The organism is Moritella sp. 28, assembly GCF_018219435.1.
GTDB lineage: Bacteria > Pseudomonadota > Gammaproteobacteria > Enterobacterales > Moritellaceae > Moritella.
This window is the reverse complement of record NZ_CP056121.1, coordinates 3,574,631-3,632,301: the sequence shown is the minus strand read 5'-3', so window position 1 is coordinate 3,632,301 and position 57,671 is coordinate 3,574,631. Positions and strand designations below refer to the sequence as shown.

Sequence of the window (57,671 nt, the reverse complement as noted above, 5' to 3'; positions counted from 1 at the left end):
ATTTAGATGCAAGTTTGCAATGTAAATTGGTGGAAGCGCGTGTTATTGCTGTTGATGGTAATGAAGTGAACATTAATATCGGTCGTAATAATGGCTTAAAATTAGGCGATCAATTTATGATAAAACACACGGGTAGTTATGTTGATCAGTTTGGTATCAGCCGTAAAAAAGAAACCAATAGTAGTAGCCAGGTTGAAGTAACCAAACTGTATGATCAGCAAGCAAGTTTGATGACGGTTGATAGACAACCGACTGCCAATGTACAAATAGATGATTTGGTGATTTTAAACTAGTTAATTTAGTGGTTGTGACTGTTTGTCTACAACCAGTTTAGGTAAATGCTATTGGCTTGCTTGACTGTAGCTGATCGTAGGGTTTGTGATATAGCGCTATATTAACGTTAATATTTTTAGGCTAATCTTGTGTTATTGTTATATTTTTTACACGGCCTGATTACTTTTTTAAATAAAACTGCTATTGCTTTTATTCCAGTTTATTGCTTGATTAGTGGTTGTTCAAACACGGGATACTATCATTATGTGGTTTTTGATTATTGCTATTACTATTTTAGTTCTTTTTCTTTTTATTCGTAATTTGTATGGCGAAGATCTTCGTCAATACGATAGTGCGGATTTAAATGCGACGTTTTATCGTCCGACACCTTCGTATAAATACCCTCAAGCGCTAGAGTTGCTCGCAAGTATTCAAGAGCCAATCGATTTTATTAAACCGAGTAAATATCTTTATGCATTGCGAAAAAATATTGATCGTTTAGGTGATGTTGAATTGGATTGTCAGATCATCCCTGTATCGACCAGTTTTCAAGGCCATAACATTATGGGTGAGTGGATTATAAATAAAAAAAGTGATGTAAATAAGCGCTTACTTTATATTCATGGTGGTGGTTTTGCGGTGGGCAGTGCGAAGAGTCACCGGGTGGTTACAGAGCGTTTAGCACGTGAACTTGGTGTTGCAGTGTTTGCTGTGAATTATGCAATGATCCCTGATGGTAAGCGTGAGCAGGGGATCTATGATTGCCGTTATGCGTATCAATGGCTACTCGCCAATAACCCAAATAATGAACAGGCATGTCATCGTATCTATGCGGCTGGAGATTCTGCTGGGGGGAATTTAACATTATCCTTAATTGGCTGGCTAAAGCATCAAAAAATTCGTCAGGTTGATGCTGCCATTGCGATATGTCCTTGTATTGATAGTACCTTTAGTTATGACAGCTTGAGCTATAATGCTAAAACTGACTTTTTACTTAACCCATTCATGGGTAAGTTTCACCATTTTCCTCAATTTATATTACTTATCTGGGTAACCATTCTTTTCCGGATGAATCCTAGCGATCCGAGAGTATCGCCAATTTTTGGTGACTTATCTGGTTTACCGCCAATTTTGATTCATGCAAGTGATACCGAAATGATGGTGGATGACTCGCGACGTTATATGAATAAGGCGTGCTCGCAAGGTTCTGATGTGCGCTTGCAAACATGGTCTAATATGTTGCATGTGTGGCATTTATTTGATTTAGAAGAGGCCGATGAAGCGTACGCTGAAATCCGTCAATTTGTGCAACAATGTGATGATGAGTTGGAAATGATTGCAAGTTAGCTATCCGGTTAGCGCAACGTGATTTTATGGTTTTATAGCGCCTGTTATGCTATTTTATTTATAATTTCACTGACTTATAAAGGAGTGGCTGAATGTCAACTCAAGGCTTAGCTAGCCCTATCCAATTGTTTTCTGTTTCGGTGCAGTGGTTTATACAAATTATATTATTGTGCAGCCTATTGTTCAGTATGCACGTTAATGCCACTGTGGCGGTCGAGGGAGCTGCGATCACTGTGTCGGATGAGTTGATAGCTACTCAATTAGCAGACAAACAATCACAGCCCGTAGGTATAGCACATGCTATTGACAACGCCGCGTTAAAAGAACCTGTTTCTAGTGATTTATCAATACAGAATCCCACTACTTTACTTGTAAAGACATTACCTATCATTGCTGACTCCATTTATTTTGGTGGTGATATTTTGACGATGGAAGGGGTTGAGCCGACTTATACTGAATCAGTTGCAACGAAAGATAAAAAAATAATTTTTGTTGGTTCTAAAATAGAAGCAATGAAGTTCAGTGGGGATAATACCAAGCTAATTAATATTAGCGGGAAAACCATGTTACCCGGTTTTATCGACCCGCACGTACACCCTTCAATCGCGGCTGTTATTTTGCCTAATGAGATTATTGCTCCTTATGATTGGGTGTTACCTAACGTAGTTAAGAAAGGGGTATCTGGTCATTTCGCTTACCTTGAGCGTTTAAAGCAATCAATTGATGATAATGCCGAGAAAGATCGCGTCTTTTTTGTGTGGGGGTATCATCAACTTTGGCACGGTGAATTAACACGTGAGATATTAAATGAACTGTCACCAGACAAACCTGTTGCTATTATTCACCGCTCCTTCCATGAAATATTCTTGAACGATGCCGCCATTAAAAAATTTGGTCTTAAACAGAGTGACTTTGCTGAAAATTCGCAAGTTGATTGGGACAAAGGTCATTTTTATGAAGGTGGTTGGTTAGCATTATTGCCTAAAATTACTGCTGATTTAATTAATCCTGAAAGTTATAAATTAGGGTTAAATATTATGTCTCAATTAGTGCTTAAAAATGGCATTACAACGATAGCTGAACCGGGTTTCCCTAGCTCTAATTTTGATTTGGAATATCAATTACTAAAATCAGAAATGGATCAAAAACCACCTTATGATGTCTTTCTCATCCCGAGTGGTACGTATTTATATAATGCAAATGGGCAGAGTAATCAGAAAGCATTAGATTTCATCGAAACTTTAGAAGATGAATATAATACCGAGAATATTAAATTTTTACCTAAGCAAATTAAGCTGTTTGCGGATGGTGCTATTTACTCTCAGTTGATGCAAATGCAAGATGGTTATTTAGATGGTCATGAAGGTGAGTGGATGACGCCATTGGATTTATTCCAGCAACAACTCAGTTTTTATTGGAAAAATGGTTATCAGATCCATGTGCATGCTAATGGTGATTTAGGTATTCAGAAAGTATTGGATTTTAATCAAGCTGATCAAGTTCAATTAGCGCGAAAGGACCATCGATTTACTTTGCACCACATGGGTTTTTTCACCAAGAAACAAGTAAAACAGATGGCTGAATTAGACATCGAAGTATCTGTGAATCCGTATTATTTATGGGCCTTAGCGGATAAATATTCGGAAGTTGGATTGGGCAGTGATCGTGCCGAAAACTTGGTGCGTGTTAATAGTTTGATGAAGAAAAATATTCCAGTGTCATTTCATTCTGATTTTGCTATGGCACCTATGGAACCGCTAACACTTGTTTGGACTGCGGTTAACCGAGAAACATCGGAGCTTAACAAAGTATCGCAAAAAGAACGTATTACTGCCTATCAGGCGATGCAGGCTATTACCATTAATGCAGCCCATACGTTAAGATTGGAAGATAAAATTGGTTCTATCGTTGTGGGTAAAACAGCTAATTTCACCTTGCTTGAGCAAAACCCGTTAAAAGTAACGCCAATGCAGATTAAAGATATTCCAGTGTGGGGCGTCGTTTTTGAAGACCAGATAAATACAGTCGTGTCTGCGCCTAAAATGAAGCATTTAGAAACGCGTGTTATCTATTTAGAGCGTCAGAGCTTACCGCCGTCTTCAACCGTTACTATTACGTTGGAAGATATCTCTAAAACCGATATAAGCAGTTCAATACTAGGCCAAAAAACGATCGAAGCCCATACGTCACCCCCTTATAATATTTCGTTACAATACGATCCCGCATTATTTGATAACAATGGTCAGTATGTTGTTCGCGCGAGAATTGAACATAATGGTAAACCACTGTACTCAGCTACTCTAGATTTACCTGAGTTGAATAAGCTGTCAGGACAGTTATTTGAATTGGTGCTAAAACCAATTTCTATTTTACAGCAACCCGATACTGTCAGTGATACTGAACAGATTCCTCAATCAACGCCTTCGCAGTAAGTTGATAAGCCGGTGATTAATATGAAATTTTTTAAGGTGGTTATTTACATGCAAAAAAATAGACGTCTGTTAAATCGTAAAACGCTTTTAACCTGTACCGTTTTTGGCAGCTTGTTAATGGGCTTGAGTGGTTGTGCAACTACCGATCAGGGAAGTGCTAAAGTTGGGCAAGCGGTAACTACCCAGCAACATAGCATTATAGCGAATGTGTTTTACCTACAGCGTATTGCTTTACCACCGGGTGCACAAGTGAGCTTGGTATTGGAAGATATTTCGAAAATGGATGTGGCAGCTGAAATTATTGCTCAGCAAACGATCACTGCTGCCGGGTCTCCACCCTATAAAATGGATTTACGCTATAACGCTGCGAAAATAAAGCCACAGCATCGTTATGCGTTACGGGCGCAGATCGAGCTTGATGGTCAGTTATTATTTACTAATACTGAGCAAGTTGATGCGTTTGCTAAGCAGAGTGCGAAACCAACCGAAATTTTGGTTTCGCCAGTACGCGCTGGCATCAATGGTTATGGACAAGTACGTTTAACGGGGACACACTGGCAGTTATCTATGTTAGGTACAGAGGCAGTTACTGCAGATGTGACTCTACACATACCCTATATTACATTCAGTCAAGATGATAATAAAGTGATGGGGTTTGCGGGCTGCAACCGTTTTAGTGGTAATTATGACAGACAGGCGAATAACGTTAATCTGACGCAAATATTAACAACTAAAAAACTATGTTTTCAACAAATGAATGTAGAAGCGCAATTTTTAACGGCTTTATCAGAAACTGATAATTATAACGTAATTGATAATACTTTAACGTTATACAGTAATAGCGGTCTTGCGTTAGGGAAATTTACAGCCCAAAAAAAGAAGTAGTAATGTAGCTCTCTATAACGAAGGTCGTTGAGTTGCTGTTGCCGATAACCAGCTGTTATTAGATCATCTAGCCTTTATTTTCTTTCTGATTATATAAGCACTGTCATGTTTTTCATGATGGTGCTTTTTTCTATTTATGACTCATTCAATATAAATTGCGCGCAATCTAGTTGTAATTTATCGTCTTCAGGAATATAGTAGATGCAATTGAGTTGTGCGCAATGTAATTTAATCTAATCTAATTAAGGAATTTATGATGACAACACTTTATACAACAACTGCAACAGCATCTGCGGGTCGTAACGGTCAAGTTGCGACTGATGATGGCATGTTATCGCTAGAACTAAGCTATCCAAAAGAAATGGGTGGCACTGGTGCTGCAACCAATCCGGAGCAGTTATTTGCTGCTGGTTATGCAGCTTGTTTTTCTAATGCCATCTTGCATGTTGCGCGCGAAATGAAAATTAAAATTACAGCTGCGCCTGTAGCTGCAGAGGTTGGTATTAGTCCTAACGCGACGGGTGGTTTTGCGTTAACAGTAAGCCTTGCTATTGAGTTAGCATTACTGCAAGCGGAAGCAGAGACGTTGGTGGCTACGGCACATCAGGTTTGCCCTTACTCAAACGCGATACGTGGTAATATAGATGTTCAACTTAGCGTAAAGGGTCAAGCATAAAATGAATACTGTATTACTTACCGTTGGCCGCATCATGTTGGCGCTGTACTTCTTAATTCCAGGCATCATGAAGTTTGTGTCTTGGGACATGCACATTGGTTTAATGGAAAAGCATAACATGCCATTTGTGCCTGTATTACTCGCTGCGGCAGGCATATTTCAGGTTGTTGCTGCGCTTTTACTGATTGCTAATCGTTATACCGCTATTGTTGCTTTACTGCTGGCAGGACTTGTGTTGGTTATTAATGTTAACTTGCATGATTTTTGGAACCTAACTGGTCTTGAAGGGGCGCATGAAATGCAAAACTTCATTAAAAACCTCGGTATTTTTGCTGGGTTATTGGTGTTATCAGGCCATTATTGGTCATCACTTAAAGTGGCTAACACCGATAGTATTGAAAAGTAACGTCGCTAATCTTTGATAAGTAATTTTGTTGAGAGATGACAGTCCCGTTATTTCTTATTTTGAAAGCACTAAAGCTGAAATCACAGCTTTAGTGCTTTCTGTTTTGTGGCTGCCGTACTATGGTTGCTTTGGTATATTTTATGCCTGCCATATGCGCGTTGTTAGTAGATGTGTATCCATAAAATAGACCTGTTTTTAATCAATCTATCCAGTTGAATATTTAGATATTGTTATTGATTCACATCAAGATCTACAGCTACAACCCATATTAAAATACCCCTTATTGGTTACTTGTTTTTAAGCTGACTTTTGATGTGGGTGAAAATGCATAAATTTAAAATAATTAAAACAGATGTCGCCATTATTGGTGCCGGGGGCTCGGGATTACGAGCTGCAATTGAAATCGCGGAAAATCATCCAGATCTTGATATTGCACTTATTTCCAAGGTCTATCCGATGCGCAGCCATACCGTCGCAGCAGAAGGCGGTGCCGCAGGTGTAGCACAAGATCATGATTCTTTAGAAAACCATTTTAACGATACGGTTTCCGGTGGTGATTGGTTATGTGAACAAGATGTGGTCGAGTACTTCGTCGAGAATGCTGCGAAACAACTCACGCAATTAGAGCATTGGGGCTGTCCGTGGAGTCGTAAACCAGACGGTTCAATTAATGTTCGAGCCTTTGGCGGCATGAAAATTGAACGCACTTGGTTTGCAGCCGATAAAAGTGGCTTTCATATTTTACATACGCTGTTTCAAACTTCGATACAGCACCCTAAGATCACTCGATTCGATGAGCATTTTTGTTTAGACCTAATTGTTGAAGATAACAAGATCCAAGGTGTTGTTATTCTTGATATCGCTGAAGGTGAAATCAAACTGATCCAAGCAAAATCGGTGATCATGGCTACTGGTGGTGCAGGGCGTGTGTACAGCTATAATACCAACGGTGGCATTGTTACTGGTGATGGTATGTCACTGGCTTATCGTCATGGTATTGCACTGCGCGATATGGAATTTGTACAGTATCACCCAACAGGCTTACCGGGCAGCGGCATTTTAATGACCGAAGGTTGCCGTGGTGAAGGTGGTATCTTAGTGAACAAAGATGGCTACCGATATTTGCAAGATTACGGTTTGGGACCTGAAGTACCTGTAGGGCAAACTAAGAATAAATACATGGAACTCGGCCCCCGTGACAAACTCAGTCAATGTTTCTGGCAAGAACAGCAAAAAGGCAGGGTAGTCGAAGGTGAACGTGGTGATTATATTTATTTAGACCTGCGTCATCTCGGCGAAGATAAAATTAATGAGCGCCTGCCATTTATCCGTGAACTCGCAAAAGCGTATGTCGGTGTTGACCCAGTATATGATCCAATTCCAGTGCGCCCAACAGTACATTATACGATGGGTGGTATTGCCACTGATGCTAAAACAGCAACCTCGCTTTCTGGTCTGTATGCTATTGGTGAGTGTGCATCTGTTGGTTTACATGGCGCTAACCGACTTGGTTCGAACTCGCTGACAGAACTTGCTGTATTTGGTCAACTTGCAGGTCAAGAAGCAGCTAATTATGCGAGTAATCATCAGCATAAAGATATTGCACCACTGAAAGCACAAGCTGAAGCGGTAATTAAACGCATGAATGACCTTCTGCATAGCGATGGTTCTGAAAAACCTGCTGATATTCGTCAAGAAATGGGCGACTGCATGGAAGAGGGCGTTGGTATCTACCGTACTCAAGCATCGATGCAAAAGACGATTGATAAATTAGCCGAGCTTAAGCAGCGTTATAAACATATTAAGGTCGAAGATAAATCGAGCGTCTTTAACACTGACTTCTTATACACAATTGAACTGGGCTATTTACTCGATACGGCAGAAGCAATGGCACACAGTGCGATTTTACGTGAAGAATCTCGAGGTTCTCATCAACGTATTGATGGCTTTGAAGCGCGTGATGATGTGAAATTTTTAAAACATTCACTTGCGTACTACCAAGCAGACAAAGCACCAAAAATTGATTATAGCGATGTAAAGATCACCAAGAGTCAGCCCGCAGTCCGTGCTTATGGTGCTGCTGGTGAAAAATTAGCGCAGGAGGCAAAATAATGACTCACCAAAGTATTAAAATCGATATTCTTCGTTACCGCCCCGAAATGGATGATAAGCCTTTTACCCAAACGTTTGAACTGCCCTACAAAGCCGATATGTCTATTTTAGAGGCTCTGCAATATATTAAAGACAATCTGGATAGTACTATTAGCTTCCGTTGGTCTTGTCGTATGGCGATCTGTGGCAGTTGTGGTTTGATGGTTGATGGTGTACCAAAGCTAGGTTGTAAAGCGTTCCTGCGTGATTACTACCCTAATAATGTCAAACTTGAACCATTGGCTAATTTCCCTATTGAGCGTGACTTAGTGGTGGTAATGGATGACTTTATTCAAAAATTAGAAGGCATAAAGCCTTATATCATTCCTGAAAAAACAGGTTCACAAGAGAAGAAATGTTTATCTGACGGCGCTTATAAGCAAACACCTGAACAAATGGATAAATACAAAAAATTCTCAATGTGCATTAACTGCGGCCTTTGTTATGCAGCCTGCCCACAATATGCGTTAGACACTAAATTTACCGGGCCTGCAGCTCTTGCATTACTCGCGCGTTATAACCGCGACAGTCGCGATGCTGGTACAGCTGAACGCATGAAAATAGTCAATCAAGAAGAGGGCGTTTGGGGTTGTACGTTTGTTGGTTATTGTTCCGTGGTTTGCCCAAAAGGGGTTGATCCAGCGGGGGCTATTCAATTGCTAAAAGTTGAAAGCAGTAAAGACTATTTAATAGGTATGTTTCAGCCTGATCAATAAACACTGAATAGTGAGGAATTAGCAATGAGTAAACGTAAACCTTATACAAGAGAATTACCCACTGATTGGTGGATGAAGCAACTTTTTTATACCAAATACATGATCCGAGAAGGCAGCAGTGTATTCATTACTATTTATAGTTTGATACTTGCTTGGGGTGTATTAAGACTTAGCCAGGGTGAAGTTGCATTTAATGCTTGGTTGGAATCACTACAAAATCCAGTGGCGATTATTTTTCATTTTATCGCATTGGCGTTTGCGCTGTACCACACTGTAACATGGTTTTCATTAGCGCCTAAAGCTGTTGATTTATGGATACAAGGCAAACGCCTTGATGACAAAATAATTGTCTCTGGGCATTATGTTGCTTTTGCGGTTGCAACGGTTTTTTGTCTATTTGTTATTATGCTGTAAGGAGCCGTTATGTCTGAGATGAACAAGAAAACCTACATACGATCTCACGAACCTGTTTTTTGGGGATTATTCGGTGCTGGTGGAATGTTAACGGGTTTTTTGACTCCTGTGATGATTTTAATTACTGGGTTATTAATTCCGTTGGGGATTATAGAACAAGGCCGTTTTAACTATCAAACTTTGTATGGTTTTGCGACGACTTGGTATGGCGCGGCAATTATTCTCGTGTTAATTGCACTACCACTATGGCACACCTTACACCGCATCTTTCATGCATTACATGATTTAGGCATTAAACGTGGCCGAGATTGGCAGCAAGTACTAAGCTATGGCTTTGCCTTTGCGGTAAGTGTGTTTGTATTTACCTTGTTACTACAAATGGCTTAGTTAGATTTTAAGCCTAAGAATTAAAGGTGTTGCTTCTAGATTAAACATGAAGTGATACCTTTGCTCTTTTACTTGTTGTTTTCGTTGAGGCGTTATATTTATATACAGAATGTTTGTTATTTAATACATTTTGAATGCTTGTTGGTTTATTTACAAAACAGCATTTACATCTTATCTAAGTTGTTCTAATATTCGCTCCATTGCTGCGGAGGGGTGGCAGAGTGGCCGAATGCACTGGTCTTGAAAACCAGCAGGGGTTAATAGCTCCTCGAGAGTTCAAATCTCTCCTCCTCCGCCATCTATATAGAGAAGCCGGAACTTATTAATTTAAGTTCCGGCTTTTTGCTTTTTAAATCCTTTCTCTTCAAACCAATACCTTACATCTTCTTACATTAAACTCGTACCCACAATGAACTAGTTAATATATGTTGTTAATACATACCGTTCTGGTTAACGAATGTATAACAAGTTATTAGCATGTATCTATTTACTCGTAGTTTAGTAACTGTTGATCATTCCGGCGCCCTCGTATTATTTAATATATTTACATAGAGGTTATCGTGAAAAAAAACGTTATTTTATTATCATTACTTTCTAGTGCTTGCTTACCTGCTTTTGCTGCTGAAGATAAAGACACTATTCAGGCTGGATTGATGTCTAGCCAATTTTATAAAGAATCGTGTTACATAGAGCCTGATGATATTAACGCAGATCTTGATATTACAGCGTGTGAAAAGTACGTTTTTATCAATCTATCCAAAGCAAAGGAACAAATTCGAAGTATTGCTACAACTCAGCTATTGAATATTGGCGTGATGAGCCCATACGTTTTAGTGAGTAATCCTAATGTTGAATCTGAAAGAGTAATTACCACACTCGATACCTATGAAGAAGATGTAATTATCGATCTCATTAATAGTGTGGAATCAGACTGGGTATCTAACCCTACGCAATTATCTATTGTTGACAGTTTCCCAAGGGCGGAAAGTTTGGTTAGTCACGCAGGGGAAACTTTTAGTGACTCAAGTAATGCATCATCAAATTATAGCTGGCGATTTAGACAGGTGGTTAAACTAAATCAAGGTTTTTATCCAACAAAGAATGATGTTGCCATCTTAAATTATGAAGTGGAAACAATCGCATCTAAGCCTACTTATTATCAAAATAGCGATAATGCGAAATATGTTCGCGTTACGCTGGTTGGCGGTAGTGGGATTAATTTTAATCCAACGGAGGGGAGTGATTACAAGACGATCCGAACAAACTCTGCACCTCATCAGTTACTCAAGTATTCCTATAGAGAATATTTAGATAAAGTGAAAATATCAACAAGTTGGAACGATGGTAAAGCTGAGTTATATGACTCATTTCCGCGTAACAATGATCAGGATAGAGCTGGTTACACTTATAACTCCAAAATCAGTTTTAGTTTAGGTGTTAGTATTCCGAAAGTACCGATTAATGAAATTGGTTTTGAATCATCAAAATCAATGACGTTTCAAAATGGTAATTATTTTGATTACTACGCCAATTCTGCACGAACCGCACACAGCGTAGAATATAAAAATAAAGAGTATGGTTCTGATAATCATAGATACTACGGTCTTGTGAATAATTCGCGGGACCGATGGGACTATTTAGATGGTATAGAGCCGCCTTTTAAAACATTCCACAACTTGAATTCAACGCCATATAGCAATGGTTTTTTACCAAAATATTCGGTTACTTACTCTGCTAATAACAGTGCAAGTGGCCAGTCAGTTTTGACTGTTCTGACGGATATACGTGGTATGTCATTACAAGGATTCGCAAAGTGGTGGATTGGCAATTTATATTGGGGTGGGGTGAATAGCCGCAAGGGTTATGGCAATGACTATATTCAGAAAGCTTATACATTATCGCTTAAGTTAAACGTTAACTGGGATAGTCCTATATTCGCAGGTACTGAGCCAAGTGTCATAACTTACCCATATTTATCTGACAATACAGCGCATTGCTTTACCGTTAATGGTAGCCAGGATGTTACAGCAGAACCTTGTGACTCATCGAATACCAATCAGCTATTTGTTTATACACCGGAAAGGAAGTATGTGTATGTTAATAATAAAGCCCTGTGTTTAGACAGTTCAGAAGGACAATTGAAAGTCGCACAATGTAAAACGTACGGCAGTAACAATCAAACGTGGATGTGGTATACCGCACCATTGAGTAATAACATCTATGACAATACCTTGTTATATACAACGACGTCATCTGGTGACTTTAAAGTGGTTAAGGGCAGGGGGGTGAATGAAGCAATGTCTATTGAAAAGGCTGATGCATTAGATGCTGCCTTCCAAAGGTGGCCTAAAGCAAAACTAAATTCGCAAAATGGTCGGTATAAATCCGCGGTTACAGTACAATAGTGTTATCCGGCAGTGTTGTTTTTATACAATTGGTTGTTTATTTAACTCGTTGAAATAAATTTATAATTTATTCTGTGATGTGTATTTACAAATAACGGCGTTTACCCTATTATTCGGACCTGCTGCGGAGGGGTGGCAGAGTGGCCGAATGCACTGGTCTTGAAAACCAGCAGGGGTTAATAGCTCCTCGAGAGTTCAAATCTCTCCTCCTCCGCCATCTATTAGAGAAGCCGGAACTTATTCATTTAAGTTCCGGCTTTTTGCTATCTGACCTAAATAACATCCACATCTAGCCCCCGAATGATAAAGCATTAAAAGAAGGTTGATACGGGTAAGCAAAACTGTAATTCAAACTGCTCATCATCGTCTAAAAAATGATTCTTTTGGTAATGCACGTAAGCTGGAGTCGATTGCATTTTAAATCCAGATGATGGTAGCCACTGTTCAATAATCTTACTTAAATACGGCAGTAATTCACCATACTTACCTGTTAATGTAAATACTGCGTGTAAACCACCAGGGATCACCATGCTGTTCACCATGCCACGGCGTAGCAAAGGTTTATCTATTGCTAGACATGCCACATAGCGGCATTGTTCTAAGCCGACAAAAGTAGGGTTCGAGTGGTGTAAGCCAAACTGTTGTTGATCACTTCTGCCTTCCACATTGGCCCACGCCACCAGAGTTTGCCAAGCGAGACGAATGGATCGACCATAACCTTGATGGCGGACATAAGCCACATGCCTTTCGGGTAATTCAATAATTTGGACTCGGGGCAATATGCGGTTTTGAATTCGAGCGTAAGCTGCTGCAATCTCAGGATCGCGTAAATAAGGCGGGGTGCTGGTGGCTAAGTCTTTACTGCGCCACTCTCCCGGTGACATGGCGAAGGTGGCTTTAAATGCACGGCTAAAAGAAGATACTGAGGCAAAACCTGACTTTGTCGCGACAGTGACGACTGAGCTGCTGATATCAAACATTAACTGGTTAGCTGCAAACTCTAAGCGGTTACGGCGAATGTATTGGTGGACGGATTCACCAACAACATTTTTGAATACGCGGTGAAAGTGTTGTTCAGAATAAGCGGCGATCTCAGCCAACTGTCTCGCTGGCAGTTCAGCACTAATATCACTATGGATAAAATAGAGTACATCGTTTATTCGTGATGTTTGATGATTTAAAGATGGAGTTGTCGGCATTGAGATCTTATAAAAGCATAAATGGACATCTATAAGCGCATAAATGGACATGCCATGTCAAATTTATCTGCGTACTATAATGGATAGCTATTTCGTTATTAATCTCTTTTTTATCCGTTTTTAAAGTTAATTTAACTAAAAAACTATATAGCATGTGATTAGTTAGCGATTAAAACCAATAAAAACAAAATAACCAGAGAGATACATTATGCAGTTAGCGAAATCATTACAAGCCATTAAACCGTCTTACATAAGAGAAATTTTGAGTGTCGCTAACTCTGCTGAAGTTATCTCATTAGCGGGGGGACTACCTGATGGTGATCATTTTCCTTTGGCGCTAATGGAGAAGAGTATCCAACAATTGAGTACGCGTGCAGAATTATTCCAGTATGGCAGTACTGCAGGTTATGGGCCGTTATTAGCTTATTTCCGAGAATGTTATCAATTATCTGATCAGCAAGATGCGTTGGTTTGTACGGGATCGCAGCAAGGGCTTGATTTGATTGCGCGTGCATTTTTAGACGCTGGCGATAAAGTGGTCATGGAAGCGCCAAGCTACCTAGGCGCTCTGCAAGTATTTGGATTGGCGCAGGCAAGTATTGAGAGTATTCAGCAAGGTGCTGATGGCCCTGATTTACAAGAGTTAGAGCAATGCTTTGCGGATAAGACAATCAAGATGTTTTATGCAGTACCTGATTTTCATAATCCAACGGGTGTATGTTGGTCACTTGAGGTGCGTAAAAAAGTCGCGCAACTGTGTCAGGAATATAATGTTGCACTGATTGAAGATGCCCCTTATCGTGAGTTACGTTTTGCAGGGACTGAATTACCTTTGGTATCAAGTTTTTGTCCTGAACAGGCAATCGTATTACGTTCATATTCTAAGATAGCAACGCCCGGCATTCGTTTAGGTTTAGTGAGTGGTCCTAAAGCGTGGATCTCGGCACTTGAACGTGTAAAACAAGGTGCAGATTTACATTCAAGCCAGCCAATGCAAGCGGTATTATTAGATCTGTTACAACATGAGGACTTTCCTAAGCATTTAGATGGGCTACGTCAGTTATACCGTCAACGTTATCAATACCTAGCGGATCTATTAACCGCGCAATTACCTGATGATTGTCAGTTTGAACAAGTTGAAGGTGGTATGTTTATTTGGTTACGTTTACCTGAATGTAATGTTGATAAACTTGCCAAAGACATGCTCGATGTGGGGGTTGCTGTTGTACCTAGTTCTGTATTCTATCAATCAGAGGCAGGGAAGGCAGCTGCATTTAGATTAAACTTTACCAATGCTTGTCATTCAGATTTAGCATTGGCAGTTAATCGACTGGTACAAGTACTAGAAACAGTTGTGTAGTTTAGCGAGAATAAACGAAGGGCTGTATCACACAGCTCTTTTTGTGATTTAATCTATATCATTCCGAATTTGTAATTACCGTTATTAATTAAGCAAAAATCTTCTCGGCCCAACGAGTTAACCCTTTAGTTACACTACCGAAATGATCACCAATAATGATTTCACAGTTTGGATAGTGCTGTTGGATATATTGGAAGATGATCGGTGATTTGGCTGTACCACCCGTCACAAAGATAACATCCGGTATTGTTTGTGCTTGGGTAATCGTCTCATCCATTAATGCTTTTATTTTTGTTAACTGTGGCGCATTGGCGAGTTCCAGCGCTTGACGTTCTAGCGCTAAAGTTAATCCGTTTTCAACAAAGCCTAAATCTGCGATTGTGCTAGACGCTTCAGATAGTTGCTTTTTCATTTGTTCTGCAAGATTCACCACTTGATACGTCTGTTTTTGTTGTTGTACCTTGAGTAAACGGGTGATCAACTGTTTTTGTTCCGCATTTTTATACAGTTCTTTTAAGCCGATAAGGCTACGCTGACTATAAAAGTCGGTTTGACTGCCGATGTCATTAATCGCAACCGCATCCCAGAAAGGTTTAACAGGCATAGGCAGGCCACTTATTAGGTGCGAGCCTAGACCGAAAAGTGGCATTAATGATTTTTGTGCAAAATGAATATCAAAATCATTACCACCAATACGTTCACCTGAGTAACCTAAAACATGTTTAAAGCGATCACTCAGACCGCAATTATCGGGTCCCATTTTAAGTAATGAACAGTCAGTTGTACCACCACCGATATCGACTACAAGCACAGTTTTTTCTGTTGTTAGACTTTGTTCATAATCAAAACCTGCAGCAAGCGGCTCATACAGAAACTCAATATCTCGAAAGCCTGCACGTTGCGCTGCTGTTGTTAATAGCGATAACGCTTGTTGGTTACTCTCTTCGCCTCTAAGGCCCTGGAAGTTAACTGGCTTACCCATCACAACTTGGGTTATTTGCTTATCTAACTGTGTTTCAGCTTTATGCTTGATATTGCAAATCATCGCGGTGACAACATCTTCCATTAAAGCAAGTTGTAGCGGGCTTAAACTGGTCGCACCTAAGAATGATTTTGGCGATTTTATGTAATAACCTTCTTCGGGATCTTCTAGGTAGGTATCAAGCGCTTCTTGGCCAAAGAATAATTGGTCTTCATAGCCATCATTAATCAAGTTACGGCCAGCTTGGATAGGACCGCGGCGTAATTGCAGATAATTTGGTTTTGCTACTGAGTCAGGTAAGTGACGCGCGACCCAGTTAGGGATCATATTTCGATGCGAAGCATATAGCGTAGATGCTAGATAAGAACTGTTCTGGCCAAGAGAAACAAGTTCTGGATTGGCATTATTAACATACCCAACAGCACAGTTAGAAGTACCGTAGTCAAAACCGACAAACATAAATCTTTCCAATTAAATCACTCAGCCGCGCATTGTACACTGCCGTGATAAGCGAAACCAGATTGAAATCGGATCTTACTTAATCGGAGGCAGATTAGCCATTTTGCATCAATATAAGGCAATGATGTTTAGACGTCACGTTGTTATTTAGACGTTATGTTGTCATTTAGGTGAATGTAAATAGCGAGTAAATATGGTTGAATTAAAATCCGATTAGTTTATTTTTGTTTGTTTAATGGATTAAGATCATGATAAATACAGTTGAAATTAACACTGCTGATGGTTATCAGCTTGTTGCTAGCGAATACAAACCGAATAGCAATAATGGACGCGTTGTTATTATAAATGGTGCAACAGGGGTGCTACGTAAATATTACCAAGCATATGCAGAATTTTTATGTGCACGGGGTTTTACGGTTATTACTTACGATTACCGAGGTATTGGAGATAGTAAACAAGCGAGCGTAAATGCTAAGCCGGCAAGTATGATGCATTGGGGACAACTTGATATGGATGCAGTGTTAACTTGGACGCAAGCTTGCTATCCCGCAATGAAAATTTTAGGTGTTGGTCATTCTATCGGCGGACAACTACTTGGCATTACTCCCAATAATAATCGCTATGAATCTTTTTTAAATATTGCAGCACAACAAATCCACTGGAAAAACTGGAAACGTAAAGATCAACCACTATCTGTGTTGTTCTTTTATTGTGTTTTACCTTTGTTTTATAGTGCGAACAAAGGGCTACCAAAATGGGTGCTTGGCGCTGAATATCTACCGCAACAAGTTATTCGAGATTGGAGTCGTTTTGGGCGTAAACCATTCTATACTGATGAAGAAGGTAACGAGTTGCATGATGGTTATCATCAGTATAAGGGTAAGATGCGATTCTATGCCATGGCAGATGACAATCGGTTTGCCCCTCCAAGCTGTGTTAAAGCGCTGCAACGTCATTTTAAAAATGCAGCATCGGATATGGTGGTTATTGACCCTAAACAGGTCGGCATGAAATCGATTGATCACTTTGGTTTTTTTAAACGTTCGATGAAAGAATCAGTATGGCAAGATACATCAGATTGGCTACTCATATCTTCATAGTATTGGAGTTAGTATTACTTGCGTGCTAATCTTGCCGAAAATACCATTCATTAAGGTTTAGGCTTGGCACAATCCAATATAAAATTTCACCTCCTTGTCATGCTTGCTACTACATTGGTAGCAGGATCATTTCTGGCATCGGCAAATCTTGCTGGTCTTGTAAATCCATTCTCTCTCACCTTATTACGATTTACTGGCGCGGTTAGCCTATTGTTACCGTTTATTCTGGTGACTAAAAAATGGCGTGATAAGGTATTGCGGACTTTACCGCGGTCGATGGTGATTAGTTTATTTTATTCCGTGTTCTTTATTTTCCAGTTTGAAGCATTAAAAATAACGACAGCGTTAAATACGGGGACTTTATATACTTTAGTGCCATTTATAACTGCGATGCTGTGTGTGCTGGTATTTAAAGATAAAATCAAAGTTAAGCAGTTGATGATTTATTTACTTGGCGCCTTGGGGACTTGCTGGGTTATTTTTGGCGGTGACTTGTCTCGATTGGTCAATTTCTCTTTAAATAGTGGTGATCTGTTATTTATTGCGGGTTGTTTTTCCATGTGTTGTTACTCTATTTCGATGAAACGTCTTTATCGAGGAGATGAGCTAATTGTTATGGTATTCAGTACGTTACTTGGCGGTTGCATCTGGATGGGGCTGGCTCTGTGGTTATCTGGACTACCATTAGAATGGCATTTGATCCAAGGCGAATCTGTATTTTACATGGCATATTTGGTCGTGGGTGCCACACTCATGACAGTATACTTATATCAGAAAACAACGGTCGCATTGGGACCTACACGGGTAATGGCATACATCTATATGAACCCTGCCGTAGTTGCTTTGTTATCGCTATTGGTGAATGGACAAAGCATTAGTTTACAAGTTATTCCCGGTATTTTGTTGTCAGCTTCTGCGACCTTATTATTGCAACGTCAAGCGAACGCCAGCAAAACCTAGATTGTGTATTCAAGTATTTAGCGTTAAAACAGAGTCAAGATCTTAATTCGTCCCTAACGAAAAATAGAAAAAGGTACTGTATGTTTAACACACGCATAAAAACAAAAAAGTTAGAAATCAAAGCGTCGCCCTCGGATCGCGCAAATGATATGCGCGGTATTAATCAGCTTGCGGTTGATGCAGTAACAGGTTTAACTGATATCGTGGAAGCGCTCCATTACACAATTTTAAGTTTGGGCCTTAATAAGCAAGATACACAGCCAAGAACGCGGGGGGTTACGGGATTTGTTTATCGTAACATTCGAACGGTAACCGCATTCGTCGGTGACAAAATAGATTTTTCTTTATCTCAATTAGGCTCGGCACTTGGACAGCATGAATCGTCGCTAAACCGTGAAGTTGCGATTTCTATGCTTAATGGTGTATTGGGGGATTATTTACTCGAACGTGAAAATCCTTTGGCTGTGATTATGCAATTTAGGCGTGACGGTAAACCATTATCTGATGTGGCTTTACGCAATTTGATTGAGAAATCTAACGGCAAGATATTGTTGATGGTACATGGGCTGTGTATGAACGATTTACAGTGGCAAGTTGATGAGCATGATCATGGTGTTGAATTAGCCCGAGATCTTGGTTACGAGCCTATTTATTTACATTATAATACAGGTCGACATATCTCGGAAAATGGTCGTGATTTATCCTCGCTGTTGGAATATTTAGTTGGTTTATCTCCACAACCTTTATCATTATCTATTCTTGCTCATAGTATGGGTGGCTTAGTGTCTCGCAGTGCTTTTTACTATGGCGAAAAAGCAAAACATACTTGGTTAGAACAAGTGAATAAAATGGTGTTTTTAGGTACACCGCATCATGGTGCTGCGCTTGAAAAGGGCGGTAATTTGATTGATGTATTACTTGGCTCAAATCCGTACAGCAAGCCATTTGCTAAGTTAGGGAAAATCCGTAGCGCAGGGATCACTGACTTACGTTATGGTTCGATTATTGATGAAGATTGGCAAGGTAAAGATCGCTTTAGCTATACAATGGATAATAGAGGCTCCTTAGCCCTACCTAATGGTGTGCATTGCTATACGCTTGCCGCTGTAAAAAGCAAAGAGTCAACTGTTGTTGGTGATGGTTTAATTGGTGATGGTTTAGTTAATGTTGATAGTGCGTTAGGTCGACATAATGATGATTTACTTCATCTTACGTTTCCTGAACACCATCAGTGGATTGGACGCGATATGAATCACATGGATTTGCTATATCATCCAGATGTTTATAGAAAAATTAGACAGTGGTTACTGGATCCTTAAAAAGGTTAGTTGTAACGCAGTTGGTATAGAATAATGTTATTGATGTCGAGATATAATGTTATTGGTCCCGAGGATAAACTTGCATGTTATCAATCCTCGGTTATCTGCTATACTGTGCGCCATAACTAAAATTGTGAGTCATAACGACATCACGCTAGCCTTATTAGGACTAATTAATGACCAATAACGATATTTTACGCCGTATTCGCTACACTTTTAATTTCAGTGACGACAAAATGATTGCTTTGTTTAAACAAGCTGAAGCTGATGTTACACGTGGTGAAATCAGTGATTGGTTAAAAAAAGATGACGATCCTGCATATGTGCGTTGTAATGACACACAGATGGCGACTTTTTTGAATGGTTTAATTAATGCTAAACGCGGTAAAAAAGACGGCCCACAACCTGAGCCTGAACACGCGATTAATAACAACATTATTTTACGTAAGTTAAAAATTGCTTTAGATCTTAAGAATGAAGATGTTCTTGAATTATTAGAACTTGCTGAATTCCGTTTAGGTAAACACGAACTAAGTGCATTTTTCCGTAAACCTGATCACAAACACTTCCGTGAATGTAAAGATCAAGTATTACGTAACTTCCTTGCAGGTATGCAAGTAAAATATCGAGCTGAAGACAAGTAATAAGATTAAATCATGAATAGAAAGAAAAAAGTTGTTTCGACATTAAAGAAAAAAGCTAAAAAAGCGAATGCTAAATTGGCTCCTCATTCTAATAAACCTCGTTATATTTCTAAAGCCGAACGTGAAAAAATGGCTTTAGAAGCAGAGGTTATTCAGAAGGAAGAGAGTAATCAGCAAGCAGGAAAGGCTCAGGAAGAGCAAGTTTCGGCAGAATAAATGGCCTTAGCTGAAATGTAAGAATGATAAATATAAAAGGTATAGCATTGCGCTGTACCTTTTTCGTTTTTAGCTTAAAGTTTAAATATAGAGTACTGGTTTCGTCCATTTTCTTTACTTTGATACAATGCGCTGTCGGCATTCTTCGTCCATGTATCAACAGCGTCTGTAGTAGCGGTAAATTCAGCCATACCAATCGAAATGGTTACTTTAATCGTGTTACCATCATCTATGATGGAAATTTCCTCAATCGCTTTACGAAGGCGATCTGCTAATATCACAGCATTTATTGCGGATGTGTTAGTCAAACAAATTGCAAATTCTTCACCGCCATATCGCGCAGCAAAATCAGTTTCTCTAACATTATCTCGCATCACTTTAGACACGGCTGCAATAACCTTATCACCAGCAACATGGCCATAGGTATCATTCACATTTTTAAAATGATCAATGTCTAACATCATTAATGTTGATACTTGTTCGTAGCGTTTAACACGCTTAAATTCGTGATCAATCAGGCTGTTCCAATGATGACGATTATTTAACAGGGTTAGGGCATCAGTTTGACTTAGGTGTGCCAGCTTTTCATTTGCTTTATCGAGTTGTAAACGGTTAATCGCAATATCGGTTACATCATAAATAATCAAGCTTACGTGTGTCACTTCACCTGTGAGGGATGCTAGCGGTATGATTGTCATATTCTGAAACATAAATTCAGAAATACCAGTCACTGGGCGATAGTTATTAAAACGGAAAATATAAGGGCGTTGTTCCCAACTGGTGAATGCGTTGTTTTTTAATAAAAATACGGATTCAATTTTACTCCGTAACCATGATTCAGGTAACTCGGGAAAATGCGAGAATAGGTTTGAGTCTTGTACAGTCCTTGAGCTTAACCCGCTGTGATTACTCATAAAGCCATTCCAAAGTTGAACTTTAAAGTCTTTATCTAGTACTACAAGACCAGCATCAATGGTTTGTACCATATCCATGATCCAATGAAACTCATGCAATGAATGTTGATTATCCATGTTAACAATTCCTTGTAACTGTCTTGTTATTTGATTGGTCTGTAGTTTGATAAATCATCAAAACACAATAAATTAATCGATGAGGTAAGAAAGACTATTAAGTAAACTTGGTAGTGACTTTTCAGTAAAGAGTAATAACAGATCACATTGCACATTATGGTGCTCAATTTGATAATTGATTTCAATAGCGACCGTCTTTTGTTTACGGAAGTTATTGGCGTTAATCATCTCTTGTACTGTGCTGTGCTGACCCAGAACAGAAGGGTGGCCCTGACTAAAGCTAACATTCAATTGTTGGCTAAACCCTTGCAAAAATGCACCGATAAGGATATTTGCTGTATCCATGAGAATTTCTTTCTCTTGGAAGTTTGAATTTTCGTGCTCAATACCCATTAATTTAGCCATGTCATCGAAGCTTGAATCATGGAATAGCAGTAGTGCTTCACCAGAAATACCTGAACAAATGAAGCCTTGGCACACTGTTGAAATAGATGCCTGTTCGGATGCGGCTGATAATGCCATGGTTAATTCACTGGCTTCAAAGACATTTACATTCGGCACGGGTAATAGCACAAATACATCAAGTAAACGCGCTAACAAATCGGCTGCTTGGCCCATTGCTACATTGGCGACTTCTTGCAGTGCATCACGGAATTCAGCGGGTAACTCTAGCTCATTACTTAATGTAGGTAAGGTGTCCGGAATTGATTGTATTAAATCTTGCTGTCTTTTTTCAGCTAATTGTTGGGCAATTAATCGTGCTTCAGTTTGAGATAATTCATCTTTTTCGACAATACCATAATTAATAAGGATTGTTTCTATTTGCTGACTTGTTACCGGTTTTTTGATAAAAGCAAGTGCACCTAATGCCATTACGCGTTGGTGTGCTTCAGCTTGAATATCACCCGATACTACAATCACAAGCGCATTAAGTTGCTCTTTTTGAATGGCTTCTAAAACTTGATAACCATCCATCACTGGCATATTAAGATCGAGAAATACGATGCTACCTTTACCAGCCTTGATTGCATCAATACCTTCGGCACCGTTAGATGAAAAACTCACATCCACATCCCAATAAGGAGGCAGTGTTCTGGCCATTTGTTTACGTGCTAGGTTTGAATCATCACAGATTAGTACGGAGACTGACATGAATATCCTTTTTCATCTTCAGTGAAATAGCAAAGATTTATTACGCAATAATAACGAAAAAAGAGGGGAAGTTAAAGAATTAGAAGGCATATTATCAAAAATAATGACAGATAAACATATCGATTTTTGATATTTGAACAGTGAATAACACTGTTCAAAAACATCTTATTGTGGTTTAACAACCATTACACTCATTGATGCTGAACTTACAACTCTTGCTGCTACTGAACCAATAACGGCAAGCTCTAATTTAGCGCGTTTGTGGCTTGGCATCACGATTAAATCAGCGTCGTATTTATTTGCTGCCTTGATAATCTCTTTGGAAGGTTTGCCTTCCATCATATGTATTTGTGTTGGAATACCACTATCAATATGCTTTTTTGCAAAATCTTGTAATGCAGAATGTGCAGATTTACGGATCTCTTGTAAAACCGACGCAGGGAAGTGCGCCGAGACCATAGGTAGTTGAGACGTTGGTAATACATTTAATAAATGGATTGTTGCGCCAGAAATTTTTGCAAGTGTGCAGGCGTGTTCAGCAGCAACGTGACTAAAACCTTCTTCGTTAAGGTCCACGGGTAGTAAGATTACTTTATACATAATAAATTACTTATTTAAAGTGATTTGGATATATGCAGTGTACTTAAGTACACTGCATATATATGTTTCGAGGCCGATAATGCTTATTTGCTGTTAGCAATACGGCGACGTTGACCAACAGCAATACCTGCAAGTAGCAGTAATGCTGGGATAAACAGGAACTCTTTTGCAGGGCGTTCTAACGGACGTTCCACTGCTAGGATATTCCAGTCAAAATCAATACCTGATTTTTCGGCTGGAGAACCAAAACCGACCATATCAACAATCGTTTTTTCGTCTTCAAAGCGTAATTCTAAACCTGTACTCAATAGGCGTTCAGCACCAGTGATAGCATCTTCAGCAAAAGGTAGCTGTACAATCTTAGTTTGGAATGCGCCGTCCAAGGTTTCACCTTCAACACGTAAGCGTATATCACCACCGTTTGGTAAATCAGCAAGCACTTGCTCAATGTGCTGTGGACTTACTTCTTCAATTGGTGGATATACCATATCCCACCAGAAGCCTGGGCGGAACAGTGTAAACGTGATTAATAATAACCCGATTGTTTCATACCATTTCGACTTTGTTAACCAGTAACCTTGGGTTGCCGCAGAGAATACCAACATTGCCGTCGTGGCCGAGAAAATTGTCAGTAGTAAGTGAGGCACAGAATCCACACCAATCAATAATAACTGGGTATTAAAGATAAACATAAAAGGTAAGATCGCGGTACGGATATCGTACATGAAACCTTGGATACCGGTTTTAATCGGATCTGCTTTTGCAATGGCTGCAGCTGCGAAAGCCGCGAGGCCTACTGGCGGAGTATCATCGGCCAGAATACCAAAGTAGAACACAAATAAATGCACTGCGATTAACGGTACGATCAAGCCATTTTGAGCACCTAGTTCAACAATAACAGGTGCCATCAATGTTGAAACAACGATGTAGTTTGCTGTTGTCGGTAAACCCATACCTAAGATTAAACTAATGAGTGCAGTAAAGCCCAGCATCAGCATGATGTTACCACCTGAGATGAACTCAACAAACTCAGTCATCACTAGACCAATACCGGTTAGCGTTACTGTCCCAACAACAATACCTGCTGCAGCTGTCGCTACACCGATACCGATCATGTTACGAGAACCTGTTACCATGCCATCAAACAGTTCAACAAAACCTGTTTTAACTGCATCTGATATTGGTTGGCTTTGTTTAAAGTAAGCCTGTAATGGGCGCTGTGTGATCACAATGAAGATCATAAATATCGTTGCCCAAAATGCCGATAGGCCTGGAGAGAAACGTTCAACGGTTAAACACCAAACTAATACAACAATTGGTAGTAGGAAGTATAAACCTGCTTTTGCTGTTGGTCCTGGTTCTGGTAACTCGAGTAGCTCACTGTCTGGATCATCAATGCTTAGCTCAGGGAATTTTGTTGAGTATTTAATTAACGCGACATAAATCGCAACAGTCGCGATACCTACAATCCAAGTTGCGCCTGCACCAAATACATCTTTAGTCCAACCTATACCATAATAAACAGCAAAGCTAAGGACTAGAATTAGCACCAAGACAGACATAAACGAGAATAAACTTTGTGCTAATGTCGGCTTGTGTCGACGTGGTAAACCTTCCATTCCCGCTTTACACGCTTCTAAATGCACGATGTAGATTAATGCAACGTAAGAAATAAGCGCGGGTAAAATAGCAGCCTTAATTACTTCAATATAAGGAATACCAACGTACTCAACCATCAAGAATGCAGCTGCACCCATAATCGGTGGTGTTAGCTGACCATTTGTTGATGCTGCTACTTCTACTGCACCAGCTTTGGTTGCAGGGAAGCCAACGCGTTTCATTAGCGGGATCGTGAATGTACCTGTTGTCACCACGTTCGCAATGGATGAACCAGACACTAAGCCACTTAAACCAGATGCAACCACGGCTGCTTTTGCTGGACCGCCACGCATATGACCAAGCAGCGAGAATGCAACTTTAATAAAATAGTTACCGGCACCCGCTTTATCTAATAGTGAACCGAATAGCACAAATAAGAATACAAATGATGTTGATACACCAACCGCAACACCAAATACACCTTCGGTTGTTAGCCACTGATGAGACATTGTTTTTGTTAAGCTCGCCCCTTTGTGGGCAATAATGTCTGGCATATAAGGACCGGCAAAGGTATAAGTCAAAAATACTATTGCCACGATCATCAGTGGTGGACCTAATGAACGACGTGTAGCTTCAAGCAGTAATAACATACCTGTTACTGCAACTGCAGTATCAAAGGTAGTGGGTGCACCAGCACGATCGGCTAATTCATTATAAAATAGGAATAAATAACCAGCACTGAAAGCGCCAGCGAATGCAAAAATCCAATCGGTCAACGGCACATGGTCACGCGGTGACGATTTCATTGCAGGGTAAGCAGTAAATGCTAGAAATATAGCAAAAGCTAAATGAATAGAACGAGCTTCAGTATCGTTAATAATACCAAAATTTAAAACGAACGGCAGAGGAGAGGCATACCATAATTGAAATAGCGCCCAAATAAATGGCACAATTAACAATATTTTTTTAGCAATACCTTTGGGATCGCGCGCACCAGTATCTGATTGTGCAAGCATTTCCTGCAGTTCAGCATCCATGCTAGTGGTTTGATTTTCTGTTTTAGACATTTGTCCTCCATCATTCTGCGATATTTTTATCACAAGAAGTGGCTCGGTTATTCGTTAGTAGAGTAATTAATAATTACTGAACTCTTAATTTCAGAAAGGTTGTACTGCTTATTGCTTCACTAATCCGTAGTGTAAGAATAGTCAGTAACTTGAGTAAGAGTAGTAAAAATTAAATAATGATATATAGGTAATGTAATTTTCTTGAAAAATTAAGGGGACAATGTCCCCTTAATTTTTATAATGAAAAGTCGACTTATTTTAGGCCAACTTCTTTGTAGTATTTTAATGCGCCAGGGTGAATCGGTGCACTAAGTGCTGCATTCGCCATATCTTCTTTTGTTAGCGATGCAAATGATGGGTGTAGACGCTTAAATGTATTGAAGTTTTCGAATACAGCTTTCGTTACTTCATATACGATCTTGTCAGACATTGATTTTGGGGTAACGATTGTTGCACGCGCACCAAATGTTACAGTGTCTTTTGGTGTACCAGTGTAAGTGCCACCAGGGATCACAACTTGGCTGTAGTAAGGGTTATCAGCAACGAGTTTTTCTACTGTTGCATCGTTAACCGTTACAATCACAGCGTCACACGTTGTTGTTGCTTCTTTAATTGAACCGTTAGGGAAACCTGCGAAGAATACAAAAGCGTCGATTTTGTTATCACAAAGTGCTTGAGATTGTTCGTTCGCTTTTAGTTCAGATGTTAGTGAGAACGCACTGTTATCCCAGTTGTAAGCTTTCATTACAACGTCCATTGTGCTGCGTTGACCTGAACCAGGGTTACCCACGTTTACACGCTTACCTTTAAGGTCTTTAAAGTTTTTAATGCCTGAATCTTTACGAGCTACAATTGTTAGTGCTTCAGCGTGTAGTGAGAATACTGAGCGTAGGTCAGTGTAAGCACCTTGATTTTTGTATTGGTTTAAGCCTTTGTAAGCATAATATTGTTGATCAGACTGTGCTACACCGAAATCAAGTTCACCTGCACGCATCGTGTTGATGTTATAAGCTGAACCACCAGTACTTTCTACTGAGCAACGAATGTTGTGCTCTTTACGGTTGCGGTTTACAAATTTACAAATTGCACCACCGGCAGGGTAGTAAACACCTGTAACACCACCAGTACCGATTGTAATAAAGTCACTTGTTTTCGCTGTTGCGATACTTGGCGCAGCAGCTGCCAGTGTTAAACTTGCTACAGCAAGTGATTTTGCAATTGTTTTTGTAATAGACATGTTGTGTTCCTTTTTATTAGTCATTAGTCGCTTGTTTACTTCAGGGCATTTCATAACCATGAAATTAAATCCGTAAATTCAAGTGGGTGTATTTAATCAGCAAAAATAAATAATGCAATACTTATGATACAGCAAAATAACCCATCATTATCTGTTTGAACCATACTTTGTGACACGGGGTTAACAAAAAGTAAACATCCACTTGTTTTGTGCGAATTTAAGCTAAATTCTAGTACACACTGGGCTTTAAGATGGGTTTATTTTTATAAAAATACGTATTTGTAAATTTGAAAAGTACATTTTTTGACTGATATTATATTTTGTTAAATCTTCATAACATAACGCAATTATTTTTACTTATGGTGAAATACGTGAAGTTCATCACTGAATAGATTGTCTGTTTTATGTTCACTTTATAGACTTTTTTATTATTAAAATGGTTTTATCCATAATTAAAAGTCGAAAAAATGTTTGAAAGCTTGCATTTTATAGCGTGAAATAAGAGGGTTTTCGAGTTTGAAAGATATTTCATCCCCCTGTTGGCGTTGCGATAACTGACTGCAATCTAAAGCCGAAATAATACCTGCTTTCGGGTATCCACCAATCGTTTGCCTGTCTTGAAGTAGAACAATTGGCTGTCCATCAGCAGGGAGTTGTACACTGCCTAATGCGATGCCTTCTGACGTCAATGTTGCTGGTAAATCGGCAATCATGTTACCTATTAGTTGATAGCCCATACGATTGGCTTGCGGACTTATTTGATATTTATTGGTGAGTAGTTGCTGTTGTTGTTTTGAAGTGAGTAGCGGCCATTGATAACAAGGTAATAACCCGAGGGTTAATGGCGCAGAGTAATTTGGAATATAATGTCGAGGAACCGCGCGTTGTTCTTGTGATTGTGCTGGGGTTTGGGCTGTTACAGGTAAGCGCTGTCCCTCATATAATGATGAACTCGTTATTTCACTTAGTTCATCACGTATGACGGTACTTCGACTATGGTGACTCATCTCTGTTTGCAGACCACCGACAATAGCCAGATAGCCACATTTCCCCGTTCTTGCTCCACCATACTGAATAATGTCACCTGTTTTAACGTTATGTGTTTGCCAATTAAAAGCGGGTTTATCATTAATATTCACCCCAAACTCGGCACCGCAAATCGCAATTTTTGTATCCGTTAATACACGTAATGTCATTAATCCATAATGTATTTCAAGAATGGCCATATTACTATCATTGCCGAGTATCTTATTTGCCCATAGATAAGCATGAAGATCGGCTGGACCACCGGGCGTGATACCTAAATGTTGATATCCAAAACGCCCAAGATCTTGAATTAAAGTATGAACGCCTGGTTTGATAACGTCGAATGCAGGAGTAATATTCATTATGCGTCAGCCTTTTGGTCGTAACGATTAAATTCATCCAGTGAGATCGCACTAAACTTGACTTGGCAGCCAACAGATAATGTATTCACTGCTGCAGGGCTCTGACCTATAATTTGCCAACCACCAGGACTCGATTTAGGATAAATAGCAGTTTGGTTATCTGCAATACCTAGACTACCCGCAGCGACTTGGCCTTTTGGCTTGGCATGCCTTGGTATCTGTATTCGTTTATCAACATCACCCAAATAGGCAAAGTTAGGCATAAAACCAATTGCATAGCAGCTATATATAGTAGAAGAATGGATCTGGATAATGTCATTGATACTCAGTGCTGAGTATTGCGATAAGGATTCAAGATCTGGCGCAAGACTTTCGTGGTAACAAACAGGGATCGTGATTAAATTAACGGTACTGGGAGAGGCATGATTAGATTTTGGTGATGCTGTATTTAATAGTCGCTTAACATAAGCGTGAAGTTTATCTGCCAGCTGATGCTGTTCCATATTGAGTATATTAAAGCTGACAAGTAATGTTTGATATGAAGGGATAATATCAATAATCACTGTGCTTAAATCTGGGGCACTTTTTAGTTGTTGATTTAGGGTGTAGATCACAGGTAATAGTTGAGTATTATCTGCATCGGTAAAGTGAATAAGAATTGCATCATAACCGATCATATCGAGCTGATATTGCATACCTCACTCCTTGTTTTCTGTAAGTGCTAACTTTATTTGTGCGATGGCTTCGATGGATTGGGCGTTATCGCCATGTACACAAAGCGTATCAACTTTTAACTTAATTAGATTGCCGTTATTACTTGTCACATGACCGTGTTGCACGAGCTGTATTACTTGGTTAATAATTTGGCTGTGTTCGGTAAATACCGCCCCAGGTAGATTTCTCGGCTGTAATAATCCGTCATCGGTATAACAACGATCTGCAAATGCTTCAAACAGTAGTGGTACATTAAATTGTGCAGCAAGGGTTTCACTGCGACTGTTGTCTGCTTGTGCCATTAGCATCAGGGGTAAATCGGGACTAAAAGCAGCCACTCCTTTTAAAATAGCAATGAGAATGACTTCATCTTGCATCATGTCGTTATAGAGTGCACCGTGAGGTTTAACATAAGTTAAGGGGATATGTTGCTGATTGCAGAAAGCGGCGAGGGCACCAACTTGATACAATATAAAGGCTTGGATTTCATCAGAAGTACAGCGCATATGACGACGACCAAAACCAACCAGATCAGGATAACTAGGATGAGCGCCGACGGCTACATTATAGTGTTTAGCCAGTGCCACTGTTTGCTGCATGATGAGGGGATCGGAAGCATGGAAACCGCAAGCGATGTTAGCCATATCAATATGTGGCATCACCGCTTCATCCATACCTAGTTGCCAAAGGCCGAAACTTTCACCCATATCACAATTCAATTTCACTGGTTAATATCCTTATTAACAAAGTCTTTCAATTATATCGAGAAGTATATACCCAAGCTACTTCAAGATGCGCAATCAGCAAACCGAAAGGAGAGGATATTCAAGGCATGGAGTCGAGGATTTCGTTATTCTAAATCAAGACTTCATAACGCCGAAGATTCCTTCGTTCGGCTTGCCCTACGGGAGGCGAGCAGGAATAGCAGCACAGCGTTACAATATTTGAAAATGGAATAACCATTCTCTACATATTGCGCCTTGTTCTGTTATCCCTGCACGTCTCTGATATAGCATCTTGAAGTAACTTGGGTATAGGTATTAGTTATTGCAGTAATTATTTGCGATAGCAAGTTTTTTGTAGGATAGGACGCTAATCAAAGGTATAAATAGGATCACAATGCCCAAATAATGAAAAACAGCATTATTTGGGCATTTATGCAGCTAACCGATTATCTGTTTGGTTGTGCTTTAAAGGTCTGACCTGTTTCAGCGACGCTGTCATTACCCATCAAATAAAGGTAAAGCGGCATAATATCTTCTGCTGTAACAAGCGTATTTGAATTTTCACCTGGGAAGGCTTTTGCACGCATACCAGTACGTGTTGCACCCGGGTTAATGCAGTTAGCGCGGATGCTGGTATTTTCAAACTCGTCTGCAAGGGTTTGCATCATGCCTTCGGTCGCAAATTTTGAAATTGCATATTCAGCCCAGTAAGCACGCCCTTTGACTCCCACACTTGATGAGGTGAAAATAATAGATGCTTTGTCCGCTTTTTTCAGTACAGGTAATAACGCACTTGTCATGAACAATTGTGCTTTAACATTGACCTGCATGACTTCGTCATAGCTCTTTTCATCGATTTGATGAAATGGACCTAACACACCTAATTGACCCGCATTGTTCAATAAACCGTCTAGTTTACCGAATTGTGTATCTATGGTGTCTGCCATGTCTTTATAGTTTTCAACTGTAGCACCTTTCATATCAAGCGGAATAATCGCAGGCGTTGGTGCTCCAAGTGCTTCAATTTCGTCATAAACAGCTTCAAGTTTAGCGACTGTTTTACCAAGTAATATCACTGTCGCGCCATGTGCTGCATAGGTTAGAGCTGCTTGACGACCAATACCGTCACCGGCACCTGTTACTAAAATAGTTTTGTTTTCTAATAGGTTTTTTTCTGCTTGATAATCCATTTTCTGGTTCCATATCGATTTATCTGGCAATATTGTAACCTGCAAAGCTTGTAGATGCGATGTTGTAAATGATATAAAGAGCAAAATCGATATAACCGACCGAGGATTAGGATTTGGAATTTTTAAGTGAATACGGTATTTTTTTAGCAAAAACGGTAACATTCGTTTTAGCGTTATTATTTGTAGTGGTCAGTATAATCAATCTTACGTCTAAGCAAAAAAAGAGTAATGGACGTTTGGAGATCACCAATTTATCAGAGCAATTTAAAGACGTAGAAGATGAACTTCAGTTACATCTTGTGCCTGAAGATGAAGCTAAAATTTTAGAAAAAGAACAGCACAAAGCAGAAAAGAAAAAACACAAAGCAGAATTAAAAGCATTTAAAAAGGCCCATAAAGACAAAGCCAATGATAAAGATGCAGTTACAAAAGAAAACATTGAACCACGTCTTTTTGTACTTGATTTTACCGCCGGTATTGATGCTAAAGAAGTCGCATCATTACGTGAAGAAATTACTGCTATCTTGTTTGTTGCTAATGAGCATGACGAAGTCTTAGTGCGCTTAGAAAGTGGTGGTGGTGTTGTGCATGGTTATGGACTTGCAAGCTCACAGCTAGAACGTTTAAAACAAGCTAATATTAAGCTAACTATCGCGGTTGATAAAGTGGCGGCAAGTGGTGGTTATATGATGGCATGTATCGCTGATCATATTATTGCAGCACCATTTGCAATCGTTGGTTCTATTGGTGTTGTTGCACAAATACCGAACTTTAACCGTCTATTGAAAAAGAACAAAATTGATGTCGAACAACTGACAGCGGGTGAGTTCAAGCGTACGTTAACGATGTTTGGCGAGAATGATGACGCTGGACGTGAAAAGTTCCAACAAGAACTTGAAGAAACGCATGTGTTATTTAAAGACTTTGTGAGCGCTCACCGACCGGACATGGATATTGAAAAAATAGCCACAGGTGAGCATTGGTTCGGTACACATGCACACGAACGTGGGTTAGTGGATACCTTACAAACCAGTGATGATTACTTATTAAAAGCGAATAAGTCGAAAACAATTTACATCGTTAAATATGTCGTGCGTAAAAAACTGGCTGAAAAATTAGCCCAAGCGGCATCATTGGCTATTTCGACAAGCCTAAATAAATTTTTACAGCAAAGTAAGTACCCACAATTATAGAATTGTAGGTTCATAACTGTAAATGTGCATTGAAACATAAACCACATATTTCAAGTGTATGTGGTTTATTAGTTTGATTTTTATGTTTTTTGTGAATTATTATGTCAGGTAGTTATTGCTATGCTTATGTAATGTTTTAGTATGAAATATAGACATAAAAAAAATAATTAAAAAATTATTGACTACTATAAGTGTATTCAATGTATATATATAAATAGAGTACAAATATAAGATGATGCTTTTTGACTATCCTTAATCGATAAATTATCAATTGTATTCATCAATTTCATATTATTCATAAATTAAAAGAATCCGTCTGTATGGGAAGATCTCTGGTAATTGTGGAATCGCCAGCAAAAGCGAAGACCATTAATAAATATCTCGGTAAAGACTACATTGTTAAATCAAGTGTGGGACACGTACGTGATTTACCAACAAGTGGTGGAGCAGCCAAAAAACGAGCTGGTGCACCGACGCTTGCGCAACAAACTAAAGGCATGACGCCAGAAGCAAAAGCTGCATTTAAAGAAAAACGTGATAAAAAATCGTTATATTCGCGTATGGGAATAGACCCAGAAAATGACTGGGCAGCAACGTATCAGATTTTACCTGGTAAAGAAAAAGTCGTTGCTGAATTACAACAACTTGCTGAAAAAGCAGATATTGTCTATCTCGCAACCGATTTGGACCGCGAAGGGGAAGCTATTGCATGGCACCTGCGGGAAATTATTGGTGGTGATGATTCACGTTTCCAACGTGTAACGTTTAACGAAATTACGAAAACAGCGATCCAAGAAGCATTTGAACAACCGTCAGAATTGAACATTGATTGTGTGAATGCACAACAAGCGCGTCGTTTCTTAGATCGTGTTGTTGGCTATATGGTATCGCCGTTACTTTGGCAAAAAATCGCGCGTGGTTTATCTGCTGGACGTGTTCAGTCGGTAGCGGTACGTTTAATCGTAGACAAAGAGCGTGACATTAAAGCATTCATTCCAGAAGAATTTTGGGATGTCCATACAGATTTAGTGACGTCACTGGGTGAGCCATTACGTGTTGAAGCGGTTAAATATGCCGGTGAAGCGTTTAAACCTGTTAATGAAGCACAAGCGACCAAAGCGGTTACTGACTTACAAAACGCAAGTTACTCGTTATTAAAACGCGATGACAGAGCGACAAGCAGTAAGCCTAAAGCCCCTTTTATTACGTCAACACTACAGCAGGCGGCAAGTACGCGTCATAGCTATGGCGTTAAACGTACAATGGGTCTGGCACAGCGCTTATATGAAGGCGGTTACATTACTTATATGCGTACTGACTCAACAAATTTGAGTAAAGACGCTGTAGAAAGTGCTCGTGGTTTCATTGAAACAAAATACGGTAAAGATTACTTACCTGCAGAACCGAATCTATACGGCTCTAAAAAAGGCGCGCAAGAAGCCCATGAAGCGATCCGACCTTCTGATGTAAATGTTATGTCAGGCGATTTGAAAGGCATGGATGATGACGCGAAAAAATTATACGAACTAATTTGGCGTCAGTTTGTTGCTTGTCAGATGATGCCTGCACAATACGATTCAACAAAATTGACGATTGCTGCTGGCGAGTATCAGCTTACCGCGAAGGGACGTACTATGCGTTTCCCTGGTTGGACTAAAGCGTTACCACCAATGAGCAAGAAGTCTGAAGACGAAAGCAATTTACCTGTACTTGAAGTGGGTGAAGCGCTAGACCTGATTACTGTCGATCCTCTGCAACACTTCACTAAGCCACCTGCGCGTTTTAATGAAGCGTCATTGGTTAAAGAATTAGAGAAACGTGGTATTGGTCGTCCATCGACATATGCTTCGATTATCTCGACAATTCAAGATCGTGGTTATGTAAAAGTGGAAAACCGTCGTTTCTTCGCTGAAAAAATGGGTGAGATTGTTACTGAACGTCTGACTGAAAGTTTTGAAGAGTTAATGAACTTCGATTTCACAGCAAGCATGGAGTCTCAACTTGATGGTGTTGCTGAAGGCAAGCTGAATTGGATTGATGTACTTAATGAATTCTTTGGTGACTTTAAGAAACAGCTGCTCACAGCTGGTGCTGAAGTGGCTGAAGGCGGTATGCGCTCGAACGAAATGGTTATCACGGATATCGAATGTCCAACATGCCAACGTGAGATGGGTATCCGTACTGCCACGACAGGTGTATTTCTCGGTTGTGCGGGTTATAACTTGCCACCAAAAGAACGCTGTAAGAAAACCATTAACCTTGTATCAGGCGAAGAAGCGATTGATTTACTCAATGAAGACGCTGAAACTGAAGCATTAATGGCAAAACGTCGTTGTCCCAAATGCAGTACTGCAATGGATAGCTACCTGATCGACGAAACTCGTAAACTACACGTTTGTGGTAATAACCCAGAATGTACGGGCTACGAAGTCGAAAAAGGTGAATTCAAGCTAAAAGGCTATGATGGCCCAGTGGTTGAGTGTGACCGTTGTATGTCTGATATGCAGCTTAAAAATGGCCGTTTTGGCAAATACATGGGCTGTACTAACGAAGAATGCAAAAATACCCGTAAGATCCTGAAAAGTGGTGAAGTTGCGCCGCCAAAAGAAGATCCTGTTTTCCTTCCTGAATTGGAATGTGAAAAATCGGATGCTTACTTTGTGCTACGTGACGGTGCTGCGGGAATCTTCTTAGCGGCGAATACTTTCCCTAAATCTCGTGAGACACGTGCTCCGCTGATTGAAGAGTTAGTTCGCTTCAGAGACCGTATCTCATCGAAATTTTATTACTTAGCAGATGCGCCTGCACAAGACCCTGCAGGTAATAAAGCGATAGTACGCTTTAGCCGTAAGACCAAAGAACAATATGTAATGACCGAGGTAGAAAAGAAAGCTACTGGTTGGACTGCGCATTATATTGATGGTAAATGGGTTGAAGAAGAGAAGAAGAAAGCGGTGAAGAAGAAGCCTGCTGCAGAGAAGAAGCCTACTGCTGAAAAGTAGTTAGCGGTTCTTTTTAGCGCTCAATCTATACCTTGCATAGGTCATTATGCGTTTATAAGATACCTCAGCATTGCTGGGGTATTTTTTTATGTACTTTTAGACTTCAATTTCTCTGCCTATATATAGATAAAAATAAATTAACCTTGCCGAAATTTTATTTTATCCTATTCTAGAAACTAACCCTAAATCATTATCTGCATATTAAGTTGAACTTTCGAGCGTTTTATCGTTCTGAATAGTTACAGATTGAATAGAATATAATAGTTAGAATAGTAAACTCAGCGATACGTATTCTTTTTAACCATTTAGCTTGAAAACGGCTCTCCTTTGAAGCGGCTGTAATTCCTGCTGTCAAGAAATTTCTAGAAGTCATACCTTTTTCTGTGTCCGTGATCTTGTTTTTGATCTCCGGTTGATTTTCCTTATAGTTTTCAAAAATATATTGTGAGTATAATCCATATCAAGTTTTAAGCGTAGTTGTTAAATCTTATTCAAATGGCTTAATCAGATGAATTGTTGGTTTAACTCGCTACTTGTTAGAGTATATTAACTCTTGGTTTAACCGATCATTACCAGATAAAATCATCTCAGAGAGAGATTTAAGTAATGAGTGAGTTAACTTATAAATCATAAAGGATTTCAAAATGAAAAAGACTATTCTTGCTACTGCAATTTTATTAGCTGGCGCTGCAAACGCTGCTGAAGTTTATAACAACGAAGGTACTTCAGTTTCTCTAGGCGGTTCTTTCCGTGGCCACGCAGTTGTTGAAGATTCTGACAATATTAACTTTGAAGATGCTGGCTCACGTTTCGATCTTAAAGCATCTAAAGAAATAGACGAAGGCGTTAAAGCATTCGGCCAGATGGAAGTTAAATATAAAGACGTTAATTCTGTTGATACTTTATACATCAACAATGCTTTTGTTGGTATCGAACATGACGTATACGGTAAACTTGTTCTTGGTAAAAAACTTGGTCTAAATGATGACTTAGTAATGAACGACTTCTCATATGAAGCCGGTGCTTATTACCATGAAGAAAGTGCTGCTGGTGCAGGTACTGAAGATCAACTTGAATATACTAAAACATTCGGTGGCGCATCTATCGTTGTTGGTTTAATCGACCAAGATACTTACGCTCTAGGTGGTACTTACGACGTTGCTGGTCTTTCTCTAGGTGTTGCATACACTATGAAGAACGACGTTCAAGCTACAGTTGGCGCTAAAAAATATGATAACTCTTCTGTAATTGTTGGTGCTCAATACGCACTTGACGCATTAACAGTAGGTGTTCAGTATCAAACTGTTGAAGTTTCTGATATAGATACTACTGCATACGGTCTTGGTGCTCATTACCAATTAGGTCAAGCTGGCGTATACGCTATGTATGACATCGTAAAAGTTGGTCAAGCTAATAATGCTAAAGACGATAAAGGTCATGACATCGTAGTTGGTGCTGATTATGAAATCGTTAAAGACGTTAAAACTTATGTTGAGTTCACTTCAAAAGATCTTGATAGTCAAGTTAAAGGTTCTAACGAAGCAGTATCAATCGGTGCTCGTGTATACTTCTAATCAACCCTGTTGATTCGTTGCTATAAACAACACTGACTAATGAAACCGTTCACTGCTAAAGTGGACGGTTTTTTTATAAGTATTCGATTACTTAATGCTTAAAGTCCATCATTTCTCATGTTTAGTTCGCAACCCTGTTCACTTCCTTTTACTTTTATATTATCTCATTTTTATCTGTCTATTCACCCGACTTGTATTTTAACTTATTAATAATATGTGCTATTTATCATATCATTCGTTTATAAAGTTTTGATACTATAGTTATTCTTATCAATCAATATTTGGTCATCACTATGCCTCTGCGTATTACCTTAAGCGTCTTTAATCGTACTATAGCTACTACAATCTTTATCTATATGTTTTTGATGCTGAGTAATATAAGCGTGGCTTATGCGCAGGGACCTGAGTTATCACTGACAAACGAAGCGGTTGATTTAGTAAAGACCAGCCCAGTAAGTAATGAGAGTGATAACCTGTCGGGTGACTACCAATCTGTAAATAATGACAATGACCCATTCGTTGCAGATAGAAAAAACGCGCGTAAGGCGAAAAACTGGCGTGTTACAGATGCGTCGGCACAACGTGGGAGTAATAAAGAATACGGTTATCGCAATGATGAGATGGCCCGTTTTATTTTTTTAATGGATGCCAGAGATCGTAAAGCAAAATTATTAGCCAGTTTAGCCTTGTGGCCTCAACACCAAGCGCAATTGATTAATAACCTGACGAATGAAGAAGGTGTAGGGCATTTCACCTCTTTGTTTACTATTTTTGTGTTGATGCTTGTTGCTGGTTTTATTGTAGAGCGTGTTGTTAGTCTGAAAATGGATTCTTTTTCTGAGAGTGTTGTGAAAGAAAAAGGTTCTAGTTTTAAAGATAATCTTGATTACATACTCATGCGTGGATTTTTTCAATATGTAGGCATTGCTATTTTCGCCTTAACTGCCGCGCTTATCGCTATTTATAACTATAGCGAAACCGACCCCTTTCGTGTATTAAGCCTGCATGGACTCGGCCTTGTTGTTAAAATACGTGCATTAGCGATTATATTACGACTTATCTTTGCTCCCTATGCTAAAGGTAATCGGTTGTTTAAAATTGATTGCTTATCGGCAACCCGGCTATATTGGTCAATACTTATTTTTATGGCTATATACCTTACTATTACAACACTTTGGTATATCCTCATATTATTCTCGTTAGATAGAATTCTTTTCGCTCTGATTATTCCTTCGACCGGTATGATAATGAATATTTTATCGATTTATTTTATTTGGTTTAACCGTAAAACCATTGAAGCAATGTTTACGGATTCGAAAGAAGCGAGCTCGGCATTAACTCGATTTTTGCGTCAAACGTGGACTACAATCCTTACTATATGGTTATTTATTGCTTGGGTTTTCTGGGCTACGTATGAGTTTTTAGGCTATTACGAACAAGCAGATAACTTTACGCCAATTTGGTGGTTAACGTTTAGTTATCCTATATTGGATCGTCTGATTTTTGTCATAATGAGCCAACTAAAACGTATAACGTGGTTACAGAGCCATTCTTTTGAAATGCGTTGCGATAAATTTATTCGTAGGGTCATTATTGCACTTCGCATTATATTCGTCGCTGTTATCTTCTATCATATTGATGCTAGCTTTGATCATAATGCTTGGGAAAAATTAGCGAATAGCTTTGGCGGTTTTATCCAAATGTTTGTTGATATTATTATCGTTATTATTTTGGCTTATGCTATTTGGGAGGTTATTCAATCTGCTATCGAACGCCATTTACCTTATGAGATGATTTGCGAAGATAACAATGGTAGTTCCACACTAGAGGGGGAAGGTGGTGGTACGGGGGCTTCTCGTTCTGAAACCTTGTTGCCTTTAGTGCGTTCATTCTTATTAGTATTCTTATTTTCTTGTGTACTACTGATGATATTGAGTATCGTTGGTGTTGAAATTGCTCCTTTACTCGCTGGTGCGGGTATCGTCGGTATCGCCGTTGGTTTTGGTGCTCAGAAACTCGTACAGGATGTAATCTCTGGTATCTTCTTTTTACTTGATGATGCATTTCGCCGTGGTGAATATATTGAGGCTGCTGGTTTACGTGGTACTGTTGAACGCATTTCTATTCGTTCAATTACATTACGTCATCACCTTGGCGCAATACAAACGATCCCTTTTAGCGAAATGGCAACCGTCAGTAACTTATCCCGTGATTGGATCACTAAGAAATTAGAGTTTCGATTAGATTACAGAACGGATGTTGAAAAGGTACGTAAGGTGATCAAAAAAGTGGGACAAAAAATGCTGTTACACCCTGAATATGGGCAACATTTTTTACTTCCATTGAAATCGCAAGGGGTGACGAGGGTTGAAGAGTCCGCGCTTATCTTCCGGATGAAGTTTACGTGTGTACCTGGAGAGCAATGGGTCATTCGCCGAGAAGCATTTAGACTTGTACAAGAGTCATTAAAAGCCAATGGTATTGAGTTTGCTCATCGCTCTGTGCATGTGTTAACTCAGCATGCGGGTAAAGACAAAGAAGACCTGAAGGATATCATTGAAAAAAATGATGAACTTGCTGAAACAGTGGGTGCTGCCGCTGCATTAAGCGTCTCTACAGAGATAAAAAAGAACGACAAAATAGACTCTGATTATAATTAATCGAGTGTTTATTTTTAATAAAATGAATGGTTTATTAAGTGAGTAGTGCGCTATCTTAGGCAACTATTTTTTGATAACCTTATCCATCTTAATAATATTTAGTTAAAGAGAATTCAAGTGCGCAGTAAATTAAATAATAGCCGTTTGCTCATTTATAGTCATGACTCTTTCGGTCTTGGGCATTTGCGACGCTGTAGAACCATCGCGCATGAGCTTGTTGACCGATACAAGGGCTTATCTGTTTTAATTATTACTGGATCACCGATTATTGGTCGCTTTGATTTTAAAGCCCGTGTTGATTTTATTCGTATTCCAGGCGTTATTAAGCTTCACAATGGTGAATACACCTCACTTGGCTTACTTATCGATCTTGCTGATACTCTGGCATTACGTGAAGCCATCATTTTGAATACGTCTAAAGTCTTCAAACCGGATATTTTCCTTGTCGATAAAGAGCCGGGTGGATTGAAAGATGAAGTCGTCAGTACGCTCGCCTATTTTAAAGATACGAATACCAAATGTATTCTCGGTTTACGTGATGTGATGGACTCTCCCGAGCTTTTAAAAAAAGAATGGCAGAAGAAAAATGTGATGCCATTGCTTGAAAATCTTTATGATGAGCTTTGGGTTTATGGTCCCGCAGAGGTATCTAATCCATTAAAGGGGCTAGATATAAAGCAAATCGTCACAGATAAAACCTTATTTACAGGTTATTTGCCAAGGCAGCTACCACAAAAAGTCGATACCGATACCATTAATTTTCCTGAGCAGCCTTATATTTTGGTCACCCCAGGTGGTGGCGGTGATGGTGTTGAAATGGTTGACTGGGTATTACGTGCTTATGAGAGTAGCGCAACACTGATGCCTGCTTTGTTTGTCCTTGGCCCTTTTATGCCCGCTGCGGATCGTAATGCGTTTTTGCATCGTGCAGAGTTGTTACCGCATGTCGATGCGATCACATTCAGTAATCACCTCGAGCATTTGATGGTCGAAGCTGAGGCGGTGATTGCGATGGGGGGTTACAATACGTTTTGTGAAATACTGTCGTTTGATAAGCGTGCATTAATTTTACCTCGTAGCCACCCACGTAAAGAGCAGCTAATTCGAGCGAGTAATGCAGCAGGCGTTGGCCTGTTATCTATGCTTGATTTGGCGTCTGAGCGTTCAACTGAGCTGATGCACGACAGTATTATTAAATTATTGCAACAAGATAAACCGAGTACACATAAACTTGATAACTTGCTGAATGGTTTAGACTTTGTTGCCGATCGATTTGGTGAGTTAGTATCAGAATAATCTAATCTAGTTCTTCTTAAGTTATTTTTTTTAGTAAGGAATCAGGTATATGTCAGCGCCGCGTATTATGTATTATGTGCAATATTTATTAGGTATTGGCCACGTTCGTCGCTCTTCTCTTATTGTTCAAGCATTGTGTGAGCAAGGTGCACATGTAGATGTTATTTTTGGTGGCATGCCTGTTCCGAGTATGTCTTTTGGTGACGCGACGATGCACCAGTTAATGGCGGTTAAGAGTGCTGATTCAGGTTTTAGTGGTTTAGTTAAAGCAGATAACACTCCTGTTAGTGATGATGATAAGAAAGAGCGTACACAGGCCCTATTAGCTCTTTGTGAGACCTTACAGCCTGATTTAATTGTGACTGAAACGTATCCTTTTGGCCGTAGACAGATGCGTTTTGAGTTGTTACCACTCCTTAATTGGGTTAAGTCACAAAGTAATCCCCCTGTACTTGTTTCTTCAATACGAGATATTTTACAGCGTCGTTCAGCAGTGAGGGAACAAGAGTACGTTAACCTTGTACAAACGTATTACCAGCATGTATTAGTGCATGGTGACAAAAATTTCTACCCACTAGAAAAAAGCTTTCCAGTTGCCGATATGATTGCCGATAAAATCAGTTATTCCGGATATGTTTGTCCGACCATGGAAAATGGTGGTTCGTCGCAGAAAACACGGGATACGATAGTTGTGTCTGTCGGAGGCGGCAGCATAGGTAAAGATATTTTGGTTGCAGTGATGGCGTTATTTAAGAGTGGGTTTGCCGCGGATAAAAAGTGGTTATTGATTACAGGTCCAAACATGGACAGTGCCGACAAAGCCTATTTTAAAACGCAGGAGCAGTCTAACTTACAAGTTGTAGATCTTGCGGATGATTTTCTAAAAGAATTAAACAATGCTTATGTGTCCATTTCAAGAGCAGGGTATAATACTGTGATGGATTTGTTATTGACCGGCGTACCTGCGGTGGTAATACCGTTTGAAGGGGAAGGCGAAACAGAGCAGTTAGCGCGAAGTGAAATATTGGTCGAAGGTCGAGTATTACAATCTGTAAAAAATGATGAGTTGAGTGTCGAGACATTAAAATCTGCGATTAATACTGCAGTTGGAAGTACCGCAAAGAAGGTTAACATCGACAATCAGGGCGCCCATAAAAGTGCGAAATTGCTTATTGAATGGGCTAGCTCAAGGTATTCGTAAGTTATTAAAGTAATGCTCAAGCTCGATATATGTTTTTATGACGTCTCATCACGTTTTAATTATCAAAGTTTAAGGTAAGTCAGTAGTGAAAAAAATTGCATTAGTACTTAAAGGTTATCCACGCCTCTCTGAAACATTTATCGCTCAAGAAATTCGCGCATTAGAGTTACGTGGGTTTGATATTACATTAGTTTCATTACGTCATCCGACAGATACCAGCACGCATCCTATTCACCAACAGATTGAAGCGGATGTATTATATTTACCTGAATACTTACATGTTGAACCATTACGGGTACTAAAAGCGTTTTTTCATGTCGTCAAACGCTATTCATTAACCAAAGTTGTTAAGCAGTTTATTCAAGATATTAAGCGTGATACTAGCCGTGGACGGGTTCGTCGCTTTGGTCAAGGCATCGTACTTGCAGCCGAAATGCCAGACGGTATCGAGCAAATGTATGCGCATTTTTTACATACGCCAGCATCGGTAACACGCTATGCCGCATTAATTAATGATCTGCCTTGGTCGTGCTCTGCACATGCCAAAGATATTTGGACATCAGAAGAGTGGGATCTTGCCGAAAAGCTGACAGAGTTACAATGGTTGTCTACGTGTACCGCCGCAAACCATCAGTACTTACAATCCCTTGCTCAAGATCCAAGTAAGGTTCATTTGGTTTATCACGGTTTAGACTTTACCCGTTTTCAACATGTAGAGCGTCTATCTCGCGCCAATGTTAACGGTAGTTCGGCTGGCAACCCGGTTAAAATTATCAGTGTTGGTCGAGCGGTTCCGAAGAAGGGTTACGATGATTTACTTAATGCGTTAGCTAAGTTGCCAAAGGATTTACATTGGCAGTTAACGCATATTGGCGGAGGCGGTATTTTAAAGAGTCTGCGACAGCAGGCTAAAGCGTTAGGTATTGATAAACATATTGAGTGGCAAGGCGCACAGCCACAATTAACGGTACTTGAAGCTTACCGTAAAAGTGACTTATTTGTATTGGCGAGTAAGATTGTTGCCGATGGTGACAGAGATGGGATGCCGAATGTGTTGATGGAAGCACAAAGCCAGTCTGTATGTTGTCTGGCGACGGATATTTCAGGTATCCCAGAGCTGATTGATAGTGGTGAAAATGGCGTACTCGTTGAGTCGAATAATGTTGATCAGTTAGCATCTGCATTAGATGATTTATTACGAGATGGTGAAAAACGAGAACGTCTAGGGTTAGAGGGACAGAAGCAGCTTCACCGACGCTTTGATGTTAAAATTGGTATTGACCAATTAGAAAAGCTTTTTGATAGCCGTGACTGATACAAGTGTAAAAACAGGCATCGCATTTTATGCGCCGCTTAAATCGCCTTTACATCCGATACCCTCGGGTGACCGCGAAATAGCGCGTTTATTTATACGTGCATTGGAGCAGGGCGGTTATCATGTTGAACTTGCGAGTCAGTTGCGTACCTTTGATAAGCGAGGTGACAGTTATCGTCAGCAACGCTTGATTATGATAGCTAAAAAAGAAGCGACTAGAATTATGCGGCGCTGGAACAAGCAAGGTTTTAGACCGCACGTTTGGTTTAGTTATCACCTCTATTACAAAGCACCAGACTTAATTGGCCCAATCATTTGTCAGGCGCTTGATATCCCTTATATTGTGGCTGAAGCTTCATGGGCAGAGAAACGTGCCAAAGGGGGCTGGGCTTTGTATCACCAGCAAGTGGCTACAGGATTAAAACTAGCGAGCAAAGTCATCTGTATTAACCCAAGAGATAAAATCGCACTTGTTGAATTTTATTCTCTGCGACAGAAAAAATGTCATTCTCCACTTGTGTCACTTAATGCTTTTATCGATGATTTTCCTGTTCATCATGACGGTTCTTATGTAAATAATGAGCATTCTCGGATAAATAAAGATAGCGGAAAATTAACTGCGACTTTAACGCGAGAAGGCATCGCTGCTAAATACGGTTTAGATAGTCACTTACCTTGGCTTATCACAATCGCGATGATGCGCAGTGGTGATAAGTACCATTCTTATCAGCAGTTAAGTTCAGTGGTCAATTTATTACAACAGCCTTACCAGTTATTGATTATTGGTGATGGAATGATGGAAGAAGAAATTCGAACTCTTTTTGTTCGGCACAGGCAAGTCAAGTTTTCAGGTGCACTTGAAAACAGTCAAATACGACAATTATTACCGCATTTCGAATTACTCGTTTGGCCTGCGATAAATGAAGCGCTTGGCATGATCTTCTTAGAAGCTCAGCAAGCGGGTGTTGCAGTTGTTGCAGGTGATCAGGGGGGCGTGAGCTCAATTGTGAATAATAAGGTCACAGGCATTTTGGTAGATGCGTATAATGCGCAAGAAATGTCAGTAACAATTGACTGTTTACTGAAAAATAATGAAAAATTGAAAACCATGAAACACGCGGCGAAGCAATACGTTACTCAGCATCATTCTATTGAGGCCAGTGCCCGGCAGCTTAATTGTGTTATCCAAGGTGCGATATCAAATCCGTTGGATAATATATGATCCACGTTTATTTTATCCGTCATGGGCAAACGCAATGGAACTGTGAACGGCGTTTACAGGGGCGTACAGATATTCCGTTGAATGAAGCGGGGAAGCAACAAATTAGCGCTTATCAGTTACCGTCAAATTTTTCATCGTTGCGGTGGTTTCATAGCCCGCTGTTAAGAGCCCAGCAAACGGCCGAATTGCTCTGCATTGAAGCACAGACGGAAATGGCTTTGATCGAAATGAGTTGGGGTGAGTGGGAAGGTAAAACCTTACAACAACTAAGATCCCAAGATCCAAGTTATTTTGCGAAACAAGAAGCGCTAGGGTTAGATCTACAGCCGCAGAATGCAGAGTCGCCAAGGTTGGTTGCTGCGCGAGTAAGTACTTGGGTTGAGTCACTGGCTATTGATAACGAAGAACACTATATAGGCTGCGTCAGTCATAAAGGTGTTATCCGTGCGATATATGCGCTCGCGACGAATTGGAACATGTTAGGAAAAGCACCGCATAAAATGGATTACCACTGCGCTCAACACTTTTGCTTTGATCGCGGGCGTTGGTCTATTGTTGAGCTTAATATTCCGTTATAACCTTCTTTACGTGGTGTGAAGTAGTAGGGAATTTATAGTATTAATCTATTAATTGGTAATTTAGTTGAAAGCCAAACATAGTACTATTGCCTTCTGTACTTACATCGAAGCTATCTTGGCCAACAGTATCTTTAATTCGCGTGGATTCATATTTTGCATACGTAAGGCCGATATCGAAACTTAACGAGCGACTTGCATAATAGGATAGCCCAAAGCTGAAGTTTGTTTTTTTATCAAAAGGTATCGAGAAGGTTGCGCTTTCTGTTGACTTTTCAGTTGACATCCCACTTCGTAACCAGACAACATCATTTAATTTATAGTTAATGGCGAATGCAACTTTCCAACCATCTTTTGCGTTAACAGACTCTATCAAGCATTGACCTTGTGGTCGATTAAACCCCGAGTTAGCAGGACAATTTGGATGTGATACTGAAATGGAATCTAGGCTTTCCCATCCATACCAAGCTAATGAATACTGTACTGACAGTCGCGGATCAAGTAGGTGAAATCCTGAAAATGTTAGCTCACTCGGAATTGCCATCGTTAGCGTTGTCGTATCTTGAAATACTAAATCATTATTACCCGCCAATGTGGTAAATGTACCTTCTGTTTCAATGTCACTTTCAGAGCGATAGGATAGTCCAAACTTGTGGTGTGTGTTTAGTTGATAAAGTATGCCGATATTAAACCTAAAACCGATACCCGTACCATTATAATCTTGATAAATCTGACTTGGATTATTGGTATTTTGTGAGCCATAGTTTGTTGTTAATTGATAGTTACCATAAATAGCGCTTACACCCGCACCTACATAAAAATAATCAGTTAATTTGAGGGCTATATTTGGGCTGATTTCATAGGTGAATAAAGAGCGCCGCCCAGCAAGAAGACCTACGGGATATTCAGTATCATAGTTGTTACGGACGTTATAATTAGAAAAAGTAGCAAACCCAAATGACCATTTATCATTAATGGGAAAGGCAAAGTAGCCAGAAGGGGCGATATAATTATCACTGATTCCAGCGTTATCCAATGCTTCAGGATCACCATTGGAATAGTATTCACCAGTAATGTCTTTTTTAGATTGAACTAAGATACCAGCGATAGCCATACTCGGAGATGAAAATGCAGCGATGATCGCGGGGTTAACGGCTATATTTGCTAGGTTAGTAGAGTCTGCTGCTGTGCCTGCGCCTGCATTGCTGAGTTCGATGGCTGAGGTTGTTGAAGATTGATATGATGCAGCATAAGTCGAAGGGCTGTAATAAAATATGAAGCTAAGGAGAGCACTTAGATAGGCGATAGATGCATCACGGCTACAACGTTTTATCATATTTATACCCTTAAAATGATGTTTTATTTTAAGGTTAGTCGAAAATAAAAATAGCGCCATAAGACGCTATTTTTATTACTATATTTAAGTATTAAGTTACTTATCTAAATACGCTTAGAAACGGTAGTTTGCTTGTGCTGATACGATGATCGCATCACCTGAAGATTTAAAGCTGTAAGTACTTCCCGCTTTATCTGTTTCTGTAAATTCTACATCATCAGAAGCGATATAAGCTGCACCAAAATCAAATGACAGATCCTGATTTACATTATAGGTAGCGCCTGCTGTATACCAACGACGATCTGTTTCCGGAATATTAAGGGTTGTTTCACCAGCAGCTTGATCATATGCGAGACCTGCACGTAATATTAGGTTATCGATAGTATATTCAGCACCGATAGCGTAACGGTAATTATCTTTAAACTCTTCTTCTTTTAAGAAGCAGTCGGAACCACAGTCAGAACTAACTGCTTTAAGTTCTGTAAATGAGCTCCATTGAGTCCAAACAACGCCATAAGAAATTGCGAATGCACTTGTTAACTTGTGGTAAGCAGAGAACTCAGCTGTCGCAGCTAGAGGTAATTCTAATGTTGCATTACTTGTATTAAGGGCAACAGAGCCATTTGGACTATATTTGGTAAACTCACCAGAAAATTCTAGATCGACCTGTGAGCGGTAAGCTAAACCAAAGCGATTATTTTCATTCAGTTCAAATAAAATGCCCGCATTCCATCCAAAGGCCCAGTCATCACCTTCTAATTTGAATAGTTTTGCACCAGGATTTGCTGAACCAGCGATTTGTTGTGCAGAGGCCCCTTTTCCAGCTGTAATTGCAGGGATTAAATCACCGTAATTACGTTCCAGAGTCGCTGAACCATAAACAGCACTCACACCTAAACCTAAACTAAGTTGCTCCGTCGCTTTGAAAGACACGTTTGGATTTATATTAAAAGTCATTAATTCGGTGTTACCACCTAAAGAACCTGCTACGTAATTTTCATCATACTCAGTTGTAACACCATAACCTGAGAACATTGCAAGACCAACAGCAAATTTATCATTGATTGGTTGAATATAATAGGCAGCAGGAATAAATGCATTAGGGGCAATATCTGACGCGTCTAATGCGCTTTCATCACGATTTAAATATGCACTAATTTGTGCATCTTTAGTACCTGTAATATCTACATTCGGCATGACATAAGAACCGGCAATCGATAGTTCAGCTTTTTTAAAGCGTGACATTGCAGCGGGGTTACGTGCAATTACTGATGCGTTATCAGCAACGGCTGCTTCACCAGCAAAAGCTCGTCCAAGACCAGATGCTGAATGTTCGCTTACTTGGAAGCCTGCCGCAGAAGATTGTGCAGTGACAAGCAGTAGGGCTGTAGCAAGCGTTGTTTTTTTAAATTTAGACATAGTTAATTACTCATCTTTATAAGTTTTATTTTGTTTAACTCGTGACTGGTTTAGATCTTTGAATAGAAAAACAAAGTTCCTTTTGTTTATCCTTTAAGTATCAAGGTCCGACCAGCTGTCGATAGTATGAATAAATAGTAACTGCTTGTTCATGCTTTGTAATTAAGAATAATCACAGTGTGTAATGTTTGGTTATTAAGGCTTGACGTTTAATTGAAAAAATAGTGGTGGGTCGGCATTTGTTTAAGTTGTTGATAAATATGGACTTATTTTTACATGTGCATATTGTTATTAAATTGTTATCGCTACCAAATTATTTAGAGTAGTTGTTCTTATAGTGATCAAGTCAAAATGAATGTTTAAAACTGTGATCTACATCAAATAACAGTGTCAATCTTTTTTGAGACAATTCTTTTGTAAGTGTCACGTCTGTCACATTTTATTATGTTGTTGTTTATAATACAGCCAAGTTATTTGGGTATACATCAAAGCCTTATAACAAAAAAAAGCCACGTCACCTTCTCGAATAGAAGATAACGTGGCTTAAAGCAGTAGTTAAAGAGGCTTAAATTACGCTTCTTCTTTATGCTCTTGCATGAACTGGTGTGCTGTATCCATCATGTCCACAGAACCTGTAAAGAAAGGCACACGTTGGTGTAACTCTGTAGGCTTAAGATCTAGGATTGGTGTATAACCATCTGTCGCTAGTGCACCCGCTTGTTCAGCAAGAAAAGCCATTGGATTGCACTCGTATAATAAGCGTAGTTTACCTGTTGGTGCTTGTGCTGTTTGTGGGTAAATGTAGATACCACCCTTAAGCAGGTTACGGTGGAAATCAGATACGAGAGAACCAATGTAACGTGAAGTATAAGGACGGTTTGTTGCGTCGTCTTCTTCTTGGCAATATTTAATGTATTTCTTTACACCAAGTGGGAATTTGCTGTAGTTACCTTCATTGATCGAATAGATTTTACCAGATTTAGGGAAGGTTAATGATTCGTGAGATAAACAGAATACGCCAATTGATGGATCATAAGTGAAGCCATGAACACCGTTACCGGTTGTAAATACCAGCATAGTTGATGAACCATATACCACATAACCCGCTGCAACTTGTTTACGGCCAACTTGTAAGAAGTCATCCATTGAAACTGGACCACCAACAGGTGATACACGACGGTAAATAGAGAAAATAGTACCAACTGATACATTAACATCGATGTTTGATGAACCGTCTAGTGGGTCCATTAATACTACATAGTTAGCGTTACGGCTGTTTTGGTTGTCGAAAAATACATAATGATCTTCTTCTTCAGAAGCAATACCACAAACTTCACCACGTGCAATCAAAGCATTTTTAAATACTTCGTTCGCATACATGTCTAATTTTTGTTGCTCTTCGCCTTGGATATTTTCAATGCCACTTGCACCTGTTATGTCAACTAGGCCTGCTTTATTGATCTCGCGGTTTACAATTTTAGCAGCAAGTTTAATTGCACTTAATAATGCTGTTAATTCACCTTTTGCATGTGGAAAATCAGATTGATTTTCAATGATGAATTCACCAAGTGTTTTATGTATTGACATTCCAATTCCTTAATAAAGCAATAATTAAATCCGATAGCTACTGCTATTTTGCGCTTTTTTAAGGTGGAGATCTAGTGTGGACAGTAGATAAATGTATGTAATTTGTAAATTCACTTGTTAACTTTCAGTTAATACTGGCATGCTTTCATTTGAAAGGGCTAAATGCTCATATGAATCTTTAATTTTCATACTTGAGATATATTGCTTAATGTTCGAGCATTAGTTGGCGGGTTTTATATGTTCGAAAACGAACTTTATGGGCGTGTTGTTATTTTCTTAAACGAAGTTGGCGCTATGTTTAAGCGCCAAACTTGTCTTTTTTCAGTGAAACCTATGGATTAAGCTGGGTTTTTATCTCGGGTTGTTGTTTTTTTGTTATGGTGTTTTTCGAGCCTTTAAGTTTGGTTAATTGTGCTAATAATACTTGTCCATTCCAATTCGTTATTTCAGCGTTGTTACCGTAAGTAAACGTAAATAGATCTTGGCAAGCTTGCAGGCATTCTTTATTCATCGGCAGTGAGGTTAGCTGTGGGTCCTTGATTTCAGGCCAACGTTGTTTGAACCACTGATGCAATAAGTGACTACTTTGGTTAGCATCATTATTCTTTAGTGCGGTTTGTAATTGCGGCCAAATATTATCTGTTTTAGTTGCAATGGTTATTTCGGGGCTAGGCGCTTTTTGGTTGCGCTTACGTAAGAGTAACCAAGCGACACAGGTTAATATCCACAATCCTGCAAAAATAAAGGTTAACCAACGCCATACTGGTGATTCAGCTGGTGCTGTCGATAGGCTTTGTATATTTTCCTGATTATTACTGTTAGGTGCCACAAGTGGAGCTTGGTCGTTTTGATTCGCTACATTATTCTCACTTGGTAGTATGGTCACTGTTTTAGCGGGTAGCGTCGCCCATTCTTGTTGCTGTGTTTTACTATTAAACCAAGGCACTGATATTTCTGGTAGTGTTAGTTCACCAAGTTGATTGGGAATAATGGCAAAACTTAATACCTGTTGCGCGAAGTAACTGTTTTGTTGTGCAAAGCTCGTCAACTGTGGTTTATCCGGGTAGACCTTGACGGTATGTGGCCAATTAACTGTTAAGACGGGTAGCGCTGACTTATCTACATTCGCAACAGTTAGTGTGACCGTTCGGGTTATTGGTTCACCTTGTTGATAGTTCTCTTGCGATGGTTGTAGCTCTTCGTCGAGTTGAACAAAGTCACTGACTAGCCATTCGCCTTTATAGTCTTTTGGTTGTGCCTGTATATTTACATCTAGAGTGTCAGCCTGGATAATTACTGGCGTTACAGATCCAAACCGGTAGCCACGCTTTGAGGTACTCACTTGTCCTTCAAATCGAGCTGGAGTAATCGTGCTTGCTCCTGCTGTATTGATGGTAATGGCATATTGACGTGTAATTGTTTCAAAGCGTTTGCCATTAACTATTTGACTGGCATTTTCATCTTTACCTATTTGTTTTACTACGCCGTCTGCCACTGTTGGTTCGATGAGGTTGCCAGATTGCATCTTGGTATTTTGGGCAATATATAAGGTTGCGGTATAGATAAACTGCTGACTAACATAAATGTTTTTCTCCGAGATATTTACTTTTAATTCGATATTACGGTTATTGATACCACGGCTATTTGCAGTCGCCGATGAGATGACATTTACTTTAATTGGTTTTGTTGTAGCGCCATCAATCGTAAAGGCTGGAATGGTATAAGCACCAATATTTCGAGCCATTAATACGGTTGTCAGAGTTGTTACATGTGTTGTCTTGCCATTGAAATAACTGCTTTGACTATTGATCGATGTTCTACCCACGACAAAATTAGCCAATAATGCAGAATTATCCCAGTCACTGGCGCTAATACTTTCATTGGCACGGATTTCAAGGATAAAACTGCTCCCTTGTACAATTGGGTTCTGATTGACGGATGCTGTTATTTTTAGTGCTGCATTAGCCTGAAAGCTAAATGTAAATAACAAGCCTGCAAGAATGAGAAAATTTGCCATTAGTGAGAATGTTGAAAAACGGCGATGTGTCTGAATTGCCTTTACCATATTTGCTCCGAACTATTTTGCTGATTTGATTCAGCTTTACGTTGCTGACTTTCTATATACATTTTATTTCTTAATAACAAAGAAGGATCATCGGGAATATTCCGTAGCCATTTTTGTAGGCGCTTTTGTTGTTCTTTTTCTAATGGCGTCTGTTGTGCTGCCGACAGTCCTTGGGCATTACCTTCATCCGAATTCTCGTCGGTTTCATCTTGTCCAACTACACCCGCTTTATCTTGGCTGTCTTGCTGGCTTTGGCTGTCTTGCTGGCTTTGGCTGTCTTGCTGGCTTTGACTGTCTTGCTGGCTTTGACTGTCTTGCTGGCTTTGACTGTCTTGCTGGCTTTGACTGTCTTGTTGGCTTTGACTGTCTTGTTGGCTTTGACTGTCTTGTTGGCTTTGACTGTCTTGTTGGCTTTGACTGTCTTGTTGGCTTTGACTGTCTTGTTGGCTTTGACTGTCTTGTTGGCTTTGACTGTCTTGTTGGCTTTGACTGTCTTGCTGTCTTTGACTGTCTTGCTGGCTTTGACTGTCTTGTTGGCTCTGACTGTCTTGCTGGCTCTGACTGTCTTGCTGGCTCTGACTGTCTTGCTGGCTCTGACTGTCTTGCTGGCTCTGACTGTCTTGCTGGCTCTGACTGTCTTGCTGGCTTTGACTGTCTTTGCCTTTATCACCTTGCTGTTGTTTCTGTTGTTGTTTTATTTGCTTAGCAAGTGCTAAGTTACTTTTTGCATCGTTATTTTCAGGATCCAATTTTAGCGCTTGTTCGTAGGCTTTAGTAGCGTCATCAATATTACCGAGCTTCATTAAGGCATTACCTTGATTATAATAGGAATCACTGCTTGGATTATTCGACCACAGATCGATAGCTTGTTGGTATTCTCCCGCTTCATATAATGCGCTGGCCTGCCATTTCTCGTCAGAGAAAGTATCTGCAGCTTGCTGGTATTGCTTATCTTGATACAGCAATGCACCATTTTCGTTGCTGTTGTTCCATATCGAGGTCTCGGCCGCGTAGCTCGATTCAGGCTGTAGCAAGAAAACCAAGAAGAAACTGAAAAATAACTGCTTACGAAAACTGAATGCCGCTAATAAGGCGATTAAAGGCAGTAGCCAAATACCATCATCATTACGCTGTTCTGTCGTTAACTCCGTCTTTTGGTTATTTTGAAAATTGAGCGGATGATTAAATAAGTCCGTTAGCTGTTGGCTTCCGTGGGTTATCACTTGCACTTGCCCTGAATTCGATTGTGCCGTGTCTTTCAATAAACGGGCATTCAGCTGAGGTACGACGATTGTGCCTTGGTTGTTTTTAAGTAACTGACCATTCAGCATTTTAATCGGAGCACCTTGAGCGGTACCGATACCAAGAATCGATAAACTGTAATCCGTGTTTGTTAATAATGCATTGATACTATCTGCTTGCGTTGGACTAATACCGTCGGTCACCAGTAATATTTGTCCTTGCTGATAACCTGCGTTGGTGAGTAACTCGATTGCCTGACGAATACCAGCTTCTGGCTTAGAGCCTTTTACAGGCATAATTTCAGGAGATAAATTTGGTAATAAGTTCAATAAGGTGCTTGTGTCCGTCGTTAATGGTGAGATAACAAATGCATCACCTGCATAAGCAACCAAACCTATTTCCCCTTCTTTAATGCTATTAATAATGTCTGTGCTTTTAAAGCGAAGTTGCGCTAGGCGATTTGGCTTAAGGTCTGTGGCACGCATTGATAGTGACATATCTAATATCATGACTTTGGCTTGAGAAATACTTGCCACAGGACGCTCTGTATAGCTAAAGCTTGGGCCTGATAATGCAATTGTGGCGAGTACCCAAATACTGGCTAATGGTATAAAGAAATGCTTGGATTTTGTTGTTGGTTGATGCTGCGCTAATAAGAACTGTGCGATCTCAGGTGAAAGCATTGTATGCCAGCCTTTAGTTTGGCTGTTTTTACGGAAGTACCAAGCAAGGGCTATGAGCGGTAATAACGCCAGTAACCATAATGGGCGTAATAACATAAAATCAGTCATGACTAGCTCCTTGACGTAGATAGCAGGCGAAAATGGACAATAATAATGCGATTGCTAATGGCCAATGAAATAGATCTGTTTGCGGTCTAAATTGTTGTTGTGCTTGTTCTACCGGTTCAAGTTTATCAAGTTCGGCATAGATAGCGGTTAAGCTACTTGCATCGCGCGCTCGAAAGTATTGGCCACCAGTTTGTGCTGCAATTGTCTTTAAGGTGGCTTCATCGAGATCGTGTGAAGGATCTACTTTTCGATTACCGAATAAGGTGCGTTGATAATAGGCATCAGCGCCGACGCCAATCGTATAAATTTTAACACCTTGATCTTGCGCGAATTTAGCGGCTTCAAGGGGTTTTACTTCACCGGCGGTATTCTGACCATCGGTGAGTAATATCAATACTTTTTGGGGGTTATCAGCCGCATCAAAACGTTTTAGCGCTAAGCCAATCCCTTCACCAATCGCAGTTTGTTCACCAACAAGGCCGAGTACGGCTTGCTGCATATAGTCACTCACTGTTTTCAAATCGAAAGTGAGTGGCGCTTGTAAATAGGCATTATCGGCGAAGAAGATAAGACCGACGCGGTCGCCTTTACGTTGTTGAATAAAGTCAGCTACAACTGTTTTCACCAGCGATAAACGATCAACCATGCGGTTATTAATTTGCATATCTTCAATCTGCATAGAGCCTGATAGATCAACGGCAAGCATCATTTCACGACCTTGCTGTGGAATTGACTGTGGTTCACCAATCCACATCGGACGTGCAGAGGCGATCACTAAACATAGCCACATTAAGACTAATGGCCAGATTGCACGGGGATTTTTTGTTGCCGTGCCTGTTGCTGTTTCAATGTAAGGTAAATTAGGTAGCACTAATGGCGTTTGTGCTTGGCCCGCGTGGCTAAAAAAGCGAATAAGCAGAGGTAGTGGCAATAATAATAAAAGCCATGGCCAATTAAATTCAAACATTACTGTTTCTCCACTGGCATAAGTGGGGTTCTCTTGATCCAGTCTTGGCAAGTTTTAAAGTGTAAGGATTCGGCGATTGCATTAGGTTTAGCGCTATATAAATCGAGTGTCCATGCGGTGCTATTATTTGAGAACGCAGTGAAGGGTCGCTTGTTTGAGCTAGCTTGTTGGTCGAGAAAACTTAACCATGCTTCACCGTGTAACGAGGCCGTTGTTTCACGTGGGAAACTGGCTAACACAATACGCTTAAGCAGGTGGTGTAAGTCGTTTACCTCACAGCCTTGCTGTTGTAATTTTGTTAGTTCAGCTAGGGCTAACCGGGTTAATTTGGTTTTTTCGATGTAGCGTAATACACCGTAAATAGCCAATCCAATGATCAACAATACAGCGATAATAGCTAGCCACCAATACAATGACAGTGGCCACGTCGATACTGGCGCTGGTAAATGAATATCTTTTAATTGTGCTAACGGATCCATGCGCTTTATTTACCCTTACCTTTAATTTGACTCAATAATGACTCGCCACTGCTGATCCTATGGTGACGAATTCCGTATCGATTCATTATTTGTCTTAATGCTTGTTGTTTAATGTCTGCATGTTGTTGATATTTTTGACGACTCTTCGCGTTACTCGGGTTAACAAAACCATGTTGTTGGCCATTTGATACAGCGAGACGGACATTACCTGAGATGCTAGGAAGAGCGAGTTCTAAAGGATCATAAATTTGCCAAGCTTCAACTTCATTATGGCGTTTTAATAATGCTAATTGCTTTTGTGCTTTGTCATCAAGATGAAGAAAATCGCTGATGACCATAATATGGCTACCAGTTTTACACAGTAAGCGTAAGCGAGTGAGAGCGCTGGCAAGAGACTCTTTCGGTTCGGTATTTGTATTATTGACATTAGCCGTAACAACACGCTCGGTTTGAGACATAGTCAGTTGTGAATTATGCAAGCTCACCGTTTCACTGAGTAATTGCATAATACCGCGTTGTTGACGCTGTGGTTTTAGTTCTTTATGACCAAATGCCCCAATAATAATACCGCCTACACGATCACTTTTATGCTTTGTTGCCCACGCCAATAATGCAGTCAGATGACAGGCCTGCACTGACTTTAGTCTATATTGACTGCCAAAATACATACTTGATGACAGGTCAAGTAAGACATAAACAGGTCGTTCTTTTTCTTCACTGAATAACTTGCTGTAGGTTTTACCTGTACGTGCGGTAATACGCCAATCAATACTACGAATATCATCACCGGGTTGGTATTGACGACATTCACTAAATTCCATACCGCGGCCTTTGATTGGCGAAAGGTGACCACCAGCAAGTTGTGCTTTGGCTAAAGTTTTGTTCGCTAACAGGCTATTGGTTTGGTAGCTGTATTGTTGCAGCTCTTTTATCGTAACGTCGATCGCTGACATAGACTAACTCTGTTTACGAAAATGCAATTAATGACAAGATACGGTCAATAACTTGGTTTGCAGTAATGCCGTCCGCTTCCGCTTCAAAGCTCAGTAGTAAGCGATGACGTAGGATAGGGTAGAGGCAGGTTTGGATATCTTCGGGTAATACATGATCACGGCCGTGTAACCAAGCGCGAGCACGTACACAACGGGCAAGAGAGATCGTCGCTCGTGGACTTGCACCAAAGTTGATCCAACTGGCGAGTTGAGAATCTAAGGTATCAGGATTTCGTGTGGCCATAATCAAATCGACAAGGTAATGCTCGAGGGCTGGTGCAAGGTGAATATTAAGTACTTCTTCTCGCGCTTGCATGATCGCTTGTTGACTGATTTTTGTAATTGGTGTGGGCGCGTCTTGCTGTGCTTCTTGTGTGGTTAAACGCAAAATTTGTAATTCAGTGTCTTTATCTGGGTAGTCAATTTCTAGATGTAGCATGAAACGGTCGAGCTGTGCTTCGGGTAATGGGTACGTACCTTCTTGCTCAATTGGGTTCTGCGTTGCCATTACCATAAATAGCTTTGGTAATAACATGGTTTTGTTGCCAACTGTTATCTGCTGCTCGGCCATAGCTTCTAGCAGCGCAGACTGTACCTTAGCAGGTGCACGGTTAATCTCGTCCGCAAGCACAATATTGTGGAACAGAGGACCGGGTTGAAAATCAAAGGTGCCGGTTTCGGCGCGATAGATATCAGTCCCTGTTAAATCTGCAGGCAGTAAGTCGGGTGTAAACTGAATACGATGGAAGTTGGCTTCTAAACTATCGGCAAGTGCTTTAACTGCACGAGTCTTGGCCAATCCGGGTGGACCTTCTACTAAGATGTGACCATCTGCTAGAAGCGCGATTAATAAATTGTCGACAAGTTTTGCTTGCCCAAGAATTTGGCTGTTAAGATAGCCTCTTAATTGATTAAAGTTTGATTTTGGCATAATTATCTATCGTATAAAGTTAATATAAACACTACTTTACCGACAATACGTTGACTGTAAAAGTTCAAACTTATTTTATATAAAGATTTTATAAAATGTTTTTACAGAACTTTACTGGTAATGACTATTTTATAGTGCGGATGGTGAGTAATATATCTACAGATGTTTTGTCTTTAGGTTGATATGACTACTATTTAGCATTATTTTTTCACACGATATTTTCTTTTGGATCACATATCTAAGATGAAAGACTCAATTTTCAAACTAATGTTTGAATATTGTGACCAAAAGGTTAATATTGACTTAATTTTATGAGGTCTGACCTCTTTTTACTTAACGGAATGAGGATAAGTGATGGCTAAACCACAAAGCCTAACCACCCGCAACGGCGATCGTATCGCGGTGGTCACTGGATTACGTACCCCGTTTGCTAAACAAGCAACAGCGTTTCATGGGGTTCCAGCATTAGATTTAGGCAAAATGGTTGTTAATGAGATGCTTACTCGTAACGACATTGACCCTAAAATTATTCAGCAAGTTGTATTTGGACAAGTTGTTCAAATGCCTGAAGCGCCAAACATTGCGCGTGAAATCGTATTAGGCACTGGCATGGACATCGGCACCGATGCATACAGTGTATCACGTGCATGTGCGACAAGTTTCCAAGCTATTTCAAATGTTACCGAGTCTATCATGGCTGGTTCGATTGACTGTGGTGTTGCTGGTGGTGCAGATTCATCTTCAGTAGTGCCAATTGGCGTATCTAAAAAGCTTGCTCATCAGTTAATTA

The 57,671-nt window shown here is 39.9% G+C and carries 47 protein-coding genes and 2 tRNA genes (2 of these 49 running past the window's edge); 29 read left to right on the top strand and 20 right to left on the bottom strand.

Translation table 11 applies throughout. The features are described 5' to 3' along the window. From HWV02_RS16015 to HWV02_RS15955, 13 genes are all read left to right on the top strand, one after another. Positions 1 to 293, top strand: the 3' portion of a protein-coding gene (locus HWV02_RS16015) for a flagella assembly protein FlgT (protein WP_211676756.1). 871 nt of this gene lie to the left of the window's left edge; 293 of the gene's 1,164 nt are visible here — the last part of the coding sequence; its start codon lies beyond the left edge, outside the window; it ends in the stop codon at positions 291 to 293. Positions 294 to 537: 244 nt separating this feature from the next. Next, on the top strand, positions 538 to 1,620 hold the full coding sequence (locus tag HWV02_RS16010) for an alpha/beta hydrolase fold domain-containing protein (protein ID WP_211672412.1): 1,083 nt from the start codon (positions 538 to 540) through the stop codon (positions 1,618 to 1,620). 92 nt (positions 1,621 to 1,712) lie between these two features. Next, positions 1,713 to 4,052 (top strand): amidohydrolase family protein, encoded by a 2,340-nt coding sequence (locus HWV02_RS16005; RefSeq protein WP_211688686.1) that lies wholly within the window; start codon positions 1,713 to 1,715, stop codon positions 4,050 to 4,052. A gap of 48 nt (positions 4,053 to 4,100) precedes the next feature. After that, the gene (locus HWV02_RS16000; protein ID WP_211688684.1) at positions 4,101 to 4,937 is read left to right on the top strand and encodes a YbaY family lipoprotein; all 837 of its coding nucleotides are present in this window, start codon (positions 4,101 to 4,103) and stop codon (positions 4,935 to 4,937) included. Positions 4,938 to 5,193: 256 nt separating this feature from the next. Next, on the top strand, positions 5,194 to 5,613 hold the full coding sequence (locus HWV02_RS15995; protein WP_211680260.1) for an organic hydroperoxide resistance protein: 420 nt from the start codon (positions 5,194 to 5,196) through the stop codon (positions 5,611 to 5,613). 1 nt (position 5,614) lies between these two features. Next, complete coding sequence (locus HWV02_RS15990; protein ID WP_211676752.1) at positions 5,615 to 6,019, top strand: DoxX family protein; 405 nt, start codon at positions 5,615 to 5,617, stop codon at positions 6,017 to 6,019. A 324-nt stretch (positions 6,020 to 6,343) separates the two neighbouring features. Then, entirely contained in the window at positions 6,344 to 8,131 is a 1,788-nt protein-coding gene (frdA, locus tag HWV02_RS15985) for a fumarate reductase (quinol) flavoprotein subunit (protein WP_211676751.1), read from the top strand. Further along, positions 8,131 to 8,886 (top strand): succinate dehydrogenase/fumarate reductase iron-sulfur subunit, encoded by a 756-nt coding sequence (locus HWV02_RS15980; RefSeq protein WP_274609795.1) that lies wholly within the window; start codon positions 8,131 to 8,133, stop codon positions 8,884 to 8,886. Before frdA ends, HWV02_RS15980 begins: the two co-directional genes overlap by 1 nt. 24 nt (positions 8,887 to 8,910) lie before the next feature. Next, positions 8,911 to 9,300, top strand: coding sequence for a fumarate reductase subunit C (locus HWV02_RS15975; protein WP_211688681.1), 390 nt, complete (start codon positions 8,911 to 8,913; stop codon positions 9,298 to 9,300). A 9-nt stretch (positions 9,301 to 9,309) separates the two neighbouring features. Then, a complete protein-coding gene (gene frdD, locus HWV02_RS15970) occupies positions 9,310 to 9,687 on the top strand; it encodes a fumarate reductase subunit FrdD (RefSeq protein ID WP_211676749.1) in 378 nt (125 codons plus the stop codon). Positions 9,688 to 9,894: 207 nt separating this feature from the next. Continuing rightward, positions 9,895 to 9,985: transfer RNA gene (locus tag HWV02_RS15965), tRNA-Ser, on the top strand. 262 nt (positions 9,986 to 10,247) lie between these two features. Further along, positions 10,248 to 12,092 carry a ricin-type beta-trefoil lectin domain protein gene (locus tag HWV02_RS15960; RefSeq protein WP_211688679.1) on the top strand — a complete coding sequence of 615 codons (1,845 nt, stop codon included), beginning with the start codon at positions 10,248 to 10,250 and terminating at the stop codon, positions 12,090 to 12,092. A 126-nt stretch (positions 12,093 to 12,218) separates the two neighbouring features. Beyond that, a tRNA-Ser gene (locus tag HWV02_RS15955) sits at positions 12,219 to 12,309 on the top strand. Between the two features lie 94 nt (positions 12,310 to 12,403). Here HWV02_RS15955 and HWV02_RS15950 read toward each other — a convergent pair. After that, entirely contained in the window at positions 12,404 to 13,291 is an 888-nt protein-coding gene (locus tag HWV02_RS15950) for a GyrI-like domain-containing protein (protein WP_211688677.1), read from the bottom strand. 208 nt (positions 13,292 to 13,499) lie between these two features. Here HWV02_RS15950 and HWV02_RS15945 point away from each other — a divergent pair, with 208 nt between their 5' ends. Beyond that, the gene (locus HWV02_RS15945; RefSeq protein WP_211688676.1) at positions 13,500 to 14,651 is read left to right on the top strand and encodes a PLP-dependent aminotransferase family protein; all 1,152 of its coding nucleotides are present in this window, start codon (positions 13,500 to 13,502) and stop codon (positions 14,649 to 14,651) included. Positions 14,652 to 14,739: 88 nt separating this feature from the next. On the opposite strand, the gene yegD is transcribed toward HWV02_RS15945, so the two are convergent. Beyond that, a complete protein-coding gene (yegD, locus tag HWV02_RS15940) occupies positions 14,740 to 16,092 on the bottom strand; it encodes a molecular chaperone (protein WP_211676745.1) in 1,353 nt (450 codons plus the stop codon). Positions 16,093 to 16,340: 248 nt separating this feature from the next. On the opposite strand from yegD, the gene HWV02_RS15935 reads away from it, so the two are divergent. The 5 genes from HWV02_RS15935 to HWV02_RS15915 all read left to right on the top strand — a co-directional run bounded on the left by HWV02_RS15935 (position 16,341) and on the right by HWV02_RS15915 (position 20,331). Further along, positions 16,341 to 17,192 carry an alpha/beta fold hydrolase gene (locus HWV02_RS15935; RefSeq protein WP_211688674.1) on the top strand — a complete coding sequence of 284 codons (852 nt, stop codon included), beginning with the start codon at positions 16,341 to 16,343 and terminating at the stop codon, positions 17,190 to 17,192. Between the two features lie 63 nt (positions 17,193 to 17,255). Further along, positions 17,256 to 18,152 (top strand): DMT family transporter, encoded by an 897-nt coding sequence (locus tag HWV02_RS15930; protein WP_211688672.1) that lies wholly within the window; start codon positions 17,256 to 17,258, stop codon positions 18,150 to 18,152. Positions 18,153 to 18,232: 80 nt separating this feature from the next. Then, positions 18,233 to 19,471, top strand: coding sequence for a hypothetical protein (locus tag HWV02_RS15925; RefSeq protein ID WP_211676742.1), 1,239 nt, complete (start codon positions 18,233 to 18,235; stop codon positions 19,469 to 19,471). Positions 19,472 to 19,647: 176 nt separating this feature from the next. Beyond that, on the top strand, positions 19,648 to 20,115 hold the full coding sequence (locus HWV02_RS15920) for a DUF1456 family protein (RefSeq protein WP_211672395.1): 468 nt from the start codon (positions 19,648 to 19,650) through the stop codon (positions 20,113 to 20,115). Positions 20,116 to 20,127: 12 nt separating this feature from the next. Then, entirely contained in the window at positions 20,128 to 20,331 is a 204-nt protein-coding gene (locus HWV02_RS15915; protein ID WP_211676741.1) for a DUF2986 domain-containing protein, read from the top strand. A 74-nt stretch (positions 20,332 to 20,405) separates the two neighbouring features. Here the strand turns inward: HWV02_RS15915 and HWV02_RS15910 are convergent, their stop codons facing one another. The 9 genes from HWV02_RS15910 to HWV02_RS15870 all read right to left on the bottom strand — a co-directional run bounded on the left by HWV02_RS15910 (position 20,406) and on the right by HWV02_RS15870 (position 31,034). Further along, complete coding sequence (locus HWV02_RS15910) at positions 20,406 to 21,362, bottom strand: GGDEF domain-containing protein (protein ID WP_211676740.1); 957 nt, start codon at positions 21,360 to 21,362, stop codon at positions 20,406 to 20,408. A gap of 72 nt (positions 21,363 to 21,434) precedes the next feature. Further along, positions 21,435 to 22,514 carry a response regulator gene (locus tag HWV02_RS15905; protein WP_211676739.1) on the bottom strand — a complete coding sequence of 360 codons (1,080 nt, stop codon included), beginning with the start codon at positions 22,512 to 22,514 and terminating at the stop codon, positions 21,435 to 21,437. Positions 22,515 to 22,679: 165 nt separating this feature from the next. After that, positions 22,680 to 23,114 carry a universal stress protein gene (locus tag HWV02_RS15900; protein WP_211676738.1) on the bottom strand — a complete coding sequence of 145 codons (435 nt, stop codon included), beginning with the start codon at positions 23,112 to 23,114 and terminating at the stop codon, positions 22,680 to 22,682. Positions 23,115 to 23,197: 83 nt separating this feature from the next. Further along, positions 23,198 to 25,780: a TRAP transporter permease gene (locus tag HWV02_RS15895; RefSeq protein ID WP_211676737.1), complete on the bottom strand. Its 2,583-nt coding sequence runs from the start codon at positions 25,778 to 25,780 to the stop codon at positions 23,198 to 23,200. A gap of 253 nt (positions 25,781 to 26,033) precedes the next feature. Next, positions 26,034 to 27,017, bottom strand: coding sequence for a TAXI family TRAP transporter solute-binding subunit (locus HWV02_RS15890; RefSeq protein ID WP_211676736.1), 984 nt, complete (start codon positions 27,015 to 27,017; stop codon positions 26,034 to 26,036). Positions 27,018 to 27,469: 452 nt separating this feature from the next. After that, positions 27,470 to 28,405, bottom strand: coding sequence for a biotin-dependent carboxyltransferase family protein (locus HWV02_RS15885; RefSeq protein WP_211688670.1), 936 nt, complete (start codon positions 28,403 to 28,405; stop codon positions 27,470 to 27,472). Then, positions 28,405 to 29,100, bottom strand: a complete 696-nt coding sequence (locus HWV02_RS15880) for an allophanate hydrolase subunit 1 (protein WP_211676734.1) — start codon at positions 29,098 to 29,100, stop codon at positions 28,405 to 28,407. The genes HWV02_RS15885 and HWV02_RS15880 overlap by 1 nt, the downstream gene beginning before the upstream one ends. A gap of 3 nt (positions 29,101 to 29,103) precedes the next feature. After that, positions 29,104 to 29,844 carry a 5-oxoprolinase subunit PxpA gene (locus HWV02_RS15875; RefSeq protein WP_211676733.1) on the bottom strand — a complete coding sequence of 247 codons (741 nt, stop codon included), beginning with the start codon at positions 29,842 to 29,844 and terminating at the stop codon, positions 29,104 to 29,106. Between the two features lie 446 nt (positions 29,845 to 30,290). Next, entirely contained in the window at positions 30,291 to 31,034 is a 744-nt protein-coding gene (locus HWV02_RS15870; protein ID WP_211672385.1) for a YciK family oxidoreductase, read from the bottom strand. A 113-nt stretch (positions 31,035 to 31,147) separates the two neighbouring features. On the opposite strand from HWV02_RS15870, the gene sohB reads away from it, so the two are divergent. The 9 genes from sohB (at position 31,148) to HWV02_RS15825 (ending at position 45,075) form a co-directional block, all read left to right on the top strand. After that, entirely contained in the window at positions 31,148 to 32,227 is a 1,080-nt protein-coding gene (gene sohB / locus HWV02_RS15865) for a protease SohB (protein WP_211688668.1), read from the top strand. 320 nt (positions 32,228 to 32,547) lie between these two features. After that, positions 32,548 to 35,229 (top strand): type I DNA topoisomerase, encoded by a 2,682-nt coding sequence (gene topA / locus HWV02_RS15860; protein WP_211688666.1) that lies wholly within the window; start codon positions 32,548 to 32,550, stop codon positions 35,227 to 35,229. Between the two features lie 644 nt (positions 35,230 to 35,873). Further along, positions 35,874 to 36,803 carry a porin gene (locus tag HWV02_RS15855; protein ID WP_211688663.1) on the top strand — a complete coding sequence of 310 codons (930 nt, stop codon included), beginning with the start codon at positions 35,874 to 35,876 and terminating at the stop codon, positions 36,801 to 36,803. A gap of 293 nt (positions 36,804 to 37,096) precedes the next feature. Continuing rightward, positions 37,097 to 39,463, top strand: a complete 2,367-nt coding sequence (locus HWV02_RS15850) for a mechanosensitive ion channel family protein (RefSeq protein WP_211688662.1) — start codon at positions 37,097 to 37,099, stop codon at positions 39,461 to 39,463. 117 nt (positions 39,464 to 39,580) lie between these two features. Further along, complete coding sequence (locus tag HWV02_RS15845; RefSeq protein WP_211688660.1) at positions 39,581 to 40,759, top strand: glycosyltransferase family protein; 1,179 nt, start codon at positions 39,581 to 39,583, stop codon at positions 40,757 to 40,759. A 49-nt stretch (positions 40,760 to 40,808) separates the two neighbouring features. Next, positions 40,809 to 41,960: a glycosyltransferase family protein gene (locus HWV02_RS15840; protein ID WP_211688658.1), complete on the top strand. Its 1,152-nt coding sequence runs from the start codon at positions 40,809 to 40,811 to the stop codon at positions 41,958 to 41,960. 85 nt (positions 41,961 to 42,045) lie between these two features. Further along, positions 42,046 to 43,275: a glycosyltransferase family 4 protein gene (locus HWV02_RS15835; protein WP_211688656.1), complete on the top strand. Its 1,230-nt coding sequence runs from the start codon at positions 42,046 to 42,048 to the stop codon at positions 43,273 to 43,275. Beyond that, a complete protein-coding gene (locus tag HWV02_RS15830; RefSeq protein WP_211688654.1) occupies positions 43,268 to 44,497 on the top strand; it encodes a glycosyltransferase family 4 protein in 1,230 nt (409 codons plus the stop codon). Before HWV02_RS15835 ends, HWV02_RS15830 begins: the two co-directional genes overlap by 8 nt. Beyond that, on the top strand, positions 44,494 to 45,075 hold the full coding sequence (locus HWV02_RS15825) for a histidine phosphatase family protein (protein WP_211676724.1): 582 nt from the start codon (positions 44,494 to 44,496) through the stop codon (positions 45,073 to 45,075). Before HWV02_RS15830 ends, HWV02_RS15825 begins: the two co-directional genes overlap by 4 nt. A 40-nt stretch (positions 45,076 to 45,115) precedes the next feature. Here HWV02_RS15825 and HWV02_RS15820 read toward each other — a convergent pair whose 3' ends face one another. The 9 genes from HWV02_RS15820 to HWV02_RS15780 form a co-directional block, all read right to left on the bottom strand. Then, on the bottom strand, positions 45,116 to 46,408 hold the full coding sequence (locus HWV02_RS15820) for an OmpP1/FadL family transporter (protein WP_211688652.1): 1,293 nt from the start codon (positions 46,406 to 46,408) through the stop codon (positions 45,116 to 45,118). A 114-nt stretch (positions 46,409 to 46,522) separates the two neighbouring features. Then, the gene (locus tag HWV02_RS15815) at positions 46,523 to 47,827 is read right to left on the bottom strand and encodes an outer membrane protein transport protein (protein ID WP_211688650.1); all 1,305 of its coding nucleotides are present in this window, start codon (positions 47,825 to 47,827) and stop codon (positions 46,523 to 46,525) included. Between the two features lie 570 nt (positions 47,828 to 48,397). Further along, entirely contained in the window at positions 48,398 to 49,414 is a 1,017-nt protein-coding gene (gene fbp, locus HWV02_RS15810) for a class 1 fructose-bisphosphatase (protein ID WP_211676721.1), read from the bottom strand. 331 nt (positions 49,415 to 49,745) lie between these two features. Beyond that, positions 49,746 to 51,479 (bottom strand): BatD family protein, encoded by a 1,734-nt coding sequence (locus HWV02_RS15805; RefSeq protein ID WP_211688648.1) that lies wholly within the window; start codon positions 51,477 to 51,479, stop codon positions 49,746 to 49,748. Continuing rightward, positions 51,473 to 53,512 carry a VWA domain-containing protein gene (locus HWV02_RS15800; RefSeq protein ID WP_211688647.1) on the bottom strand — a complete coding sequence of 680 codons (2,040 nt, stop codon included), beginning with the start codon at positions 53,510 to 53,512 and terminating at the stop codon, positions 51,473 to 51,475. Before HWV02_RS15800 ends, HWV02_RS15805 begins: the two co-directional genes overlap by 7 nt. Further along, complete coding sequence (locus tag HWV02_RS15795) at positions 53,505 to 54,479, bottom strand: VWA domain-containing protein (protein WP_211676718.1); 975 nt, start codon at positions 54,477 to 54,479, stop codon at positions 53,505 to 53,507. Before HWV02_RS15795 ends, HWV02_RS15800 begins: the two co-directional genes overlap by 8 nt. Further along, entirely contained in the window at positions 54,479 to 54,958 is a 480-nt protein-coding gene (locus HWV02_RS15790; protein ID WP_211676717.1) for a DUF4381 domain-containing protein, read from the bottom strand. The genes HWV02_RS15795 and HWV02_RS15790 overlap by 1 nt, the downstream gene beginning before the upstream one ends. A gap of 5 nt (positions 54,959 to 54,963) precedes the next feature. Further along, positions 54,964 to 55,911, bottom strand: a complete 948-nt coding sequence (locus tag HWV02_RS15785; RefSeq protein WP_211676716.1) for a DUF58 domain-containing protein — start codon at positions 55,909 to 55,911, stop codon at positions 54,964 to 54,966. A gap of 13 nt (positions 55,912 to 55,924) precedes the next feature. After that, the gene (locus HWV02_RS15780; RefSeq protein ID WP_211676715.1) at positions 55,925 to 56,881 is read right to left on the bottom strand and encodes a MoxR family ATPase; all 957 of its coding nucleotides are present in this window, start codon (positions 56,879 to 56,881) and stop codon (positions 55,925 to 55,927) included. Between the two features lie 354 nt (positions 56,882 to 57,235). On the opposite strand from HWV02_RS15780, the gene fadI reads away from it, so the two are divergent. Then, on the top strand, positions 57,236 to 57,671 hold the start of the coding sequence (gene fadI, locus HWV02_RS15775; protein ID WP_211676714.1) for an acetyl-CoA C-acyltransferase FadI. Its footprint extends 875 nt past the window's final position; the window shows 436 of its 1,311 coding nt (coding positions 1-436); its start codon is at positions 57,236 to 57,238; the stop codon falls past the right edge of the window.

Excerpts from the sequence above, each read along its gene's own strand:
- HWV02_RS16010 (WP_211672412.1), top strand. The coding sequence starts at position 538 with ATGTGGTTTTTGATTATTGCTATTACTATTTTAGTTCTTTTTCTTTTT.
- HWV02_RS16005 (WP_211688686.1), top strand. The coding sequence starts at position 1,713 with ATGTCAACTCAAGGCTTAGCTAGCCCTATCCAATTGTTTTCTGTTTCG.
- HWV02_RS16000 (WP_211688684.1), top strand. The coding sequence starts at position 4,101 with ATGCAAAAAAATAGACGTCTGTTAAATCGTAAAACGCTTTTAACCTGT.
- HWV02_RS15995 (WP_211680260.1), top strand. The coding sequence starts at position 5,194 with ATGACAACACTTTATACAACAACTGCAACAGCATCTGCGGGTCGTAAC.
- HWV02_RS15990 (WP_211676752.1), top strand. The coding sequence starts at position 5,615 with ATGAATACTGTATTACTTACCGTTGGCCGCATCATGTTGGCGCTGTAC.
- frdA (WP_211676751.1), top strand. The coding sequence starts at position 6,344 with ATGCATAAATTTAAAATAATTAAAACAGATGTCGCCATTATTGGTGCC.
- HWV02_RS15980 (WP_274609795.1), top strand. The coding sequence starts at position 8,131 with ATGACTCACCAAAGTATTAAAATCGATATTCTTCGTTACCGCCCCGAA.
- HWV02_RS15975 (WP_211688681.1), top strand. The coding sequence starts at position 8,911 with ATGAGTAAACGTAAACCTTATACAAGAGAATTACCCACTGATTGGTGG.
- frdD (WP_211676749.1), top strand. The coding sequence starts at position 9,310 with ATGTCTGAGATGAACAAGAAAACCTACATACGATCTCACGAACCTGTT.
- HWV02_RS15950 (WP_211688677.1), bottom strand. The coding sequence starts at position 13,291 with ATGCCGACAACTCCATCTTTAAATCATCAAACATCACGAATAAACGAT.
- HWV02_RS15945 (WP_211688676.1), top strand. The coding sequence starts at position 13,500 with ATGCAGTTAGCGAAATCATTACAAGCCATTAAACCGTCTTACATAAGA.
- yegD (WP_211676745.1), bottom strand. The coding sequence starts at position 16,092 with ATGTTTGTCGGTTTTGACTACGGTACTTCTAACTGTGCTGTTGGGTAT.
- HWV02_RS15935 (WP_211688674.1), top strand. The coding sequence starts at position 16,341 with ATGATAAATACAGTTGAAATTAACACTGCTGATGGTTATCAGCTTGTT.
- HWV02_RS15925 (WP_211676742.1), top strand. The coding sequence starts at position 18,233 with ATGTTTAACACACGCATAAAAACAAAAAAGTTAGAAATCAAAGCGTCG.
- HWV02_RS15920 (WP_211672395.1), top strand. The coding sequence starts at position 19,648 with ATGACCAATAACGATATTTTACGCCGTATTCGCTACACTTTTAATTTC.
- HWV02_RS15915 (WP_211676741.1), top strand. The coding sequence starts at position 20,128 with ATGAATAGAAAGAAAAAAGTTGTTTCGACATTAAAGAAAAAAGCTAAA.
- HWV02_RS15910 (WP_211676740.1), bottom strand. The coding sequence starts at position 21,362 with ATGGATAATCAACATTCATTGCATGAGTTTCATTGGATCATGGATATG.
- HWV02_RS15905 (WP_211676739.1), bottom strand. The coding sequence starts at position 22,514 with ATGTCAGTCTCCGTACTAATCTGTGATGATTCAAACCTAGCACGTAAA.
- HWV02_RS15900 (WP_211676738.1), bottom strand. The coding sequence starts at position 23,114 with ATGTATAAAGTAATCTTACTACCCGTGGACCTTAACGAAGAAGGTTTT.
- HWV02_RS15895 (WP_211676737.1), bottom strand. The coding sequence starts at position 25,780 with ATGTCTAAAACAGAAAATCAAACCACTAGCATGGATGCTGAACTGCAG.
- HWV02_RS15890 (WP_211676736.1), bottom strand. The coding sequence starts at position 27,017 with ATGTCTATTACAAAAACAATTGCAAAATCACTTGCTGTAGCAAGTTTA.
- HWV02_RS15885 (WP_211688670.1), bottom strand. The coding sequence starts at position 28,405 with ATGAATATTACTCCTGCATTCGACGTTATCAAACCAGGCGTTCATACT.
- HWV02_RS15880 (WP_211676734.1), bottom strand. The coding sequence starts at position 29,100 with ATGCAATATCAGCTCGATATGATCGGTTATGATGCAATTCTTATTCAC.
- HWV02_RS15870 (WP_211672385.1), bottom strand. The coding sequence starts at position 31,034 with ATGGATTATCAAGCAGAAAAAAACCTATTAGAAAACAAAACTATTTTA.
- topA (WP_211688666.1), top strand. The coding sequence starts at position 32,548 with ATGGGAAGATCTCTGGTAATTGTGGAATCGCCAGCAAAAGCGAAGACC.
- HWV02_RS15855 (WP_211688663.1), top strand. The coding sequence starts at position 35,874 with ATGAAAAAGACTATTCTTGCTACTGCAATTTTATTAGCTGGCGCTGCA.
- HWV02_RS15850 (WP_211688662.1), top strand. The coding sequence starts at position 37,097 with ATGCCTCTGCGTATTACCTTAAGCGTCTTTAATCGTACTATAGCTACT.
- HWV02_RS15840 (WP_211688658.1), top strand. The coding sequence starts at position 40,809 with ATGTCAGCGCCGCGTATTATGTATTATGTGCAATATTTATTAGGTATT.
- HWV02_RS15825 (WP_211676724.1), top strand. The coding sequence starts at position 44,494 with ATGATCCACGTTTATTTTATCCGTCATGGGCAAACGCAATGGAACTGT.
- HWV02_RS15820 (WP_211688652.1), bottom strand. The coding sequence starts at position 46,408 with ATGATAAAACGTTGTAGCCGTGATGCATCTATCGCCTATCTAAGTGCT.
- HWV02_RS15815 (WP_211688650.1), bottom strand. The coding sequence starts at position 47,827 with ATGTCTAAATTTAAAAAAACAACGCTTGCTACAGCCCTACTGCTTGTC.
- fbp (WP_211676721.1), bottom strand. The coding sequence starts at position 49,414 with ATGTCAATACATAAAACACTTGGTGAATTCATCATTGAAAATCAATCT.
- HWV02_RS15805 (WP_211688648.1), bottom strand. The coding sequence starts at position 51,479 with ATGGTAAAGGCAATTCAGACACATCGCCGTTTTTCAACATTCTCACTA.
- HWV02_RS15800 (WP_211688647.1), bottom strand. The coding sequence starts at position 53,512 with ATGACTGATTTTATGTTATTACGCCCATTATGGTTACTGGCGTTATTA.
- HWV02_RS15795 (WP_211676718.1), bottom strand. The coding sequence starts at position 54,479 with ATGTTTGAATTTAATTGGCCATGGCTTTTATTATTATTGCCACTACCT.
- HWV02_RS15790 (WP_211676717.1), bottom strand. The coding sequence starts at position 54,958 with ATGGATCCGTTAGCACAATTAAAAGATATTCATTTACCAGCGCCAGTA.
- HWV02_RS15785 (WP_211676716.1), bottom strand. The coding sequence starts at position 55,911 with ATGTCAGCGATCGACGTTACGATAAAAGAGCTGCAACAATACAGCTAC.
- HWV02_RS15780 (WP_211676715.1), bottom strand. The coding sequence starts at position 56,881 with ATGCCAAAATCAAACTTTAATCAATTAAGAGGCTATCTTAACAGCCAA.